Origin of the sequence: Paracoccus sp. IB05 (assembly GCF_016405985.1) — a bacterium.
In the GTDB taxonomy this organism is placed as follows: Bacteria; Pseudomonadota; Alphaproteobacteria; order Rhodobacterales; family Rhodobacteraceae; genus Pseudogemmobacter.
In genome coordinates this window covers 1-56,929 of sequence record NZ_JAEFCF010000027.1, presented here as the reverse complement: position 1 = coordinate 56,929, position 56,929 = coordinate 1, and the positions used below count along the sequence as shown (strand labels likewise).

Below are 56,929 nucleotides of genomic sequence, written 5' to 3'. Positions count from 1 at the left end.
ACCCGGCATGATGCGCAGATCGCGCCTGAACGCGGCCAGCAGTGCCTCGCGGTAGCCCGTTTCGAATTCGGGCGGCAGATCGAGGCCAAAATCAGCGCGGATCGTCGCCATCACCGTCGGATAGCTGCGCCCCAGAAAATGGCGGGCGACATAGGCCAGGTCGATCTCAACACCCAGCTGCGCCAGTTCCGCCACCAGCATCTGCGCGCTGATGATCTCGCTGTCGATCAGCACGCCATCGCAATCGAGGATCAGCAGCTCAGGTGAAACGCTCATCATGCCCCGCACTAGGCCCCGAAGCGAAGCCGGCGCATATCTTACCCATTCCGGCGCGGGCCGAAAGCCCGGGTTGCGTCAGCGCGCCTTGCCCAAAGCCAGTGTATGTTCGCGCAGCCAGGCGAGGAAGCCGCGCGGATTGCCTTCCCATTTCTTCAGCTCATCCGCCGGGATCGGCTCGCCGATAAAGGGGCGCTGCGGCTTGAACAGCGCGCGCTTAATCTCGCGCAGCAAGAGGCCCTGGCGCAATGTATCCGACAGCTTGTTCGCGATCAGGAAGCTGCGGCTGTTCTGGCCGGGGAAATAGATCGGCAGGATGGTCGCACCGGTCGATTTCACGATCTTATGGGTGAAGACATTCCACTCCGCCTCGATCGCCGGGCCGAAATATGTCTCGGACATCGCGACTTTGCCGGCGGGGAAGAGAATGATCACGCCGCCGTTTTTCAGCTGCGCGAGCGTCTCGTTGCGCATCTTCAGCCCCTCTTCGCGCGCATTGTCTTCATGCGGGAAGGGAACCGGGATCATGAATTCCTCGACCTCGGGGATGCCGGTCAGAAGCGAACGGGTGAGGATTTTGAAATCGGGCCGCACGCGGGTGATCAGCTCGGCCATGATCATGCCATCGACCAGACCCGAGGGGTGGTTCGCCACAACGACGACCGGCCCGGTTTTGGGGATACGGGCGATTTCCTCGGGCGGCGTGTCGATGCGGATGCCCATATGGCGGATCGCCTTGGGCCAGAAGGGGGCACCAAAGGGGGCACCGGACTTCTCGAAGCTGCGGATCAGCGATAAAAGCTGGATCTTCGCCGTCAGCCATTCAATCGCGCGAATCGAATTCGCCTTGAACGGGTTGCGGAATGTTCCGGCATAAGACAGCCGGCGCATATCATAGGGTTTGTCCACCGGAGCCGGCGCTGCGGGTTTGGCGGTGGGCGGGCTTTGCTCGGTCACGAAGCGACGATCCTCAGCGTGTGGTCCCCGGTACAGGCCCGAAAACCGGACCCCTCATTCCACGAGGACAGCCCTCAATAGTCTTCTCCGAAGCGCCCGGCAACCAGAGCCTCCAGGGCATCGGCAAGTTTCTCCGCATCGGCGCCCGACGTCGTCACGTCAATCGAGGTTCCGCGCGAGGCGGCAAGCATCAAAAGACCCATGATCGAATCCCCCGAAACCTCCATCCCGTCCTTGGAGACGAGCGCGCGGGCGTCATGTGCCTCGACCGTCTCGACGAATTTCGCAGAGGCGCGGGCATGAAGCCCCTTCTCATTGACGATTTTGAAAGTCCTCAAGCGCAATCCCCAGGTCGAAATTCCGCCTCAGATCCCGCCGCCGAGATCAAGGCTATTGATATATTTGCGCCCGGCATCCAACGCGGCGGCAACTGCCTCCGGCACAGGAATATCGCGCGATTTCGCCAGCTTAATCAGCATTGGCAGGTTCGCGCCATAAAGAATGCGACGTCCCGACGCCGTACAGGCCGGCAAGGACAGATTCGAGGGCGATCCCCCGAACATATCCGTCACCACAACGACCCCCTCACCGCTGTCAACCGAATTGGCGGCAGCGATGATTTCGGCCTGTTTGGCGTTGCGGTCATGGTCATCTTCAATCGCAATGGCGATCATGCCGTCCTGTTTGCCGACAACATGCTCCACAGCGGAAAGATATTCCCGCGCCAGCCCTCCATGAGCGACGATTACGATCCCGATCAAGCCACAGACACCTTGTCAGCTGGGCCAGGCATCTCGCCGGCCTTGCGTTCCAGTTCCCTGTGCCGTTTTGACACCGGCCAGCCGGCCTGCGCAAGGGCACTGCCCATCAATTCTGCTATAGCAACCGATCTGTGTTGCCCGCCGGTGCAGCCAAACCCGATTGCGAGATGCGCCTTGCCCTCGCCCACCTGAGCCGGCAGCAGAAATTCAACCAGATCCCGCACCCGGTCAAGGAAGGGGGCAAAATTCGGATCCTGCGCCAGAAACGCCTGCACAGCCGGATCCCGCCCGTCCAAAGCGCGGAGCGCGGGGTTCCAGTGCGGGTTTTTCAGAAAGCGGCAGTCAAAGACCATATCCACCCCGCGCGGCAGGCCGCGGCGGTAGCTGAAGCTTTGCAGCGACACCGCGAGGCGGCCGGATCTGTCCGGCTCGAACCAACGCTTGATCTCGGCTTTCAGGTCATGGGGCGACAGCTCGGTCGTGTCGATCAGCAGATCGGCCCGGACCCGGATCGGGGTCAGCAGATCCAGCTCGCGCGCGATGCCTTCGGCCGGGGTCTCATCGGGGGCCAGAGGGTGGCGCCGGCGGGTCTCGGAATAGCGGCGGATCAGTTCGGGCGAGGCGCAGTCCAGATAGACCACCATCGGCGAGACCCCGGGGTCACGCACCATCCCGTCGATCAGCTCGATCAGCGCGGTGGCGTTGAAATCGCGGTTGCGGACATCAAGCCCCAGGGCCACAGGCCGGTCAGGGGCAGTGCCCTCCAGCAGACGCGGGATCAGGCTCAGGGGAATATTGTCGATCGTCTCATAGCCGATATCTTCCAGAACCCGGATGGCAGTGGTCCGCCCGGCGCCTGACGGCCCGGTCACAAGGACCAGTCTGAATTCCCCGGGCACCGCGTCCCGGGACTGGGCCGCCTCAGAACCGGCCACCAGAGAGGCATCCATAGCTCACTCCTGTCGCCCGCCCGTCATCAGGGCAAGCAATCCTTCGGCAAGATGGTCATTTTGCGCGCGCAGCACAAGCGGCAGTTCATATCCAAGTATAGATATGTGTCGCCGGGGGGGCAGTCGCTCGGTTTCCGCCTGCCCCAGATCGACCACCAGAGCAAGCGGCACCGGGCCCGAGGGCGTCACCCGCAGGATGCCGATCCCCCGCGCCTCGATCAGCCCGCTGATCGCCTGCGAGGGGCAGGAGATCTCGACCCCGCCGCCAGACACGGTCAGCGCGGTCTGGTCATCCGCGACCAGCGCCGCGCCATAAGCCATGAGTTTCAGCGCCAGCGCCGATTTCCCCGCCTCCGAAGGGCCGAGGATCAGCACCCCCCTGCCCAGGATGGCAACCGAACTGGCATGCAGGATCTGCACTGCCGTCACATCGTCAAACCGGCAGACCGACCACGAAACGCGCGCCCAGCGGCTCGGAATTGGGGTCGGCATTCGGGTGGCGGATGTTTTCGGCCCAGATCACCCCGCCATGCGCCTCGACGATCTGTTTCGAGATCGACAGGCCGAGGCCGGAGTTATTGCCGAAATGCGTCTCGGGCCGGTCGGAATAAAAGCGCTTGAACACTTTGGTCAGCGCCTGTTCCGGAATGCCCGGGCCGGTATCTTCGACCACGATCAGCACGCGGTTCTCGCGCTGACGCGCCCAGACCCGCACCGCATCGCTGGCCTCGCAAAACGAGATCGCATTGGTGATCAGATTGACGAAGACCTGGGCCAGCCGCGCTTCGAGACCGCGGATCATGATCTTGCCCGCAGGCAGGTCGGTCAGGAAATCGACCTCCGACCCGGCCGCCTGTTCGCCCAGATATTGCGTCAGATTGGTCAGGGTATGGACGAGGTCGAATTCTTCCTCTTCCTCTTTCACCAGTTCGGAATCGAGGCGCGAGGCATTCGAAATATCCGAAACCAGTCGGTCAAGGCGGCGCACATCATGCTCGATCACATCGAGCAGTTTCTCGCGATGCTCTTCCTTTTTCACAAAGCGCAGCGAGCCGACCGCCGAACGCAGCGAGGCGAGCGGGTTCTTGATCTCATGCGCCACATCGGCGGCAAATTGTTCATTGGCATCAATGCGATCGTATAGCGCCGCCACCATGCCGCGCATTGCGACCGAAAGCCGTCCGATCTCATCGGGACGCGCCGCGAGGTCCGGGATCCGCACCCGCCCCGGCGAGACCTTACCGCCGTCACCGCCGCGTCCGATCTCTGCCGCCGCCGCCAGATCCGAGAGCGGATTGGCGATGGTCGAGGCCAGCACCAGCGAAAGCCCGACCGAGACCAGCAGCGCCACGATGAAGACCTGGAGCACCTGTTCCCGCTCATAGCGCACCAGCCGGTCGATCTCGCCCGCCGCCGAAGACAGGACCAGGACCGAACGCACCTCGCCCGCAACCGCCACCGGGGTCGCGACCGAGAAAACCTTGCCGCCATCCGGGCCCAGACCGGTCGAAGAGGCAGTCTGCCCCGCCATCGCATTGGGCAAAAGCTGGCGCGCCAGCGTCGCACTGTCCTCGCCTTCCAGCTGGGTACGGCCCAGCGAAAGCACCACCGAAACCCCGTCCCAGACCGAGTTCAGGAAATCGGTGATCACCGTCGGGCGACGGGCCACCAGATCGCTTTCGGGGCCGGTGCGGGTCGCAAGAATCGCGCCCTCGGCGTCAAAGATAAAGGCCACCACACCGGGCGCCAGGTCGACACGACGCAGCGCGGCGGAATAGTCGTAAGGCGCCGCCGGGGTGATCTGCCCCTCCGGGCCTGCCTGATCCGGTGCAGTGGCCGGGCCCGTCTGGCTGGCCTCGAACACGCCGGAAATCAGCCGCGCCTCGCGGACAAGTCCCGCCTCGCGGCTGAGGACCAGGCTGTCGCGGAACGGGTTGAGGAACAGTACCCCTGCCACAAGGATGATCAGCGCCATCAGGTTGAAAATGACGATCTTGCGCGCCAGCGGGCTGCGGTTCAGCGCGACAAGCCCCCCCAGCGGACGGGCGCCGCGCTGTTCATCAGGAATGCTTTCCGGCGAGACCCAGTCTTCGCCCAGCAGCACTTGCCCCCCGCGCCGGCCAGTTCCGGTGCGGGAGTTGCGGTTGTCAGACCCAAGGCGCGGCGAGGCTGTCATTCTTCGTTGTAGCGATAACCAATGCCGTAAAGCGTTTCGATGGCCGAGAATTCCTCATCAACGGTCCGCATCTTCTTGCGCAGCCGTTTGATATGGCTGTCGATGGTGCGATCATCGACATAGACCTGATCATCGTAAGCCACATCCATCAGCTGATCGCGCGACTTCACAAAACCCGGGCGCTGCGCCAGGGCCTGCAAAAGCAGGAATTCAGTCACGGTCAGCGAGACATCGCGGCCTTTCCAGGACACCGCATGGCGCAGCGGATCCATCCTGAGCTCGCCGCGCTCGATCACCTTATTCTCTTCCGAGACCGGTGCATCGGTCGCCACACCGGCATCCTGACGCCGCAACAGCGCCCGGATCCGTTCGACCAGCAGCCGCTGCGAGAAAGGCTTTTTGACATAGTCATCCGCGCCCATCCGCAGACCGAGCACCTCGTCGATCTCGTCATCTTTCGAGGTGAGGAAAATCACCGGCATCGCCGTCTTCTGGCGCAGCCGCTGCAAGAGATCCATCCCGTCCATGCGGGGCATTTTAATATCAAGAACCGCCATGTCGGGCATGCGGCGATTAAAGGCGTCCAGGGCCGATTGGCCGTCAGTATAGGTTTCGACTTCGAACCCCTCAGCTTCGAGGGTCATCGAGACGGACGTCAGAATGTTCCTGTCGTCGTCCACCAGGGCGATGCGCGACATAATATATCCTGCTCTGTTTCTTATCCGGATATAATCCTCAATGCGCGGGCAGGAATCAACAGGAAACGAATCACCCACCCGTTCCGGCAGGAAAAGCGTCACGAAAATGCGGCAGCATGGCGAATATGCCTCACTGTGGGCAAGGTGCCGCCGGTGGTTGCGCTAACCTGGGAATGGTTGCGCTAACTCCCTGAAAGGTTGCTGTTTTCCTTTCCGGGCCGCGTGTTATAGGCGCAAAGAGGGCAGTACAAACGGATAGGTTTGCCCTTGCGCCCAAGGCCCGGGCGCAGTTTCAACCAAGGCCGCGCCAGGCGCGCGGCGACCGGAGCTTGGCACGGATATGACTATGAACGGACGCGTGAACCCGAAACGCACTCTGGACCACCAGGGGATCAGCGGCGCCGGCACTGTTCATTACAACTATCGCGAACCTGCACTTGTCGAAGCCGCGGTTGCCCGCGGCGAGGGCCATATCGGCAAAGGCGGCGCTTTTCTCTGCACGACGGGGAAATTTACCGGCCGTTCGCCGAAGGATAAATTCGTGGTGCGTTCGGCTTCGACCGAGAACACCATCTGGTGGGAGAACAACGCGCCGATGGCGGAGAGCGCCTGGGCTTTGCTCAAGGCCGATATGCTCGACCACCTGAAGGGGCGCGAGGTTTTCGTCCAGGATCTCTATGCCGGTGCCGATGCCGCACACCGTGTCGATGTGCGGGTGGTCAGCGGGCTTGCCTGGCATAATCTGTTCATCCGTCACCTTCTGCGCCGCCCTGAGGCCGCTGAACTTGACCATTTCGAACCAGAATGGACAATCATCAACCTGCCGTCCTTCAAGGCCGACCCCGAGCGGCACGGCTGCCGCACCGATACGGTGATCGCGCTGAATTTCGACGAAAAGACCGTACTGATCGCCAATACCGAATATGGCGGCGAGAACAAAAAAGCGGTCTTCACCATCCTGAACTACCTGCTGCCCGAAAAGGGCGTGATGCCGATGCATTGCTCGGCCAATCACGCGATCGGCAATCCGGATGACACGGCCGTCTTCTTCGGCCTTTCCGGCACCGGCAAGACCACGCTTTCCGCCGATCCCTCGCGCATCCTGATCGGCGATGATGAACATGGCTGGTCGGATACCGGCACTTTCAACTTTGAAGGCGGCTGCTATGCCAAGACGATCAATCTCTCGGCCGAGGCCGAGCCGGAGATCTATGGCACCACCCATCGTTTCGCGACCGTGGTCGAAAACATGGTCTGGGATCCCGAGACGTTCGAGCTTGATTTCGAAGACAATTCGCTCACCGACAATATGCGCTGCGCCTATCCGCTGGAGTATATTTCCAACGCATCGCCCACCGGTCTGGGTGGCATGCCGAAGAATGTGGTGATGCTGACATGTGACGCCTTCGGGGTGCTTCCCCCGATCTCGCGGCTGACGCCGGCCCAGGCGATGTATCACTTCCTTTCGGGCTTCACCTCGAAAACCCCCGGGACCGAGCGCGGCGTGACCGAGCCGACGCCGACCTTCTCGACCTGTTTCGGCGCCCCCTTCATGCCGCGCCGGCCCGAGGTCTATGGCAAGCTTTTGCAGGAGAAGATCGCAAAGCACGGCGCCTCCTGCTGGCTGGTGAACACCGGCTGGACCGGCGGCAAGCATGGGACGGGTCGGCGGATGCCGATCAGGGCGACGCGCGCGCTGCTGACGGCGGCGCTGGATGGCTCGCTTGCCCGCGTGCAGTTCCGCAAGGACCCGAATTTCGGCTTTGAGGTTCCGGTCGATGTGCCCGGCGTGGATCCGGTGCTGCTGAACCCGCGCGAGACCTGGGCGGATAAGGCGGGTTATGACGCGCAGGCCCAGATTCTGGTCGGCATGTTCTCGAAAAACTTCGGACAATATGTCGAACATATCGACGCCGATGTGCGCGCCGCCGCGATTGGCTGAAATGTTCGATAAGTGAAATCAGAACCGCCCGGAAACACAGGTTTCCGGGCGGTTTTGTTTGATTTTACAGCGATACCTGGGCGCGCAGATCATCGCCGAAGATCAGCATGGTCGGCCCTTTGCGTGCAGCCCCCTCGCGCAGGAGGCCCGGCAGGGTCTCAAGCTCTGTCACCCGCTCGACATGCCAGCCCGAAGCTGCCGCGATCGCCGCCAGATCGGGCGTGTAGATATCGACGCCAAGCGTCGGGATGTTCTTCGCGACCATATAGGATTTGATCTCGCCATAACCGCTGTTGTCATGGACAAGCAGGATCACCGGCACTTCGGCCTCGGTGGCCGATGCCAGTTCCGAGAGCGAGAATTGCAGCCCGCCATCGCCCGAGATCCCTACCACCGGGCGGTCATCCGCGAGTTTCGCCCCAATCGCCGCCGGCAGGCCATAGCCCAAAGTGCCGTAGCCCGTAGCCGAATTGAACCAGGTGCCGGGCGAGGCCGCCTCATATGCCATATTCCCGGCATAAGTCAGCTGGGTGGAATCGCCCACCATCCGCACACCTGGCAGCGTATCGCGCACGATATCGAGCAGCGCCAGGTCGCGCCGATAAGCATCCAAGAGACCGGCACGCCCCTTGCGCGCCTCTGCCGCCCGCGCCGCACCATCCTTCTTCACGGCCGGGGGCGGGTCGGCCAGAACTGCCGCCACAAATTCCGCCGCATCCGCAGTGATCGCGAGCGAAGGGGGGATCCCCCGCGCCATATGCACCGGGTCGAGATCGACGCGGATCAGGGTGCCTGGCAGCGCGAAACCGCCATCCTCATACATGTCGTAATCGGTCAGACCCAATTCGGTCCCGATCGCCAGAACGACATCTGCGCCCGCGATCAGCGCGCGCGTGCTGGCGACCGAGGCCGAGACAGGCACCGCCAGCGCATGACCCGGCGGCAGCAGCCCCCGCGCATTGGTCGTCATCACCAGCGGCGCGTCGAACAGCTCGGCCAGCCGCCCGACTTCGGCCCGCTGCGCACCGCCACCGGCGAGGATCACCGGGCGTGCGGCGCCTTCAAGCGCCTGGATCGCCTCGCGCAGGGCCGCGGGCGCGGGCGCGGGCAGCGACAGCATCATCGGTTTCGGCAAAGGCAGATGACCGGCATCCGCGAGCATCACATTGATCGGCAGTTCGATATGCACCGGGCGCGGCCGCGCGCCGTAAAACACCGCAAAGGCCTGGGCCAGCGCGCCCGCCAGTTCCTCGGGCCGGTTCACCGTGCGCGAGAACGCCGCCACGCCCGAAACCAGCGCCTGCTGATTGGGCAGCTCATGCAGCCAGCCCTCGCCCGAGCCCATCCGCCCATGCGCGTTGACGGTCGAAATCACCAGCATCGGGATCGAATCGCCATAGGCCTGGCCCATTGCGGTCACGATATTGGTCATCCCCGGCCCGGTGATGATGAAACAAACCCCGGGCTTACCGCTCGCCCGTGCATAGCCATCGGCCATGAACCCCGCACCCTGCTCGTGGCGCGGCGTAACATGGCGCACGCCGGAACCGGCGAGCCCGCGATACAGCTCTACCGTGTGAACGCCGGGGATGCCGAACACCACCTCGACGCCATAGCTGCGCAGAAGATGGGTCAGATAAACCCCGGTTGAGATATTCGCAGTCACGTCTTCATCCCTATCTTTGCTGGCCCTGCCGCAATTGCATAACGGTTTTGATCAACACGACCGCAACCACAATCGCGATCAGCACCACCGAAATCGCGGCAATTGCCGGATCGATATTATCCCGCAAGCCCATCCACATCAGGCGCGGCAATGTCACCGCATTGACCGAGGTGATGAACAATGTCACGCCGATTTCCTCCCAGGACAGCACAAAGCTCAGGAAAAGTGCGGCAATCAGGCCAAAGCGGATATTTGGCATAATGATGCGGAACACCCGCGTCATCAGCCCCGCCCCCATCGAGCGCGCGGCGAGGTCGATGCGGCGGTCGACCTGGCTGAGCGCGACGGTGATCAGCACGACGGCGAAGGGCGCGACCATGACCGAATGCGCCAGCGCCACGCCGAAGAAAGTGTCATAGCCAATGACCCCGTTCCACTGGCTGAGCGAGGTCAGGAAGAAGTAAAGCGTCAGCGCCGAGACGACCGGCGGCGCCACCATCGGCAGCATCGCGATCCCCATGTAAATCCCGGCAAATCTCGGCTGCAGCATCCAGATCCCAAGCGCGAAAGCGGTGGCAAGCGCGGTGGAAAACAGGCTCGCAACCAGCCCGATGCGAATCGAGAGCCAGACCCCCTGCCCCCAGGCCGGATTCTCGATCAGCGCCCGGTAATGGCGCAAGGACCATTCATCCCCGGCCATGGAAAGATTGCGCCCGGGCGTGAAGCTGACCGGCACCACGGCAATCAGCGGCATCAGCAGGAAGACCGCGACCAGAGCCGCAAGGATCGTCGCAAGGAGACCTGGCTTGAGCGTGATCATCGGCCCGGCCCTTTCGCATATTTCATCGTCAGCATCAGCAACAACCCGATGGCGACCATCATGATCACCGAGATTGCCGCACCAAGGCCCCAGTCCGGGCTTTGGAAGATCCTGAGCCAGATCAGTTCCGCGACCAGCACTGAACGGCCTCCGCCAAGAAGGGCCGGCGTGACAAAGAAGCCAAGCGCAAAGACGAAGACCAGCAAAAGGGCTCCGAAAATACCGGTTTTGGTCATGGGAACGAAGACCTGCCAGAAGACGCGCGCCCGCGACGCCCCCATGCCGCGCGCGGCCAGCAGCACACGCTCATCCACCGCGCGCATGGCTGAGGCCAGCGGGAAGACGGCGAAGGGGATCAGGAAATGCACCATCCCCAGCACGACGCCGAATTCATTGCGGACCAGCGTCAGCGGCTCTGCGAGCAGCCCGAGATCCTGGCCCCAGGTGTTGATGATGCCCCGGTTTGAAAGCAGCGCCAGCCAGCCAAAGGCCCGTGTCAGAACGGAAATCCAGAAGGGGATCAGGATGCAGAGCTCAACGAAAAGCCGCATCACCGGCCCGCCCCGCACCCAGAGCAGCGTGATCATATAAGCCATTGCGACGGCCAGTACCGTGACCAGCGCGCAGATCCTGACCGTACGCCAGATCACGCTCAGGACCAGCGGGTCGGTCAGCGCGGTCTTATATTGGCCAAGACCGGGCTCGGGCAGGGTCACGCTCCAGCGCATGACGCCGAGAAACGGGATCAGATAGGCCAGCGCCAGAAAGATCAGCAGCGGGGCCAGCAGGAACAGGCGGGATCGGAGCATGGGCACCCCCTCGGGCAAGAGACCCCGGGCCGGGATGGCCCAGGGGTCAGGGGTTCAGGACGGGGTCAGGTCAGGCTGAGATGATCTTCAGATATTCATCCAGCGCCGGGCCGTAATTGGTCTCATACCAGGCCATGTCGATCGGCATTTGCTGGGCATAGTTATCCGCAGCCACCGGGTTGTATCTGGCATCCTCGGCCGGCAACAGCGCATCGGCCGCCGGATTCGCCGGCCCCTGGCCCAGCATCTCGAACATGATCAGCTGTTTCGCGGGATCCTGCACCGAGGCGAGGAACTGCATCGCGGTTGCGGCGCCGCCCGGGTTGCCCTTCACCACGCCAAGCGCGCCGGGCGAAACGAAGCCATCCTTCCAGATGAATTTCACATCGCCACCCGAATCCTGTTCGATCAGCCGCGCGCGGGTCGACCAGACGATGGCCATCGAGGCCTCACCATCCAGAAGCAGCGACTGGCTTTCCGCCCCGCCGCCCCAGAAGGCCACGACATTGTCCTTGAAGGCCGCAAGTTTCTTATGGGCGCGCTCGATATCCAGCGGGTAAAGATCTGTTGGCGCCACACCATCGGCCAGCAAAGCCGCCTCCCAGACACCAACGCCCCATTTATAAAGCGCGCGTTTGCCGGGGAATTTTTCCACATCGAAGAAATCTGCGATGCCGGTCGGCGGGTTATCTCCGAATTTTTTCGCATCATAGGCGATGACGTAAGAGAAGAAATAGGTCGAGGCGGCATAGTCCCAGCCAAAACCCTCGCGGAATTTCGACTTATCGACCACTGCGTAGTCGATGGGCTCCATCATGCCCTTTTTGCCAAGCGCCTCGGCCGAGAACGGATCGACATCCACGAGGTCCCAGGTCGGTTTGCCGCTTTCCACCTGGGCCTGGATCGCACCTTCGGTCGGGCCCGAACCATCCTGGCGCACGGTGATGCCGGTCGCCTCGAGGAAGGGCTTGCCATAGGCCGCATCATAGGCGGTGCCGGCATCGCCGCCCCAGTTCACCAGCACCAGTTCTTTGGTCTGGGCATCGGCGCGGCTCCCCAGCCCGAGCGCCGATGTTCCCAGCAATAGCGCGAGGCCCGTGTTGAAATTCCGCCGCGAAATCTGACCCTTGCGGGCTTTCATCGCGAGGATTTCCAACTGGTCACGCTGGAAAGGTCCGTTCATAATCCATCTCCCTGTTGAGGATTTTCCGTCTCCCGGCGCCCGCATCTGATGGCGGATCTGTCCCGGATCGTTCGCTTAAAGCATGAAACCGCGGCTCGCCTCCCAGCTGGTCCAGACCGCAGCCCCCGGGGCAAGACCCTCCGGGAGTTTCGCAGTCGGCATATGAAGGGTGACCGCCACGCCGCCTTTGGTGGCCAGCGCGAGGCGGGTTTCGGCGCCCAGATAGGTCAGGTCGCGCAATTCGACCGGCAGCGCATTGCCGCAGGTGGGCTCGGTCAGCGAGAGGCCCATATTCTCAGGCCGGATCGCCAGATTGTCGCCCGTGCCGTCCGGCAGGTGAATGGCGCGGCCTTCGATCTGCGAGGCGGTCACCGGCAGAATGTTGATATCGCCCAGAAATTCCGCAACGAACCGATTCGAGGGCCGCTCATAGACCTCGCGCGGCGGGGCGATCTGTTGCAACTGTCCCTTCTCGAAAATCGCGATCCGCGAGGACAAAGCGAGGGCTTCTTCCTGGTCATGGGTTACGAAAACAAAGGTGGTGCCGGTTTCCTGATGAATGCGGCGCATCTCATCCTGCATCTGGCCGCGCAGGTTCTTGTCGAGCGCCGAAAACGGCTCGTCCAGCAGCAGGACCGGCGGCGAATAGGCCAGCGCGCGGGCCAGAGCCACCCGCTGTTGCTGCCCGCCCGACAGGCCTGCGGGCCGTTTATGGCCATGCCCGCCAAGGCCGACCATTTCCACCATGTCCCTGACACGCCGGGAAATATCCGCACCCGAGCGCCCCTGCACCTTCAGCGGAAAGGCGATGTTTTCCTCGACCGTCATATGCGGGAACAGCGCATAGCCCTGAAACACCATGCCAAAACCGCGCGCCTCGGGCGGCGTTTCGGTCATCTCGCGCCCGTCCAGTGTCAGCTGCCCCGATGTGGGGGCCTCGAAACCCGAAAGGATCATCAGGAACGTGGTTTTCCCCGATCCCGAAGGCCCGAGAAGCGTCACAAACTCGCCGCGCCCGACGGTCATGGAAATGTCCTTCAGCGCAGTGAAGCGCCCGAACATCTTGCCGATCCCTGATGCTCCGATTTCTGCTGCCTGCGTCACTTGGTATCCCTTGCCAGAGTTCCGGGTGCCGGTGCCGGCCGCAGGTCGCGGCGGGAACCGGGCAGAATATCCACCTGAGCCTGAGATGCGGGGCTCTGAAAAACAATAGAAAGTTTTTCACCCATTCGGGAAACAGAATTTGCCGAAGCTCCGCCAGCCGATCAAAAAAGGGTCAATCGTCGATCAGCTCGCCCAGAAGCCAGTCCCGAAAGGCCCCAACCGCCGGGTTGCCGGCCTTTTCCGGTGGCACAACCATGAAATAGGACCGGACCGAGCGCACCGAAAGGTCAAAGGGCCTGACCAGATGGCCGGCGCGGATCGCGTCCTGGCAGATGAACTCGTCGCCCATTGCGATGCCCTGGGCACCAAGCGCTGCCGCGTAAACCAGGTTCATATCGGCAAAGCGGATGCCATTCTGCGCCGCCTCAACCGGCATACCGGCGAGGCGGAACCAGCTTTCCCAATCCTCGTAATCGCCCAGATGCAGCAAAGTGGCGCCCAGAAGCGCGCCGGTATCCGCCATCGATTCAAACCGGTTCAGCCAGGCCGGGCTGCAAAGCGGGGTGAAATCCACCGCCTTCAGCAGCTCGACATCCATCCCGGGCTGGTTGCCCTCGCCAAAGGTGATGAAGATATCGACATCGGGATTGGCAACATCATCGAGCCGGCGCGGCGTCTGCACCGACAGCGTAACATCCGGAAAATCCGCAACAAACCCGCCGATCTTGCCGCAAAGCCAGCTGGAGGCAAAACCCGGCGGACAGCTGACCGACAGCGCCCCGGTCACGCCCCGCGCGGCGTTGCGCGTGGCCGATCCCGCGATCATTGAAAGCGCGCGGCGGATATCTGTGGCATAGGCCTGGCCCTGCGGCGTCAGCTCGACCCTTGTGCCGATACGGCTGGTCAGGCGAAAGCCGAGATCGCGCTCCAGCAGCCGCAGCTGGTGGCTGACCGCGCTGCGGGTCAGGTTCAGCTCATCCGCCGCCTGCCAGACCGTGCCATGGCGGGCAAAGCTTTCCAGCGCGCGCAACGCCTGGGTCGAGGGGATACGGGCCATGCTCACCTCGCTGGCTTTGTGCCAGTCTGCGGCTTTCCCCGCGCGGCACAAGCAAAAGGTGAATTTTCTTTGCCGAAGCAGGGAAAAGGTTTCACTTTCGCGCAACCGTGACGCGCTGTTAGCCCTGAAAGAAGGATGGCGGCCCCTTCCGCCCCCCTTTGCCGCAGAACCGGAGCCCGGGTCATGTCTCAGCTTTCCGCCGCCCAGACCACCGCCCTCGCCAGCGTGAACGCCCGCGCAGCCGAGCATTCGGACTGGTGCGCCACGATCTTTTCCTATGGCGAAACCGCCTGGCGCGAATACCGCTCCTGCGCCTGGTATGTCGAAAAGCTGCGCGCCGAGGGGTTCGACGTCGAAGAGGGATCGGCGGGGATGCCGACCGCTTTTTGTGCCACCTGGTCGAACGGGCCCGACTCTGACGGCGCCCCGGTGATCGGCATGTATGCGGAATATGACGCCGTTCCGGGGAATTGCCAGGCCGCCTCGACCCGGCGCGAGCCGCGCGCGGGCCTCGGCTTCCAGGCAGGCGGCCATACCGATCCGCATTCGGGTCTCGGGATTGCCGGGCTCGCGGGGCTTCTGGCCACCAAAGCCGCGATGGAGAAACACGGCATCAAAGGCGGGCTGCGCTTTACCGGCGAACCGGCGGAAAAAGTGCGCGGATCGAAACCGATCCATGCCGCGAAGGGCTATTATGACGGGCTGGCGGCGATCCTGTCGTTCCACCCGTTCTACATGCTGCCGATGTGTAACACGGTGCGCTGGAACACACATTGTGGCGCGGCTTATGCGATGATCTACCGGTTTATCTGCGATGAGCCGCAAAACTGGGGCGCGCATGCCCCCTATGCAAAAGACGGCGCGCCGATCCCGCAATCGCATTCGGCGGTGCGCGCGCCTGGCGCCAATGACGCGCTGAACCTGATGTTCCTGACGTCAAAATCCCTGCGCGATTCGATGTTGCCGCATCAGGGCGGCTGGTCGATTTCCGAGGCAATCCTGACCGCAGGCCAGGCCACCGCCGACAACCTGCCCGCAGGCCTCGCCGAGATCCAGTATATGATGCGGGTGCCGACCCTTGCCATGGCCGAAGCGGTGACCGCAGCACTTGACCGCAACGCCGAACATGCAGCGGCGATGACCGGCTGCCGGGTCGAGAGGCACTGGGTCTGCAAATCACGCCCCGGCCTTGCGAACCACGCCATCGCAAATGTGGTCTGGGAGGCGATGCAGGCCACCGGCGCGCCGCAGTGGGGCGAGGCGGCCAAAGTGATCGCCCGCGAGGTTCAGACAAATCTCGGCCTCGAGCCGATGAGCGATCCCTTCATCCCCGAAATGACCCGCCTCATCGCGCCGCAAGAGGCCGAACGGATCCTGCGCGAGGATCTGCCGCCCTCACAGGCCAATTCCACCTCGGATGACTACACCGATATGTGCTGGCACGCGCCCACCGCGCGGTTCTACATCGCGCGGCCCGCGCTGAGCGCACCGCAGGGCTATGTCTACCCGTCCTGGGTGATGAACGCACTTGGCGGCATCCCCGAGACCATTGACCCGATGGTGCAGACCGCCGCCGGGGTGCTGGCGCTCTCGGCGCTGCGCATCCTCGAAGATGCCGATGCCCGCGCAGCAATGTGGGCCGAATTCGAGACCCGCCGCGCCGCCGCGCCGATCCCGCCCCTTTGCGATTACGACCCGCCCATCCATTTCCGCTGGCCGGAATATGTCACCACCCCACGCGGGCGCGACTGGTGGATTCCGTCCACCATGCCAGGCGCCTGACCCAACAGGAGAGAAAAATGAACGTGCAAGCAAAGCCTGAAGCCTTTTCCCTCCAGCGCCGCAAGGCAGGTGGCGGCACCGCGCCGCTGGCGAACTGGGGGTTTGCGAATGAGACCGACCGGCTGACCGATGTGCTTTTGGGCGATCCGGCCTATCTGCGCCATATGGCAACCTCGTCGCTGTCACGCAAACATCTGCGCGAAAACCCCTGCAATATCCAGGAGGCCCAGGCCCAGCATAAAGAGCTGAAAGCGGCCTATGAAAGCTTTGGCGTTCGCGTTCATACCGTGCCGCCCGAGGCGGAACTCCCGATGCAGGTCTATACCCGCGATTCCTCGGTGATGACCCCTTACGGCGCGGTGATCACCGCCATGAGCCAGCCCTGGCGGCGCGGCGAAAACTACGCCGCGATCCGCCATTACGAGAGCCTCGGCATCCCGATCTATGACATGGTCACGGCAGGCACTTTCGAGGGCGGCGATTTCAACGTGATCGAGGAAGGCGTGCTGCTGGTCGGCTGCGGCGGCGCGCGCACCAATGAAGATGGCGCCCGCCAGGTGGCGGGCTGGTTCGAGGAGGAGGGCTGGGAGGTCCGCCTCGCCTTTATCGACGAATATTACGTCCATATCGACCTGATGGTGGTGCCGATCGCACCGAAACTGACCGCCGTCTGCCTCGCCTGCACAGACCCTGCGATTGTCGACTGGCTGAAGGCGAAAGGCCATGAGATCATCGACGTGCCCTTCCAGGACACGATGGCGCTTGGCTGCAATTTCATGAGCCTTGGCGGGGATCGCATCATCGCGCCCCAGGTCTCGCAGAGCCTGATCAGCCAGCTGAAAGCGCGCGGCTTTGACGTGGCCGTGGTCGACACCGCAGAGATCTCGAAAACCGGCGGCGGCATCCATTGCATGGCCCAGGCACTGAAACGTCAGGGCTGAATCTCGTCTGCTGGTCAGTCGCGCGCGGGCTTTGCCTCGCGTGGCTGACCAGCCTTCAACCCCGCCAGCGCCACGTCAAATTTGCGGCGCACGAGATCCGGATCCGCCAGAACCCGCCCCTCCGGACCGGGTTTTTCCAGCCCGAGCGCCGCTGCCAGCGCGTCAAGCGAATTGGGCCCGGCATGCCATTCCTGGCGCCAGTCGGGGCTCACGCAGCCGACGGCCCCCGCCCTGGACCCGAAAAGCCTGTTGCAAACCGCGCCGAGATCCGGCCACCGGGGCAAGGGCAGCCAGCCAGGCGCCGGATCGCGCAGGATGACCGGCGCGGCCCCGCCGGGCAGTTCAATCATATAGCCCCGATCAGAGTGGTCAGCGCCTCGCCCCGCTGACCCCACTGGCGGCGGCCCGACCCTGACCACCGGCAGTTCCGGCACCTCGGGCATGGTGAGAAGACAGGGCTCTTGTTGCCATGGCTTGGGCCGATACAGCTGGATCCGGGTGAGCCGCTCCGGCAGCCGCGCCTCAAGCTCCTGGCACAATGCGTCATCAATATAGCGCCGGGACAATAACTGCACGGAATGATCCAGCGGATTGCCAATATATGCGACCGGCAGCCCGTAATTTCTCACCATTTCGCCCGCCGGAAAAAGCGGTGCCACCAGCGCCTGGCGGGTCGGGTCGAAATCAACGCGCATCGCGGCATTTGCCTCTGCCCGCTCGTGCCGTTCGCGCGCGTAGCGGAGACTGTCCCAGGCGAATACGGCATAATAGCCGACGAAAACCGCGATGACCGGAGCAAGCCAGGACCGATGAACCTTGCCGCGCCGCACCTCAAGGACGATCCCGAGCAGACCAAGCCATGGGAGAGCAAAGGAAACACAGGCCAGAAACAGCGCGAAAAAACTTGTCAGCACCAGCCGCAGCTGATCCGGGGGCCGCGGCAGGAGGGGCAAGAGCATCAATGGCCAGCCCGTCACCAGTCCGAATATCCCTGGCACGAAGAACAAAAGAGATCGGGGCAAGCGATGTTTCATCGTCCTCCCATGCCCTGGATGCGAGGCATTTCTAAGCCTCGTCCGGGGCTTTCCCAATGTGAGGCCGCAGCCCCTCACTTGCGCCGTTTATGTTCCTCCAGCCTCGGGAAGATCTCGACGAAATTGCAGGGGCCGTGGCGGTAGTCGAGCTGTTTGACGAGGATCTCGTCCCAGGCGTCCTTGCAGGCGCCGGTCGAGCCCGGCAGCGCGAAGAGGTAGGTGCCGCCCGCGACGCCGGCGCAGGCGCGGCTTTGCACGGCGGAGGTGCCGATCTTCTGCATCGAGACAATGGTGAAAACGGTGGAAAAGGCGGTGATTTCCTTCTCATAAACGTCGTGATGCGCCTCGACCGTCACATCGCGCCCGGTCAGCCCGGTGCCGCCGGTCGAGATCACCACATCCACAGCGGGGTCGGCGATCCAGGCGCTGAGCTGCGCCGCGATCAGCGCGCGGTCATCGGTGACAATGGCGCGGGCGGCGAGGATATGGCCCGCCCCTTCCAGACGCGCCACCAGCGTATCGCCCGAGCGGTCCTCGGCGAGGCTGCGGGTATCCGACACCGTCAGAACCGCGATGCGGGTGGGGATGAAGTCTCTTTCGGTCATGCAGCACGCTCCATCACGGCAAGGCGCAGGGCAAGCGCGGCAAAAATGCCGCCTGTCGCGCGGTTCATGCCCCGCGCCAGCCGGTCCGAGCCGAGCAGCGCCCGCCCGAGGCGCCCGGCAAAGATCCCGACCGCGCCGTTGATCACGAGGCCGCCGGCGCAGATGATCACCCCAAGGGCCAGGAATTGCGGCAATACCGGCTTTGACGCCATCACGAATTGCGGCAGGAAGGCAAGGATGAACAGCGCCACTTTCGGGTTCAGCAGATTGACCACCAGCGCCTCGCGAAACACCCTGGCGGCGGGGGCGCGCGCGACAGGCGCGATCTCGGGCCGCCCCGCATTCCAGGATCTGACTGCCAGCCACAGAAGATAGCCGACACCGCCCCAGCGGATCACCTCAAAAGCCATCGGATGCGCTTTCAGGAGCGCCGCCAGCCCCAGCCCGGCGATCAGAACATGCACGAAACAGCCAAGCGCAATGCCGAAATTGGCCGCCATGCCCGCACGCGCGCCGCCTTTCAGCCCCTGGGCCAGCACGAACATCATATCCGCCCCTGGCGTGAGGTTCAGCGCCAGCGCGGCAGGCAGGAAGGCCAGCAATGTCACAGCATCAATGGGAAACATCAAAAGCCACCAAGTGTCTGAGGACGATGATTTGCGGGCAAGGCGTTACAGACATGGGTTCACCACCGGCAGGCGCAGTTTTGCCAGCACCTCATCCAGCGCGGCCAGGATTTCTGCGCCGAATGCTTCGCCCGGGATATAAGACCGCATCCCAGCCAGATCGCCATCGGGCCCTGGCTGTAACTGCCTGCAGTTTGCAAGGCGGGCGTCCTCTCCCTCTTCCCCCTGGGCGGCGACGGCCTTTGCAGGCAGGGGCTGCCCGTACCCCGGCGCGCGCGGGCGCAGCGGCATCTTCGCCAGTGTAAGAATGGCGGCAGGACGCATGATCACGCCTTGTCGAGAAAGGCCCGCAAAGCGAGCAGATCGGCCCAGGCCTCGCGCTTGGCGGCGGGGGTGCGCAAAAGGTAAGCGGGATGCGTCATCGGCAAAAGCGGCTTTTCCAGCGCGGTCGTCCAGGTGCCGCGCGCGCGCAGGATGCCGCGATTGCCGGTCAGCGCGATCAGCGGTGTATTGCCCATGACCACGATCACATCCGGGTCAGCCAGCGCGATATGGCGTTCGACAAAGGGGCGCAGCATGGCGATCTCGGCGGGGCTGGGGTCGCGATTGCCTTCGGGGCGCCAGGGCATGACATTGGTGATGTAGAAAGAGGCGGCCGGATCGGGGCTCTGGCGGGTCAGGCCGATGGCGCCGAACATGCGGTCCAGAAGCCTTCCGGCCTCGCCCACAAAGGGGCGCCCCTCGATATCCTCTTCGCGGCCGGGCGCCTCGCCGAGGATCAGAACCCGTGCCTTCGGATTGCCATCGGCAAAGACCGTGTTGCGGGCGCCGCGTTTCAGATCGCACAGGTCGAAGCCGCGAATGGCTGTTTCCAGCGCTTCAAGCGTGGCGGCAGAGGCGGCTATGGCGCTGGCGACCGCGACCGGATCAATCTGCGGCTCGGGCGAGGGGTCGTAAGTCTGGGGGGCGGCGTTTTGACCAGCGGCATTCCGGGCGTTCTGGACGCGCGCAGGGGTCTCTGACTGCGCCGCGCGGGCCGGCTTTTCAATCACGACCTCATAGCGGTTGACGGGTGCCTCGCCGATCACCTCGTCAATGCCGCAGTCAAGCTGCCAGTCCAGCGCGGCGTAAGAGGCATTCCAGTCTTCGGCCACGGCGGCGGCAAAAGCCTCCGGGTCCGGCCCTTCGCCATCCGGTGCCGCCGTCTCTGTCATGATACCGGTTTCGATTCCCATAGCGCGCAGGCTAATGCCCGCAGCGCCGCGCCACAAGCCAGCCGCCGCCAAAGCAGCACCGTCAGCGGCGCTTGCCCCTTTTCCCCCGCTTTGCGATAAGAGATCACGCACATTACAGGGATCACGCCATGGCTTTCCATGCCCGCCACCTTCTCGGGATCGAGCCGCTCTCGCCCATGGAGATCACCACCATCCTCGATCTCGCCGACCGCTATGTCGATCTGAACCGCCGCACGGTGAAACAGTCGGACACCCTGGCGGGGATGACGCAAATCAACATGTTTTTCGAGAACTCGACCCGCACGCAGTCGAGTTTCGAAATCGCGGGCAAGCGCCTAGGCGCCGATGTGATGAACATGAATATGGCGACCTCCTCGGTGAAAAAGGGCGAGACGCTGATCGACACCGCGATGACGCTGAACGCGATGCATCCGGATCTGCTGGTGGTGCGGCACGGCGCCTCGGGGGCGGTCAATCTTCTGGCGTCCAAGGTGAATTGCGCGGTGCTGAACGCGGGCGACGGGCGCCATGAGCACCCGACCCAGGCGCTGCTGGATGCGCTGACGATCCGGCGGGCGAAAGGCCGGATCGACCGGCTCACCATCGCGATCTGCGGCGATGTCGCCCATAGTCGCGTTGCGCGTTCGAATCTGATCCTTCTGGGCAAGATGGGCAATAACCTGCGCCTGATCGGGCCGCCGACCCTGATGCCCTCGGGCTTTGCCGAACTGGGCGCGACCATCATCGAGGATATGCGCGAGGGGCTGAAAGGCGCCGATGTCGTGATGATGCTGCGGCTTCAGAAAGAGCGGATGGATGGCGGCTTCATTCCCTCGATGCGGGAATATTACCACCGCTACGGGCTCGATGCCGAGAAACTGGCCTATGCCAAACCCGATGCCATCGTGATGCATCCGGGGCCGATGAACCGGGGCGTCGAGATCGACGGCGAGATCGCCGATGACATCAACCGCTCGGTGATCCAGGACCAGGTCGAGATGGGGGTTGCGGTGCGGATGGCCTGTATGGATCTGCTGGCGCGCAATCTGCGCAGCGAGCGCGGTCGCCGTATCGCCGAGAGCTATGTCTGAGGCGGCCGGATGACCGCGAAACAGGGACAGGCCGGGGAACAGGGACAGACCGGGGCACAGGGACAGACCGGGGCACAGGAGCAGGCCGTGACGCGGGTACAGGCCGGAGCTGGCGCCGTGCCTGCATCTGTGATCCTGTGGCAGGCCCGGCCGGATATGCGCATCTATGCCCTGATCGCGGTCATCGGCTCTGTGATGGGCTTTTACCCCGTCCTGCGCCTTGCCACTGCCCTAGCCGGCACCGGTGAGCCGCTGCCGCCGGTCGAGATCGCCTTCGCGCTGATCGCGGCGGCAATCTGCGTTTTCGCGGTCTTCATGCTGGTTGTCATCCTGGCTGGCGGGCTCGTGATCGAATATCGGCTGGAGCAAGGGACTTTCTTTGTCGAGCGCCGGTTTCTCGGCAGGCTCCGCAGCCGCGCCTATGCCGTATCCGGGCTCCGCTTTTTTCGCATCCGCAGGTTTTCCTGCCTGGTTCAGGCCGGAAAACCCGGCCCTGACGGCAGCTGGCCTGCCAGCTCCACCATAACCCTGTTCAGTGCAGCCGAGCGTGACAGCCTGCGCCGCGCGCTGCCGGAAGGAACCTTCCCGTGACCACGCCCGACCCCAATCGCAAACCCACAAAATCCGAGATGCGCCAGGGCGGCATGGTCGCCACCGCCGTGCTGCTGGGACTTGTGGTGCTGACCGTGGTTTTTGTCTGGGTGGGAGGCTGATCCATGACCCCCGCCCCCCCGCCAGGCTGGGAGGATATTCTCGACCCGGGCGAGGAGATTCTATGGCAGGGGCGCCCGGAGGCACGGTTCGACTGGACGAGCATCCTCAGTTTCCGCCTGATCGCAGGCCTTCCTTTCACCGGCTTCGCGCTGATCTGGATCTATATGGCCTCGGGGGCTGGCATTGGGCTGCCCTTTCCGGTCAACCTGATCTTTATCGCCTTCGGCCTGCCCGTGCTTTTCATCGGCCTGACCCTGTGTTTCGGTGCGCCGCTCGGGCGCTGGCTGCGGCTCAGAGGCAGCTTCTACACGCTGACCGACCGTCATGCCTTTATTGCGACTGAAATTCTTGGCCGCCGCCGGCTGCAGCGCTTTGCGCTGAACTCCGGCCTGCATCCGGCGCTGGAAGAGGGGCTGCCAGGTTCGGTCTGGTTCGCGACCCGCAGCTGGGATGTGGTCAGCCTGACGCGCGGCAGCCTCATCGGCTTTGTCCATAGCATCGGGATTTTCGGAGAAAAGATCGGCTTCGAGCAAATCCCCGAGGCCCGCACTGTCTACCGCCTGCTCCTCGACGCAATCAGCAGGCCAGGTGACATCACAGGTGGCACCAGATGAGCCTGGAGCGTGCAGGCCTTACCACCAGAGACCAGTTCGCGGGCGGCCTGATCGCCATGACCTGGCTCTGGCAAGTCGCGCTCATCGGAAAGCCCGCCTGCGCTACGCGTCCCTTCTTCGAAATGCGCCGTTCTGGTCTGGCACAATCCGCTGAAGCGAAGCCCCCTGCTACGGGTGCCGGTGCACGATCCGGTTCCGTTCCGACGCCCTGGCCGGCAACCCGCCGGGGCGGCGCTTCACCCCTTAGGAGGATGCGCCAGGCCATTGTCGCGCTCCCGGAAACCTGAGCCCCGGAACTGATCCGCACACCCCGAACCTGAAATCCTGTCCCCGAGACCCGCCCCGATGACCGCAACCGCGCCCCCCGCCCCGCCCGACTGGAGCCGCGATCTCGCGCCGGGAGAACGGCTGCTCTGGACCGGACGCCCGGCGCCGGGGCGGCGTTATGGCCGGAATGATCTGGGCATGACGCTGATCGGCGTGATGGTGGCCCTTTTCGCTTTCTTGTGGATCGCCTTTGCGGCGACATTCCTGCGCGATCCGGCCATGGCACCGGCCCAGGCGCCGCTCCTTGGGCTGGTGATGGTGTTTTGCGCCATTGTCGCGGTGCTGAGCCTGTTCCTCGCCTCCTGGCTTTTGTGGCGCGGCTGGCTCACGCGTGAGCGGGACTTTGAGCGCAGCTTCTACGCGCTGACCGACCGGCGCGCGCTGCTGCGGCTGACCGGCCCCGCGCCGCGGTTTTCGCGCCCGAAGCTCACCTCCTGGCCGATCCTGCCCGAAAGCATCCTCGAGATGACCGGCGATCCGCGCCATGGCACTGCCTCGCTGCATCTGGCGATGCTCGTCACGGTAGACAGCGACGGTGACACGTCCTACACCCGCACCGGGTTTGAACGTCTGACGGATGCAGAACAGGTCCTGCAGCTGGTGCTCGACATTCAGGCCGAAGCAACGCTGGCCAAGGCAAAGCTGGCCAGATCCCAGCCCGACACGGATCCCGGATGACCATCCTTCATTTCACCAATGCCCGCCTGATCGACCCCGAAACGCTGAGCGATACGACGGGCAGCCTGACCGTGGTGGATGGCCTGATCGCCGAGCCCGCGAAGAAACTGCCGAAAGGCGCGGTCACCATCGATTGCGGCGGCAAATGCCTCGCCCCCGGGATCGTCGACTGGGGCGTCAAGATCGGTGAGCCGGGCGAGCGCCACCGCGAGAGCTTCCGCTCGGCGGGCCTCGCGGCGGCGGCGGGGGGCGTGACCACGGTGATCGCGCGACCCGACACGCTGCCCGCGATCGACACGCCCGAAGTGCTGGAATTCGTCACAAGGCGCGCCGCCGAAGCTGCGCCGGTCCGCATCCGCCATATGGCGGCGCTGACCAAGGGCCGCGCGGGCCATGAGATGACCGAGATCGGCTTTCTCCTTGATGCAGGCGCACTGGCCTTTACGGATGCTTTCCATGTCTCGACCGATACCCGCGCGCTGAGCCGTGCCCTGACCTATGCGCGTTCGCTTGGCGCGCTGGTCGTGGGCCATCCGCAGGAACCCGCGCTCTCGAAGGGCGGCGCCGCGACAAGCGGCAAATTCGCGAGCTTCCGCGGCATTCCGGCGGTTTCGCCCATTGCGGAACGGATGGGGCTGGAACGCGATCTTGCGCTGGTCGAGATGACCCGCGCCCGCTATCACGCCGATCAGATCACCACCGCGCATTCGCTGCCCGCTCTGGCCCGCGCCAAAGCGGCGGGGCTCGACGTCACCGCCGGCACCTCGATCCACCATCTGACGCTGAATGAGCTGGATCTGGGTGATTACCGCACCTTCTTTAAACTGACGCCGCCCTTGCGGTCGGAGGAAGACCGTCAGGCAATCATCGCGGCGCTGGCGGATGGGCTGATCGACGTGATCGCGTCCTTCCACACGCCTGCCGATGAGGAATCGAAACGTCTGCCTTTTGAAGAGGCGGCCCCCGGCGCGGTGGCGCTTGAAACGATCCTGCCGGCCGCGATGCGGCTCTACCATGCCGGCCATCTGAGCCTGCCGCAGATCTTCCGCGCCATGGCGCTGAACCCGGCGAACCGGCTTGGCCTGCCGCAGGGCAGGCTCTCGGTCTCGGCCCCGGCGGATCTGGTGCTGTTTGATCCGGATGCGCCTTTCCTGATGAACCGCTTTACGCTGCAGTCGAAATCGAAGAATACGCCCTTTGACGGGGCGCGGATGGAGGGGCGCGTGCTGGCCAGCTGGGTCGGCGGGCGCGAAGTCTTTCGCTCGTCAATCTGAAACGCAGCCTGGGTTAAACGCTGTCATCGGGCGCGGGCCCTGTGAGCGCAGGGGAGAGAGAATAAATGCCGGACTTTGTAACCGGGCGTGAGACACTGATCCTGGTGGCCATCCTGGCCTATCTGCTGGGATCGGTGCCGTTTGGGGTGCTGATCACCCGCGCGATGGGCCTTGGCGACCTGCGCCAGATCGGATCCGGGAATATCGGCGCGACCAATGTTCTCAGGACCGGCAACAAGGCGGCGGCGCTGGCGACATTGCTGCTCGATGGCGGCAAGGGCGCGCTGGCGGTTATCCTGGCGCGGAGCTGGGCTGGCGCGGAAGATGCCGCCCAGGTCGCGGCGCTGGCGGCTTTCCTTGGCCATCTCTTTCCGGTCTGGAGCGGCTTTCGCGGCGGCAAAGGGGTTGCGACCTTCCTTGGGATCCTGCTGGCGCTGGCGCCGCCGGTCGGCATTCTGACCTGTCTGACATGGCTGATCGGCGCGGTTGCGACCCGGATGTCCTCGGCGGCGGCCCTGATCGCGGCGGCGCTGACGCCGCTTTGGGTGCTGGTTGCCGGGATGAAAGATATGCCGGTCTGGATTGCTTCCCCCGGTGCGGGGCGAATGCTGATCCTCGTCGTGCTGCTGACGGTGCTGATCTATATCCGCCACGCCGCCAATCTGAAGCGGATCAAATCCGGGACCGAGCCGAAAATCGGCGGGAAGAAGTCCTGATCTGCGATGGTTGAACTCAGCCTCGCGGTCCTGCTTCCGCTTTTGCTGCTCGCCTGGCTGCTGGCGCTTGCCCTGGGCTTGCGGCGGCGGTGGCGGGCGCGGGCAAAGGCGCGCAGACCGCTTGCGGTGCTTGATGGGTCCAATGTGATGCATTGGCGCGACGGCAGGCCGCAGATCGCCACCCTGTCCGAGGTTTTGGGCCGGCTTGATCTGATGGGCTATGGCTGCGGCGTGGTTTTTGACGCCAATGCCGGCTACCTGCTGACCGGGCGCTATATGAATGACCGGCAATTCTGCCAGCTGCTCGGGCTGGAACAGGACCATGTTCTGGTGGTGCCCCGGGGCGCGCAGGCCGATCCCTTCCTGCTGGATTTCGCAAATCAAAGCGCAGCGGTGATCATCAGCAATGACCGCTTTCGCGACCGGATCGCCGGATATCCCGACCTCGCCCGCCCCGGCCGTCTGGTTCGGGGCGGCTATCGCGACAATGTGCTATGGCTGGATCTTGCCCCGGCAGGGCAAGCGGCCAGGAAACAGGGCGCCCGTAAATCAGTAGCTTGACGCGTCATAGACCGGTGCGAGGCTGCCGGCCCAGTCGCCATGATACAGGTCGAGCCAGCGGTCGGCCTGGACCTTTCCGGCCTTGACCGAGGTGACCAGCGGCGCAAGCCAGATCTCTTCGCCATACCCGCGCTCTGCCAGCCCGGTATGGGCGAGCGAGACCGCCGCATGGGCCAGATCGGCCAGCTTCACCCCATTCGCCTCGCCCTGCAGCGCCGAAACCGAGGCCGCGACGCGCAGCCCTTCACGGGTCTCGCTGTCGATATTGCGGACCAGCTCCCATGCGGCGTCCAGCGCGGCATCATCATAGGTCAGCCCGGTCCAGAAGGCCGGCAGCGCGATCAGATGCGCGCGGTCGCCGCAATCGGCGCCGCGCATCTCGATATATTTCTTGACCCGCGCCTCGGGGAAAACCGTGGTCAAATGGTCGGCCCAGTCGGACAAAGTCGGCTTCTCGCCCGGCAGAGCCGGAAGCTTGCCATTGAGGAAATCGCGGAAGCTTTGCCCGAGCGCATCGATATATTTGCCGTCGCGATAGACGAAATACATCGGCACATCGAGCACCCAGTCAACATAGGCCTGAAAGCCCATGCCTTCGTCAAAGGCAAAAGGCAGCATCCCGGTGCGGCTGTCATCCAGCCCGCGCCAGATCCTGGAACGCCAGGATTTATGACCGTTCAGCTTGCCGTCAAAGAACGGGGATGATGCAAAAAGCGCGGTCGCCACCGGCTGCAGGGCCAGCGCCACGCGCAGCTTTTTCACCATGTCCGCTTCTGACGCATAGTCGAGATTAACCTGCACCGTCGAGGTGCGGTACATCATCTGGGTGCCATGGGTACCGACGCGGCCCATGTAATCGGTCATCAGCCGGTAGCGGCCTTTCGGCATCACCGGCATCTGGTCATGCGACCATTCGGGCGCCGCCCCGATTCCCATGAACCGGACGCCCATGCCCTCGGTCACCGCCGCCACTTCAGCGAGGTGATTGTCGAGCTCAGACGCGGTCTCGTGGATGGTCAGGACCGGCGCGCCGGAAAGCTCGAACTGGCCGCCGGGCTCCAGGCTGATATTGGCGCCGTTGCGGGTAAGGCCGATGACGTTTTCGCCCTCAAGCACCGGCTCCCAGCCGAAACGCGCCTCAAGCCCTGCGAAAATCGCGGAAATCGAGCGCGGGCCGTCATAGGGCAAGGGCTGCTTCGTATCGGTCAGCCAGCCGAATTTCTCGTGCTCGGTCCCGATGCGCCAGTCTTCCTTCGGTTTACAACCGCTTTCCAGCAAGGCCGCGAGCTGGTCCAGGCTCTCGATCGGGCCGCCTCCGGATTGTGGTATCGACATGGGCTGGCTCCGGCTTCGCTGTCATCTGGTCTCAGGCGACTGACCTGTCCTGTCCCGGAGGATATTGTCAAGCCCGCCAGATGCACAGGTCCTGTGAGCAGGCCCGTCTGACCGCCAGTCTGACCGCCACTCACACGGGCCGGATGCCGCTGCCGGGCCGCGTCCAGACAAGATGTTCGCGCGCGCCGGTCGAGGGCAGCGTGCTGCCTTGCGGCGCGACATCTGCGTCAAGCGCCGCCACGAGGCTTGCGGCCGACAGCCCCGGCAGGCTGGTCAGCGCATCGGCAAGTTCTCCCGCCCCGGCAGATTCGAGCGGCACAATCAGCCGCGCCCCGGAAAGGTCGCGCATCTGCCAGAGCCTGCGGCCCCGGAGCGTGACGAGCTTCAGCTCTGCAAGGTCATTGAGGCTGACCTCGCCCCCCATCACCGGATGCAGAAACCGGATGCGGCCCTCGTCCACCTCGATCAGCCCGGGCGCCGAAGGGTCGGCCTGAAAGCGCATACGCCGCCAGCCATTGACCGCCCAGCCAAGCCCAAGCGCCATCACCGCCAGCCCCGACAGCTGCCAGACCAGGGTGCCGCCGGCAAAGATCCAGCTGCCGAACAGAAGGAAAGCCGCGCCCTCGATCACACCCTGCCAGCGCCGCGCGCCGGCGATGATCCCGGGGCGGATCATGCCCAGTCCCCGAAAGTGCGCTGCCAGAGCGTCACCGCCGCCAGCGCCGCCGTTTCGGCGCGCAGGATCCGGGGGCCAAGGGCGACCGGGCTGACAAAATCGAGACTGTCGAGTTTCGCGCGTTCCTCGGGTGTGAAACCGCCTTCGGGCCCGATCAGGATCGCCACAGGCGCGCCCGGCACGCCCGGCCAGGTCCCGTCCGACCCCGCCCGGATCTCATCGGCCCAATAGATCCGCCGCGCCGGATCCCAGCCGGCCAGAAGCCGGTCGAGCGGTTGCAGATCGCTGATCCCCGGCACGAAGGTCGCGCCGCATTGCTCGGCCGCCTCAATCGCATGGGCCTGCTGCTTGTCGAGCCGGAGCCGTTCGGCATTCATGCGCCGGGTCGAGACGGGCATCAGACGCGCAACCCCCAGCTCTACCGCCTTCTCGACAATGAAATTCGTGCGTTCCTTTTTGACCGGCGTGAACAAAAGCCACAGATCCGGCGGAAAATCCTGACGCCTCGTCTGCGCTTCGCAGACCAGCACCCCGCGCCGCTTATTCGCCTCGGCCACGCGCGCGCGCCATTCGCCGTCACGCCCGTTGAACAAGAGCACTTCGGCGCCAGCCCCCAGCCGCATCACGGCAAAAAGATAATTCGCCGCGCCCTCAAGGACTGCGACGGCTTGCCCCTCCCCAAGGGGCTGATCTACATGAAGTCTGACTTTCGGCCCGGACATGGAGGCGAAACTATGGCGCCCACAGACAGAACGCCAGAGGGAAGCGGCCAGCCCGAAGGGGATGATCTGCTGTCGCCGGTCGAGGCGGCGCGGCTTGCCGATCAGCTGGAGGCTACGGCTGCGAAGATCAGCGCCGGCCAGGTGGCGGATGCGCCGCGCGGCAATTGGGTGGATCACCTCGCGCCGCCGGTGACGCGGCCCTTCCTGCGGCTGTCGCGGGCAGACCGGCCGATCGGGACCTGGCTTTTATGGCTCCCCTGTCTCTGGGCGCTGGCGCTGACGGCGAATGACGGGTCTGGTTTTTCCTGGTGGGATCTGTGGCTGGTCGCGTCCTCGGGCGCAGGCGCCTTTCTGATGCGTGGCGCGGGCTGCACCTGGAATGACATCACCGACCGCGACTTCGATGCCTCGGTCGCGCGGACGCGGTCCCGCCCGCTGCCTTCGGGCCAGGTCACGGTGAAAGGCGCGGTGATCTGGATGGTGGCCCAGGCGCTGATCGCGGGCCTGATCCTCCTCAGCTATAACCGGCTGGCGATCACGCTGGGCATCGGCTCGCTGGCGCTGGTGGTGATCTATCCTTTCGCCAAACGCTTCACCTGGTGGCCGCAGGTCTTTCTCGGCTTCGCCTTCAACTGGGGCGCGCTGCTCCTTTGGGCGGCGCATTCCGGAGATCTGCCGGTCGCGGCAGTGATCCTCTGGCTGGCAGGGATCGCCTGGACGCTGTTCTACGACACGATTTATGCGCATCAGGACAAGGAAGATGACGCGCTGATCGGGGTGAAATCCACCGCGCGGCTGTTTGCCGACCGGACCGGGCAATGGCTTGCGGGCTTTCTCGTGCTTTCGGTGCTGCTGTTTGCGGTTGCGGTGATCCTCACCATACCCGCTGGCCGGGGCATCCTGCCGCTCCTGATGGGGCTTTGCGGCATCTGGGCCTTCGGGCTGCACCTCTTCTGGCAGCTGCGGCAGCTGGATGCCGATGATCCGGCCATCTGCCTGCGGCTTTTCAAATCGAACCGCGATGCCGGTCTGATCCCTGTGCTGTTTCTTGCCGTCGCAGTCTTCCTCTGATTGATCCCTGCCGCCCAAGCGCCTAGGTAGAGGGACGATCCCGGCGGCCCGGTTCCCGTGGCCTGCGGGAATCCTACGGTTCCGCAAATCCCGGGTCTTCCTTTGCCGCAACGTCTGCTCACCCTGCCCCGTGCCGCTCTTGGTGCCCTTGCTTTCGCAATTGCCGGAGTTTTGATGATCGGCATCGCCTTTTGCACGGTGCTGGTGATCGAAGACCGCACCCGGGCCGTGCTGGGCCAGCGCCTGACCGATGCGCGGATGGACTGGGTCGGCGTCACCACCGACGGGATGCAGGTGGGGCTGACCGGCACCGCCCCGAACGAGGCGGCGCGGTTTCGGGCGCTGAACCTTGTCGGCAGCCTCGTTGACAGCTCGCGGATCCGCGACGGGCTTGAGGTCGCCCCCACCACCGCCATCGAGGCGCCGCGTTTCTCGGTCGAGATGCTCAGAAATGATGACGGGATCCAGCTGATCGGCCTGATCCCGGCGATCCTCAATGAGGGTGAACTGGATTCCGAGGGCCTTGCGGCGGCGGCCAATGGCTTTACCGCCGAAGACAGCCCGCCCGCCAATATGCTGCAAACCGCGAACTGGCCGGCCCCCGAGGGCTGGGACGCCTCGCTGCGCTTCGGGCTTGAGGCTTTATCTTTGCTGAAACGCTCGAAAATCTCGGTCTCGGCCGGAGAGGTGCGGGTGACCGCCATCGCCGAGAGCCCGGCGGAAAAGCGGCGTTTTGAAGCAGAGCTTGCCAAACGCAAACCGGCCTCGGTCAGGCTTGATGCCGCGATTTCGGCGCCGCGCCCGGTGATCACGCCCTTCACGCTGCGCTTTGTCGTCGATGGCAGCGGCGCGCGGTTTGACGCCTGTTCCGCAGATACCGAACGCGCCCGCAGCCTGATTCTGGCGGCCGCAGGCGCGACCGGGATGGAGGGTCCGGCGATCTGCACCGTGGGCCTTGGCACGCCGACACCGCGCTGGTCGGAAGCGGCCGCGCTGGCGATCCGCACGCTGGGCGCCATGGGCCAGGGCAGTGTGACCTTTTCAGATGCGGATATCACCTTTGAAGCCGGCGATGGCGTGACGCAGGAGGCCTTTGACACCGCGCTTGGTGATCTGCGCGCCGGAATGCCGGATGTGTTCTCGCTGCAGCCGGTGCCGCCCTCGACCGAGGCCGTGATCCGTGGCCCCGAGGAATTCACCGCCCGCCTTGTGACGGGGGGACGGGTCGAACTGCGTGGCCGCCTTGTCGATGAGGTGCAGCAGGCGGCGATTGATGCCTATGCAAGGGCGTCATTCGGTGCGTCAAATGTCTATGTGGCGACGCTGCTGGACCCGGCCTTGCCCGATGGCTGGCCGTCAAGGGTGCTGGCGGGGCTCGAATCGCTCTCAATGCTGGCCGAGGGCACCCTGGTGGTGCGTGCCGATACGGTCGAGCTGCGCGGCGTGACCGGCAGCCAGGAGGCCCGCGGCCGTATCACCCAGATCCTGTCGTCGAAACTGGGCCAGGGCCGCAATTTCCGCGTCGAAGTCACCTATGACAAAAAGCTCGACCCGCTGGCCGCGCTGCCGACACCCGCGGAATGTGCTGCTGATGTGGCCGCGATCATGGCGAAATCAAAAATCGCCTTCACGCCGGGATCGGCCGAGATCGCCTCCGAGGCCGGGCCGCTGATCAATGAGATCGCCGAAGTGCTGAAACGCTGCCCCGCGCTGCAGATGGAAATCGCCGGGCATACCGATTCGCAGGGCTCGGAAAGCGGCAATGCGGCGCTGAGCCAGGCCCGGGCCGAGGCGGTGCTGATGGCCTTGCAGGGCCGTCGCGTCGATGTCTCGAATATGACGGCCATCGGCTATGGTGAAAGCACCCCCATCGCGGATAACGCAACCGAGGCCGGACGCGAGGCCAATCGCCGCATCGAATTCAGCCTGAAAGGCGCCGCCGCCCCCGAAACGCCGGCAGAAGCTGCACCCGCCGGAGAAACAGCCCCCGCCGGAGACGAAACCGCAACCGCCCCGGCGGATGAGGATCTCGAAGACCTGGTACTTGGCTCTTCCGACCCCGATGATCCCGCAACTGCCGCTGATGAAGCGGGTGAGCAGGATGTCCAGGTGCCTGCCGCGCAAGGGACTGCTCAGGCGGAGGCCGCAACGCCCCCTGCCCCCGCATCCAATGCCGCAGCCGGCCCCGCCCCGGCGGAGGCGCCATCTGAGCCGGGCCCGGAAATCGTCTATACCTATAACGGCCCCTCGCTGGCCCCGGCAGAGCAGACCATCCGCCCGAAAACCCGCCCTGCCAGCGCCGGCCAGGACTGAGCCGCGCGCCCGATTGATCACCCCGGATGCGTCGCCCGGATGGCGCCAGCGGGACCAGGAAAGAAGATTTGCATGAACCGGACAGAATTCATCATTGCCACCTCGGTCATCCTGTTGCTGGCTTTTGCGCTTGGCTGGTTCTGCCACTGGCTGCTGCACCGGTTCTCGCGCAATGCCGGCAATGACCTGACCGAGCTGGAACGCCTGGCGCAATCGCTGCATGAGACCGAAGAAATGCGCGATCAGGCGATTGTCTGGCTGGAAAGCCGCGAGGCCGAACTTGGCAACCAGATCAGCCAGACCGAAGCCGAACTGCGCGCCGCGATGGACGGGCTGCGCGAGGCCCGCCAGGAGGCCGAAGAGATGCGCGCCTATATCGAGCGGATGCACGCGAACAGCTGAGGCCTTCGCGCCTTTTCTTTGGCAGATGCCTCCGGCGGGAGTATTTGGGTCAAGAGGAAAGCGGCATTTCCCCTGACTTAAATACTCCCCGCGGAGCGTCCCGATCAGCCGCGCTTGATGCCGCCAGCCCTTGCCGGATTTGCGCCGCAACTGGACTGATCGCGCGTCCGACAGTAGACAAGTGGCCTTACCGATGCCACCTGAGGGAAAACCCTTCAGCGGAGGCCTCCATGCCTGATTCCGTCACCAATCTGCGTTCGCTTCTGAAAGATCCCTCGCTTCTGGTCGAAAAGGCTTATGTCGCGGGCGCCTGGATCGATGCCGATGACGGCTCGACCTTCGAGGTGATCAACCCGGCCCGCGGCGATGTGATTGCCCGGGTCCCCAATCTGAGCCGCGCCGAAACAGCCCGCGCCATCGCGGCGGCGGAAAAGGGGCAAAAGGCCTGGGCCGCGCGCACCGGCAAAGACCGCAGCCAGATCCTGAGGAAATGGTTCGATCTGATGATGGCCAACCAGGACGATTTGGGCACCATCCTCACGGCTGAGATGGGCAAACCGCTCGCGGAAGCCAAAGGCGAAATCGCTTATGGCGCGAGCTTTATCGAATGGTTCGCCGAAGAGGCCAAGCGGGTTTACGGCGAGACCATCCCCGGCCATCAGCCCGACAAGCGCATCACGGTGATCAAACAGCCGATCGGCGTTGTCGCCTCGATCACGCCCTGGAATTTCCCCAATGCGATGATCACCCGCAAATGTGGCCCGGCGCTGGCCGTTGGCTGCGCCTTTGTCGCCCGCCCTGCCGCCGAGACCCCGCTTTCTGCGCTGGCGATTGCAGTGCTGGCCGAGCGCGCCGGCATCCCGGGCGAAGTCTTCTCGGTCATCACCTCGAAACGGTCCTCGGATATCGGCAAGGAGTTCTGCGAGAACCCCATCGTGCGCAAGCTGACCTTTACCGGCAGCACGGAAGTGGGCCGCATCCTGCTGCGCCAGGCGGCGGATCAGGTGATGAAATGCTCGATGGAGCTTGGCGGTAATGCGCCCTTCATCGTGTTCGATGACGCCGATCTCGACCGCGCCGTCGAAGGCGCGATGCTGTCGAAATTCCGCAACAACGGCCAGACCTGCGTCTGCGCGAACCGGATCTATGTCCAGGCCGGCGTCTATGATGCCTTTGCCGAAAAGCTCGCCGAGGCGGTCGCGAAGACCAAAGTCGGCGACGGGCTTTCCGAGCCGGTGCAGTTCGGCCCGCTGGTCAATGAGGCCGCCGTTGAAAAGGTCGAAGAGCATATCGCCGATGCGACCGCCAAAGGCGCGGTGGTGGCGCTTGGCGGCAAGCGTCACAAGCTTGGCGGCTCGTTCTTCCAGCCGACGATCCTGACCAATGTCACCTCGAAGATGCTGGTCACCACCGAAGAGACCTTTGGCCCGCTGGCGCCGCTCTTCCGGTTCGAGACCGAGGAAGAGGTGGTTGCGATGGCCAATGACACCATTTTCGGCCTGGCCTCCTATTTCTACTCGCGCGATATCGGCCGCATCACCCGCGTCCAGGAAGCGCTGGAATATGGCATCGTGGGCGTCAATACCGGGCTGATCTCGACCGCAGAAGCGCCGTTCGGCGGCGTCAAACAATCGGGCCTTGGCCGCGAAGGCAGCCATCACGGCACCGAAGACTATCTCGAAATGAAATATATCTGCCTCAGCGTCTGAGCCCGGCTGGCGGGGGCAGTCTGCCCCCCGGACACCGATGGGCGCCCCCTTTGGGAATATTCGGAGGGAGAAGGGATCTGACAGACTCAGGGGGCGCCGGGGCGCCCCCTTTCCTTTTCCTCCAAGCCCCTGATTTCAGGGCTGCTATCTGATATCAACGCGGCGTTTTTGCCTGTCAGGCGCCTCGGGCCCAGATTTGGCCCATCGCGCCCCGATCCGGTTCTCTGCACGACCGGAGCGGAGAGCGCAGGCCAATCCAGGAAAGGACATGCCATGCTGCCTGTTACCAGCTCTGACAGACACCACACCGTCAAAAGCGGGGCCGCCAGAAACCATAGCGGCACATTCCGGGCCGGTGTTGTTGCGGCGCTTGCTAGCGCCTCGGTCGCGCTGACCTCGATGCCCGCGCTTGCCTGGGGCAAAAAGGAACAGGGTTTCGTCGCCGGCGTTGCTACCGCGATCATCGTCGACCAGCTGATCCAGAACGGTCAGCACCGCCGGGATCACCAGCCGCGTCGCTATGTCGAACAGCCACGCTATGTTGAACAGCCGCGCTACTATGAGCCCGAGCCGGTGTACCGCGAGCCGCGCCGCAGCACCAAGAGCTACAGCTCGGTCTATTCGACACCGGCGGGCCAAGCGTTCAACACCTATAGCCCTGGCGAACGCAAAGCGATCCAGCGCCAGCTGCGTCGCGCCGGATATTATAATGGCGGCATCGATGGCGTGTTCGGCACCGGCACGTATAACGCCGTTTCGGCCTGGGCACGTGATGCTGGCGCCTCCGGCAATCTGCGCACCACTGGCGGCGCCTTTGCCGTCTATGACGGGCTGTTGTTCTGAACCCGGCCTGATCTCAGGCACCGTTGCAGCCGGGTTACTGCGGGCGGGCAGTGGCGGACGAGACCCGGGCGGGCCTCTGGCCGGCTATTCCCCCGGCCGGCCAGGGGACAGGAACCAGAATGCGATGAAATGAGATCCGGGACCGGACGCCCCCCTTCATCCTGCCCGATGGAGGGGGCTTGCCGGTCAGAGCTGCCCTTCCCCTGGTCCAGATCGTAATTGAACCAGGTCGTCTCATGGACTTTCTGGGCGTCGTCCAGCACTTTGGACAGATCGCTCCGTGCGACATCGGTCGACATGGCGGTGAAATCCCATTGCAGCACCAGCTGGCCCGGCCCCTCAAACATGAAGCTGAAAGCCGGATTCTCAAGCTGCACCGCCTGCAGAGGCGCCAGCATGCCGAGACGACCCCGGAGTTCGGCCCGATGCCGGTAATGGCCGGGGCTCAGCCTGCGGCAAAGCCGCTGGCGCGACAAGGCGGCAAAATTGCGGGACCAGAAAGCCCGCGCGGAAAAAATGCGCCGCGCCTCCAGGGATTGCCAGCCGGGCCGCGTCTGATTAGCACCATGCTGATGGATACGCCCGATGAAACCCTTGCCAGCGCTGCGGCCGAAGGCGACCGCGCCGCCTTTGCGACCCTGGTTGCACGGCATTACGACCGCATTTTCGGCCTGGCCTGGCGGCTGAGCGGCAACCGCTCTGACGCCGAGGACCTGGCGCAGGACATCTGCGCCGCGCTGCCGGTGAAACTCAGGAACTGGCGCGCTGAGGCGCGGTTCACCACCTGGCTTTACCGCGTGGTGGTCAATGCCGCCCATGACCAGCGCCGCCGCCAGGCGACACGCTCAAAGGCCGCCCTGGGCTGGGGCGACTGGGAGCTCGCGCGCCAGGACGAGATCGAAACCGGGCGCGAGGCCGAAATCTGGCTGCATCAGGCCATGGCGCAGCTGTCTGCTGAACTCAGGGACACGGTGGCGCTGGTCCTGGGCGAGGAAATGACCCAGGCCCAGGCCGGAGAGGTTCTTGGCGTGACCGAGGGCACCATCAGCTGGCGGATGTCAGAGGTCAAAAAACGCCTGCGGGTGATCGCGGCAAGAGAGGTCGGAACATGACCGATGAGCTGAATGATCTGCGTGCCGCGCTGAAACGCGCGCCGGCTTCGGACCCCGAAGCCCGCAGCCGTGCTTTGGCGCTGGCGATGGAAAATTTCGACCGCCTCCAGGGATCGGCGGAGGCGTCGCGTCACAAGGAAGACCGCCCGGGGGCCGATGCGCCCCGGCAGGCGGGCTTCTTTGGCGGAGTGCGACAGATGATGAAATTTCTCAGCTCAAAGCCGGCGCTGCTGGCAACGACTTCGGCGGCGGCCCTGGTGGTCGGCGTGGCGATTTTCCTGCCTCTGGGCAATATTCCCGGGATCGGCGGCGGCACGACGGGCGTCACCGGGGCCGTAAGCCCGGGCGGCGATATGCCCGCCCAAAATGCGCCTGCCCCCGAACCGGCGCTTACCGCATCCTCCCTGACCGAAATAGCCGGGGAGGAGCCGGTCGTCACGGCACCAGAACCCGCACCGCAGGCCGCAGCCAAGATTGCCGCCGATGAGGTGCCTGCCGGGGACAGTTCCCCAAAACCAGCCCCCCAGCCAGAAAATCTGGAACGGGAATCAGAACCGCGGGCTGCGGCAGAAGCCGTTCCTGACGACAGGGCTGAATATGCGGTTGCGACCTCCGCCGCAGGTGAGATGCTGATGGAGGCTCCCTCGCAGCCGATGAATGAGGCACGCCTGCGCGTCTCGAACGGCATCTTGCCCGCAGGGGACATGGCCTATCTGCCTGCCCCTGCCCCCGCGACCGAGGACTATGCCAATGCGGCGGCCAATCCGGTCAAGGTCACCGTGGAGGAACCGGTTTCGACCTTTTCGACCGATATCGACACGGCCTCCTGGTCGGTGATCCGCTCGACGCTGAACGCAGGCATGCTGCCCGCGCCGGAACAGGTGCGGGTCGAGGAAATGGTGAATTATTTCCCCTATGCTTACGCCGCGCCCGAAGGGGGCGAGGCTTTCGCCACCACAGTCGCGGTGATGCCGACGCCCTGGAACCCCGACACGCGGCTGGTGACCATCGGTCTTCAGGGCGCGCTGCCCGAGATCGCCGCCCGCCCGGCCCTGAACCTCGTCTTCCTTGTCGACACGTCAGGATCGATGCAGGACATGAACAAGCTGCCGCTGCTGAAACAGTCGCTCGCGCTGATGCTGCCCGAGTTGCGGCCCGAGGATCAGGTCGCCATCGTCGCCTATGCGGGATCCGCCGGCACCGTGCTGGAGCCAACCCCGGCGGGCGAGCGTGATAAGATCCTGAGCGCGCTGGACAGCCTGTCGGCGGGCGGCTCGACCGCCGGGGCTGAGGGGCTGGAACTCGCCTATCAGCTGGCCGCGAAGATGGCGGGCGAAGGTGAGGTCAGCCGCATCCTGCTGGCCACCGATGGCGATTTCAACGTGGGGGTCTCGGACCCTGACGGACTCGAGGCCTATGTCGCGAAAAAGCGTGCCGGCGGCACCTATCTTTCGGTGCTGGGCTTTGGGCGTGGCAATCTGGATGATGCGGTGATGCAGGCGCTGGCGCAGAACGGCAATGGCACGGCATCTTATATCGACAGCCTGTCAGAAGCGCGAAAAGTGCTGGTTGACCAGCTGACAGGGGCGCTTTTCCCGATTGCAGATGATGTAAAAGTGCAAGTCGAATGGAACCCGGCCCAGGTCGCGGAATACCGGCTGATCGGTTATGAGACCCGGGCGCTGGCGCGGGAAGACTTCAACAATGACAAGGTTGATGCCGGCGAGATCGGGGCGGGTCTTCAGGTCACGGCGATCTATGAGGTGACGGCGCCGGGTTCGGCGGGCCTGAAAAACGACCCGCTGCGCTATGGCTCCTCCGGGGCGGCGCCCGGGGGCAGCAGTGATGAGATGGGCTTTCTGCGGCTGCGCTGGAAAGAGCCGGGGGAAAGCATCTCGCAGCTGAAGGAAACCCCGATCACCGGGATGGAAGCGGCCTCGGATGAGACCCGTTTCGCGGCGGCGATTGCCGGGTTTGGCCAGGTTTTGCAGGGTTCGGCCTATACCGGTGACTGGGGTTACGGCGATGCGATCAAGCTCGCGCTGGCCGCGCGGGGTGAGGATGACTTCGGCTACCGGATCGAAGCAGTGACCCTGATGCGGCTGGCACAGAGCCTCGCGAAATAGGGGGTCGCCTCGCGACACAGGTGGGCCTCACGAAACAGGTGAGGGCCGACAGGCAAAACCGGGCGCGGGGCTTCCTCCCGCGCCCTTGATTTCAGGCGTAGAGCGAGGCCCAGCGGCTGATCAGCTGGCCCTGGAGCCTGCGCGAACGGCTGATCCAGGCTTCGGCCCCGGGCGGGTTCTCGCGCGCGGCGACCGGCACCGCATCGCGGCGCGCAGGGTCCCCGGTGAAGATCGCGAAGATCATCTCGCGCCCGCCAGGCGGCGTAATATAGCCCGCCAAAGCCGAGACGAAATTCAGCGTGCCGGATTTCGCCATGACCTTGACCGGATGGCCTTTGATCACCTTGCCCTGCGCGTCTTTCATGCCGACATCGCGGAGGATCGGCTTCAGCCCGCGCCCGTCACGGGCTGCGTGGAGCAGGATCTGCGCCATATCCTGCGCCGAGATCCGTGAAGCGCCACCGAGGCCCGAATGGTCGGCAAAGCTCGCGCCGACGCCAAAGCTCTGCCGCACCCAGGCGGTCATGGCCTGGCCCGAGGCGGCGATGCTCCCGACGCCCGAGGCTGAAAGCCCCGAACATTCGGCGGTGATATTCGTGGACCAGCGCAGCATGCCGCGCAGCACTTCGGGCAGCGCCTCGCTCTCCACCCGTGCGAGTTCGTCGCCGCGCGGCAGGGCCTGGACCGCCTGGGCCTCGGGCAGGGTGACGCCCTGGGCTTTCGCCAGGGTGCGGAAGACCTCGGCGGTGTAAAGCCCGGTCAGCCGCACCGGCAACCAGCGCGAGCCACCTTTGCCAAGCGCGCCGGAGGCGACCGTCCAGTCCTCGCGCGAGGCGCCGCCCTTATAAGTGTAAAGCGGGGTCTCGCGGCTGGCGACCTTCATCCCGACCATCGAGACCTGGGGGATAAACCGTTCGCCCCGTGCATCCATCGCGACCGACCAGTCGGCGCCGGCCTTTTTCCATTCAAAATGCACGCGGTTGAAATTCAGGTTCAGCCCGGACAGCGCCGGGTTATAGCCGACCTGATCCGGCTGATCAGCGGCGATGCGCGCCGCATAGGGCAGTGCGCCCTCCCAATAAAGCAGCCGCCCCGAGACGCCCCTGACGCCGCGTTTGGCCAGCCGGGCCGCCAGATCGCCCAGCTGGTCGGTCTGCAGCGTGGCATCGCCGCCGCCCGCCAGCACCAGATCCCCCTGGATCACGCCGCCCTGGACCGGGCCGGTGGCCAGAAGCCGGGTCGCAAAGCGCCGCCCTGACCCGAGGCTTTCCAGCGCATAAAGCGCGGTGACCGCCTTGGTCACCGAGGCCGGCGGCAGGGCTGTCCCCGCTTCGCGCCCCTCGAGCACCGCGCCGGTCTTCGCATCCATCAGCACGAAACCAACCGTGCCCGTCAGTTTCGCCGCCTGGACAAGCGCCTCGGCATCGGTGGTCACAGCGGCTTTCTGCCCCGGTGCCGCTTTGCCGTCGCCGCGGCCATCGCCTCTGAGCTTCGGACGCGGCGAAGAGGTCATCACCTCGCCGCAAGCTGGCAGCGCCGCGCTGGCGAGCATCGCCGCAAGCAATCCACGTCTTGAAATCACGGACCGATTCCCCCGGTTATGCCGCCTGTGTTTACCTTATCCGGCGCAGATCGCACAGCCGCCGGAACGGGACCACCTGATAACAGCATTGTGAACATTTGCTGAAAACACGGCTGCCGGACGAGGGATCATTCGCCGCGCGGGAAGCGTTTGGAATCCTCCAGCACGTTGAGATCCATGTGGTTGCGCATGTAGCGCTCGGACGCGGCGCGGAGCGGCTGGTGGTCCCAGGGGAACCAGGCCCCGTTCCTCAATGCCTCATAAACCACCCAGCGCCGGGCCTGGCTTTCCCGCACCTCCGCATCATAGGCGGCCAGATCCCAGCGCCGGTCAGCCTCGGCCCGGAACCAGGCGAGGATTTCGCCGGCCCGCGCGTCTTCGGCGAGGTTGCGGCGTTCCTGCGGATCATGGGCGAGATCATAAAGCTGATCGGGATCTGCGGCGCAGCGGATGTATTTCCAGGCCCCCTCACGCAGGCAGACCAGTGGCGAGATCGAGCCCTCGGCCGCGTATTCCATCGCAACAGGGCCGCGCGCTGCCCCTGCGGCGACCGGCAAAAGATCGACTCCTGCCGTCCAGGGCATCACCTCTGACATATCGATCCCCGCCAGCGCGCAAAGCGTCGGCGTCACGTCAATGGTCGAGACCGGCGTTTCCACAAGGCCGGGTGTCAGCCCCGGCGCCGCGATCATCAGCGGCACCCGCGCCGCGCCCTCGAAGAAGTTCATTTTGAACCACAGGCCCCGGTCGCCCAGCATATCGCCGTGATCCGAGACGAAAAGCACCACCGCCTCCTGGCGTGTGGCGTCGAGCACATCGAGGATCTCGCCGATCTTGTCGTCGATATAGGAGATATTGGCGAAATAGCCCTGACGGGCGCGGCGAATGTGGTCAGGCGTGATGTCAAAGGCGCGGAAATCGCAGGCCTCCATCAGACGCTTTGAATGCGGATCCATCCGGTCAAAGGGGATGGTCCCGGGCGGCGCGCATTCCGGGGCGCCTTCATAGAGATCCCAGTATTTGCGGCGCGCGACATAGGGGTCATGCGGATGGGTGAAAGAGACGGTCAGCGCCCAGGGCCGCGCATCCCCGCCGCGCGAGAGGTCGTAAAGCTTCTGCACCGCCTGAAAGGCGACATCATCGTCATATTCCAGCTGATTGGTGATCTCGGCTACGCCCGCGCCGGTGACCGAGCCCAGGTTGTGATACCACCAGTCGATCCGCTCGCCGGGTTTGCGATAGTCAGGCGTCCAGCCGAAATCGGCGGGGTAGATATCGGTCGTGAGCCGCTCTTCGAACCCGTGCAACTGATCGGGGCCGACGAAATGCATCTTGCCCGAGAGCGCGGTCTGATAGCCGGCGCGGCGCAGATGATGCGCATAGGTCGGGATGTCCGAGGTGAATTCGGCGGCATTGTCATAGACGCGGGTACGGCGCGGCAGCTGGCCCGACATGAACGAGGCCCGCCCCGGCGCGCAAAGCGGGCTGCCGGTATAGCTGTTCGCGAATCTCATCGAGCGCGCCGCGAGCTTCCTGAGATTGCGCGCATGCAGGAAGGCGGCCGGGCCATCGGGAAACAGCGTTCCGTTCAGCTGATCGACCATCAGGATCAGAATATTCGGACGCGCATTCATCTTCATTCCCCTGCAGACGGTATTGATTTCGCAATTTGGTGGCGCGTGTTCCGGCGCGGCGCAAGATCATTTCCGGCTCCCTCCGGGCGCGAGGGCGTTCTCAGACAAAGACCTGCCGCTTTCAGGCTACTTTTCGGAAGGATCGTGGATTTACTCGGGCTTACGCGCTCCCTTCTGAAAGGCAGCCATGACGCATTCCGGGCAAGGCAGCATCACCGAGGCAAAACGGGCAAGATCGCCCGCAAAGGTGCCATGCCAACCGCGACCGGATCGGCCCGGCCCTTGCTGTGCTGACGAAAGCGCCGCCAGGAAGGTCTTTTCTGCCAATGGGTTGCATTACTGGACGGCGCGCGTTTATGTTTGCCGCGATATGGTTGAAGACAGACGGGCCAGGCCCGGGGGCAACTTTGCCCCGCCTCATCTTTCACACCATCGCGGTTGTGCCGGAACCGGTGCGGCCAGCATGGACAACCAGAGACTGATATATTCCGGGGCATCTGCCTCTGTCTGGTCTCGACGGACAACCGCAGGGTTTGTCCGCAACGAAAACATTTGCCCGATGCCGCGCTTCACGCTTTTATTGACTCAATAATCAAAAACAGAATCCGGTGATGCCAAAAGGCGGTCCGGAGAAAAACCAACAGAAAACCGACAGGGAGAAAATGAATGTCCGAGAAACTCGACTGGATGGTCGCCCGTGCCCGCGCCGGCAAAATGAACCGCCGCGAATTCATCGGCCGGACCACCGCGATGGGCGTCTCTGCCGCGCTGGCCTCGGCGCTGTTCACCAAAGCGGCCCATGCCGAGGCGAAAAAGGGCGGCACCATCCGTGTGGGCCTGGCAGGCGGCGAAAGCACCAATACGCTCGATCCGGCGCTGGCGGCTTCGGTCGTGCCGCAGGTCGGCAATGCGCAATGGGGCGAGCAGCTCGTTGATATGAAGCCGGACGGAACCATTGATTTCCGGATTGGCGAAGAGGTCTCGTCGAGCCCGGATTCGAAGGTCTGGACCTTCAAGATCCGCCAGGGGGTGACCTTCTCGAACGGAGCGCCGGTCACTGCCGAAGACGTGCTTGCGACCTTCAAACGCCATACCGATGAACAGGCACAATCGGGCGCGCTCGGGATCGTTAAGGGCATTACTGATATGAAGGCGGAAGGCGACAAGCTGACGCTGACGCTTGATGCGCCTTCGGCTGACCTTCCTTACCTGCTGACCGATTACCACCTGATCATCCAGCCCGGTGGTGGCTACGACAATCCCAATGCCGGTATCGGTGCCGGCCCCTATATCCTTGAGACCTTCGAGCCGGGTGTCCGCTACGTATTGCAAAAGAACCCGAACCACTGGGATCCGAATACGGGTCACGCGGATACGGTCGAGATTCTTTCGATCAACGACAACACCGCCCGCACCGCCGCGCTGCAATCGGGTCAGGTTCATATCATAAACCGGATCGACCCGAAGATCGCGCAGCTGCTGGCGGGTGCGCCGGGCGTCGAGGTGCGGCGTGCGGTCGGTCGCGGCCACTATGTCTTCATCATGCATGTCGACAAGGCGCCATTCGACAATAACGATCTGCGCATGGCGCTGAAGCTTGCGGTCAAGCGCGAGGAGATGGTCGAGAAGGTGCTGGGCGGGCTTGGCTCTGTGGGCAATGACTTCCCGATCAATGCGGCCTATCCGCTGTTCGACGACAGCATTCCGCAACGCGAATATGACGCGGCGGCGGCCAAGGCGGCTTATGATAAATCCGGCCATGACGGCAGCCCGATCATTTTGCGCACGGCACCGGGTGCCTTCCCCGGCGCGGTTGATGCGGCGAACCTCTTTGCCGCTTCGGCCCAGGCCGCCGGCATTCCGCTGCAAATCCAGCTCGAGCCCGATGACGGCTACTGGACCAATGTCTGGAATGTGCAGCCCTTCTGCGCCAGCTATTGGGGGGGCCGTCCGGTCCAGGACCAGATGTATTCCACCGCTTACCTGTCCACTGCGGAATGGAATGACACCAGGTTCAAGAACGCCAAATTCGACGAGCTGCTGCTGGCGGCACGGGCGGAACTGGATGAGACCAAGCGCAAGGCCGATTACTCGGAAATGGCGCATATTGTCCGGGACGAGGGCGGTCTGATCCTGCCGATGTTCAACGAATTCGTGGCGGGTATCCGGTCCGCGGAAATCGGCGGCTGGGTGGACGATCCGAATGCCGAGATGATGAACTACCGCGCTCCGTCCAAGTGCTGGCTGGTCTGAGGACGCATCGGTGCATCCAATCCTGAAACTTCTGGTCCAGCGCATCGCGCTGGGCCTCGTGCTGCTTTTGGCGGTTTCGGCGGTGATCTTCCTCGGCGTCGAGGCCCTGCCCGGTGATACGGCGCAGGCCATTCTCGGCCAGTCCGCGACCCCCCAGGCGCTGGAGAACCTGCGCGCGCAGATGGGGCTCGATCAGCCCGCGCTGACGCGCTACTTCAACTGGCTCGGCGGGGTGATGACCGGCGATCTGGGCAAGGCCCTCACCAATGGTGTCGATATCGCGCAGGCCATCGGGCAACGCCTGGGCAATACGCTGTTCCTGGCAGGATGTGCCGCGGTGATCGCGGTGCCGCTGGCGCTGATCCTTGGCGCGGTGGCCGCCCGCTATGCCGGCCGCTGGCCCGACAAGGTGATCTCGGCGGTGACGCTGACCACGATCAGCCTGCCGGAATTTGTTGCCGCCTATTTCGTGATTTACCTGCTCACAATCGTCTTCCCGGTCTTCCAGCCGGTCGCCATCGTCTTTCCGGGGATGAGCTTCTGGGCGAAACTGCAGGCCGTGGCCTTGCCGGTCATCGTTCTGGTGATGGTGGTGCTGGCGCATATGATGCGGATGACGCGCGCCGCGATCCTCAATGTCATGCAATCGGCCTATATCGAGACGGCGGAACTCAAGGGCCTCTCGCCCATGACGATCATCTGGAAACATGCCTTCCCGAACGCGATTGCGCCGGTGATCTCGGTGGTGGCGATCAACCTCGCCTATCTGGTCGTGGGCGTTGTCGTCGTGGAGGTGGTGTTTTCTTACAATGCGCTAGGCCAGTATCTCGTGGACCATGTGACCAAACGGGACCTGCCGGTGGTGCAGGCCGTCGGGCTGATCTTCGCCGCCGTCTATATCGGGCTGAACATCATCGCCGATGTAACCTCGATCATCGCCAACCCGAGACTGAGGCATCCGAAATGAGAATACCGCCCTCAGCCCTAATCGGCCTTATTCTTACCGGCGTCTTCGTGTTTTCGGCGATCTTCGCCGATCTGATCATGCCCTATGCCTATGATCTCCCCGTCGGAGGCCAGTGGGAAAGCCCGTCAGCGGCGCATTGGTTCGGCACCGACACGATTGGCCGTGATATCCTTTCGCGGCTGATCAAAGGCGGCCAGATCACGATTTTTGTCGCCCTGGCGGCCTCGGTCATCTCGTTCTCGATGGGGTCGTTCTTTGGCTTCATGGCGGCAGTCCAGGGCGGCTGGACCGACCAGATCCTGTCGCGCATCTGCGATCTGATGATGGCGATCCCCTCGCTGATCGTCGCGCTGGTGCTGCTGTCCGTCCTGCCGCTGAACCTTACGGTCCTGATCCTTGTGATGGGGGTGCTCGATTCAACCCGCGTCTTCCGTCTCGCCCGCGCGGTTGCGATGGATATTGCGGTGATGGAATATGTCGAAGCGGCGCGCCTGCGCGGGGAAAAAGGCACCTGGGTGATTTTTCGCGAGATCCTGCCCAATGCGCTGTCGCCGCTGGTCGCTGAATTCGGCCTCAGGTTCATCTTCGCGGTTCTCTTCATCTCGACGCTTTCTTTCCTTGGTCTTGGCGTGCAGCCGCCGCTGGCCGACTGGGGCGGCATGGTGAAAGAGAACAAGGACGGTCTGACCTACGGGATCTCGGCGGCGCTGGTGCCGGCGCTCGCGATCGCAGCGCTCGCGATTTCGGTCAACCTGGTGGCCGACTGGGTGCTGTCGCGCACCTCCAGCCTGAAAGGAGGCCGCGGATGACCCCTGCCAAACCCAAACATCATGACGGGCCGCTGCTTGAAATCCGTGGTCTCGTGATCGAGGCCACCTCCTACCCGCCGGGAGAGCCGCCGAAAAACGTGACCCTGGTGCATGGCGTCGATGTCACGCTGCAAAAGGGCAAGGTTCTGGGGCTGATCGGCGAATCCGGCGCCGGGAAATCGACCATAGGTCTCTCCTCCATGTCCTATGGCCGGGGCGGCGTGCGGCTGACCGGGGGCGAGATCCTGCTGAACGGGCGCGAGATCCGTACGGCCTCCCCTGCGACTCTGCGCAGGATCAGGGGCAAAGAGGTGACTTACGTCTCGCAATCGGCGGCCGCCTCGTTCAACCCGTCGAAACGGCTGATGGATCAGGTGATCGAGACCTGCCTGTCGCACGGCCTTATGTCGAAATCCGAGGCCCAGGCGCGGGCGATCACTCTGTTTCGCAAACTTGGCCTGCCCTCGCCGGAAACCATCGGCAACCGCTATCCGCATCAGGTTTCCGGCGGGCAGCTGCAGCGGGTGATGACGGCGATGGCGCTATGCCCGAAGCCTGATCTGGTGGTGTTTGACGAGCCGACCACGGCGCTGGATGTGACCACGCAGATCGACGTTCTGGCCGCGATCAAAGAGGCGATCCGCGACACAGGTGTCGCCGCCCTTTACATCACGCATGACCTCGCCGTGGTGGCGCAGGTGGCAGACGAGATCATGGTGCTGCGTCATGGCCGTAAGGTCGAACTCGGCACCACCGATCAGATCATCAACCACCCCGGCGAGGATTATACCAAAGCCCTCGTCTCCGTCCGCAGCATCGAACACGAGGAGAATCCCGAGGCCGCGCCGCTTCTGAAAATCGACTGCGTCACGGCGCGTTATGCCGGGACCAATTTCGATGTGCTGAAGAATATCACGATTGATCTGCCGCCGGGACAGACGCTCGCGGTGGTTGGCGAAAGCGGGTCGGGCAAATCAACGCTTGCACGTGCCATTACCGGCCTCCTGCCGCCGTCAAAGGGCCGGATCAGTTTTGACGGGCGCCAGCTTTCGGCGGCTTTTGCCGGACGCACACGCGACGATCTGCGCCAGATCCAGATGATCTATCAGATGGCCGATACCGCGATGAACCCGCGCCAGACGGTCGGAACCATCATCGGCAGGCCGCTGGAGTTCTATTTCGGCCTGAAAGGCAGCGCGCGCGACAGGCGGGTGCAGGAGCTGCTGGATCAGATCGAGATGGGCAAGGGCTTTGCCGACCGCTACCCGGCGGAACTGTCGGGCGGCCAGAAGCAACGCGTCTGCATCGCCCGGGCGCTGGCGGCAAAACCGAAGCTGATCATCTGTGATGAGGTCACTTCGGCGCTGGATCCGCTGGTCGCCGACGGGATCCTGAAGCTCTTGCTCGCACTGCAGGCCGAGACGCGGATGGCCTATCTCTTCATCACCCATGACCTGGCAACCGTGCGCGCCATCGCTGACAAGATCGCGGTGATGTATAAGGGCGAGGTGCGGCGCTACGGGCAGAAAAGCGATGTGCTGGCGCCGCCCTTCGACGATTACACCGACCTGCTTCTGTCCTCGGTGCCCGAGATGGAGCTGGGCTGGCTGGAAGGCGTGCTGGAACACCGCCGCCAGACCGGGATCGGCAAGGCCGGCGCCGGCAACTGATCCGGCCAAAAGATACGGCCCGCCTGTCACCAGGCGGGCCGTTTCAGTTCAGCCGGCGTAATCGGGTTCCTCGCGGTCGAGGATCGCGCGGATCTCGGACAGATGGGCCTTGGCAAAACCGGGATAGGCCTCCCATTCAGCGGCGGTCTTTTCCGCCACCGCATCCGACATCAGCCGCAGGGGCCGCCCGGTCGACAGCGCGCGGATATAGGTCTCGGCGGCGCGTTCAAAATAATAGAGCCGGTTGAAGGCCTCGGCGACCGAGCGGCCGATCACCAGCACACCGTGATTGCCCATGATCAGCGTGTGGATCTTGGGATCCGCGAGCAGTTCGGCACAGCGCGCGCCTTCCTCCTCGAACGCCATGCCGCCATAATGGCCATCAACCACCTGGCGGCCATGGAACATCGCGGAATTCTGGTCGATGGCGGGCAGATGCGAGTCTTCAAGCGCCGCCAGCACCGTCGCATGGACAGAATGGACATGCATCACGCAGACCGCATGCGGACAGGCGCGGTGAATGGCGCCATGCAGCCCCCAGGCGGTCGGGTCCGGCGCATCGGGGCGCTGCATCGTATCTGGGTCTTCCGCGTCGATCTCGACCAGCGAGGTGGCGGTGATGCGCGAGAAATGCCGCCCGTTCGGATTGATCAGAAACCGGGTTCCGCCCGGGTTCACCGCCAGCGAAAAATGGTTCGCCACCGCCTCATGCATATTGAGCCGCACCGTCCAGCGGAAGGCCGCCGCGAGGTCACAGCGCTGGATTTCATGGGTCAGATTACTGTGCTGGTTCATCTCCACCTCCCTGCCGTCATTGATGCGGGCAGCCTGCACGGAGCTGTCCTCACAATCAAGATGGCAGCATCAAGGCAGATCTGACGCGGAAATTCCTGAATCCGCCCCTGAAATAAGCGCAATCTGACAGCAAGATCACATGAGACAGAGAATTTCCTCCCGGCACCCGCTCACCCCCACATCCCCGGAATATCCCTATGCAGGCTTTTCACTCCTTTGACTTTGGCGGCGCCGTCAGGATCGGTCATGCGTTCAGGGTGCTCTGCGTCACCGGCACCGGCACCGAGGCTGCGCCCCTCGCCGGGCGACTGGGCGCTCTGGGGGGGCGTATCGAAACCGAATCCGAGCTTTACGCTGCGCTTTCGGTCGTGATCGACGATCCGGGCGGCTGCGATATACTGGTGTTCGACTGTGACAGCCTGGGCGCGGATGATGTGGCTCAGGTGGTCACCCGCACCCTCAGGGCGGTCCAGTCGCGGGTGCCGGTGGTGCTGATCAGCGCCGGCTTCCCGACCCATGTTTTCCCTGACGCCCGTGAAGAGCCGATCCTGCTGCGGGCACCGGTTTCGGATCTGAGCCTGCGGATCGGCTGCGAACATGCGCTGCGCGATCTGATCCGCTGGGCAGCGGCCTGACGCCCCCGGCGGCCCGGGCGATCTCCAGACCGGGTCCGGTCCGGCGAGGCAAGCAAATGAAAAAAGGCGGCCCCGGGGCCGCCCTTTCTGTTTCAGCTGGCGCCTGAAGGCTTATGCCAGCGCGATATTGATCGCGGATTCGCGACCGTCACGGCCTGCTTCGATGTCGAAGGTCACAGCCTGGCCGTCTTTCAGACCGCGCAGACCGGCGCGCTCCAGCGCGGTGATGTGAACGAAGACGTCTTTCTTGCCACCCTCGGGGGCGATGAAGCCGAAGCCCTTGGTTTCATTGAACCATTTCACGGTGCCATTTGCCATCGTGAGCTCTCCTGATCGTATCTCCGCCCACGTTATGTGGCGGACTGGCGCAGTCAGCTTTTTAGTCGATGGCTGTAGGCCGTATGGCGGAGACAGGTCGAATGAAGATAACGTCGCATCTGTGCTATGCCCCGAAATGCGGGAAAGGGCAAGTGAAAGCTCTGCTTTGTGCGGTTTGCCAGCGGATCCCGGGGGTAGCCGCCTCACTCGCCGCGCCCCGAGATCCGCCGCATGTCGCCATGGATCCTTAACGTCAGGGCTAAAGCCGAAGCCTCCCCGCACAAGGGCGCCGGGCGCAAGGGGGACAGGTGATAGCAGAGGAGCAGGCTTTCAGCCCCCGGAGCACGGCGTCGACATGAGGTGATTTCACGCTCCTCGCAAGCCAGTGCTGACAGCCAGGGTCAGGCCCCTGCGGTTACGAGACTGCGGTACGGGACTGCGACGCGGCAGCCGCGCGAAGAGGCCCGCCAGACGCGTCATGCCAGGCGCAACAGTGACCCGGAGCGACAGCGCGCCCGGAAGACCGGCGCCGAAGATCTGCGCCGAAGATCTGCGCGGCGAGGCCACTCAGGAAGTCCATTGCTCCGCCAGTGATCCTCGTCACGATTGCCATGGTCTGCTCCCGCTGCTTTCCTGCACTGCCCCAAACCCTGCACTGCCCCAAACAATGTGTGGCGAATTCGTGAATTGCCGGGGCAGTGCGGTGATCATCATGCGGCGGACATCATGCGGCGGATCCGCCGCCTTGCACCGCGTTTCCCCTGAGGGCTGACCTGCAATGTCCGGCAGGCCAGCTCTGGTCAGGGAAATCTCAGGTAAGGGTCTGGCCTTACCCGGATCAGAACACGTCGAACAGGTAGAGGATAATGATGATCGGGATCGGGATACCCAGCAACCAGGCGCCAATTCCTTTCATGATGATCTCCTTTCGCATTTGTTCCAGGACAGAGATCTAACGCATTCAACCACCGGTGGTTCCCGGCGCTGGCGTTCAGCGGCATTCCTCCGCCTGCCAGGTGCCGCGCAGGAAGGCGTCGATCCGCCCGATGATCCGCGGATGGGTGACCAGCATCAGATGACCGCCGCCGGGGACAACGCAGAGGGTGGCATCCAGCCGTTTCACGAGCCGCCCCACCCCGCCCGGGGAAAACACCGGATCGACGCTGCCATGCAGGAAAAGGATACTGGCCCCCGACCGGATAGCGGCGGGCGACAGGGTCCAGCGCAGAAGATCGCCGGTATGTGCCCGCCCGAGGCCCTTCACGGGCAGGATCAGGTGATCGCGGTCCCGTGCCGCCCGTCGTTCGGCCAGGCGCCTTATCGTCGGATCCTTGCGCCAGCCATAGCCATAAAGCAGCACCTTGTAATACTCGCCCCAGACCGCGCGCGGTGCCAGCGAGCCCGCCGTCAGCGCCGACGCGCCCACCGCCAGCATGCCCCGCGCCCCGGATTCGTAGGCACCGGGGAAAGGTGTGACCCCCGACAGGACCACAACGCGGACGGTTCGCTGCGGTCCGATCCTGCCGGCCGCCTCGATGGCAATGGCACCGCCGGTGGAAAAACCGAGGATCTCGATCCGGGCCCCGGGATACTGCGCCGCATGACGCGCGATTGCGTCCGCGACCTCTGCCACGCGCATCGGCGGGTCGAGCGGCTGGCCTTCGAGCCCCGGAAAGCGGTATTCCATCACCAGATGGCCCGGCCCCGAAGACCGGCGCAGCTTACCGAAGACATGCGCAGTCGAAAGCGCGCCGGGGATGAGATAGGTGATCCGCTCTGGCCGGCCCTTGCCCCGCGCGACCTCGTGGACCAGCGCCGCAGGCCCCGGAACGGTCGTGCTGAGTGCCCCACGCTCCGGCTGTGGTGTCACCTCGGCGGGCTGACGCGCCGGGCCGCAACCGGCCAGAAAAAGCCCCATGACCGCAACAAGACAGGCCCGCGGCCACCGAGAGGCCCGCCCGCTGCGCGGCCCACCCTCCGGCCCGTCCCCCTGCCTGTCGTTCCCCACATTGCCGCGCCGCATCACCCGGACCGTCCAGCCTCACCCCCTGGCGATCCTGCCGGTGCCATTGCCCCGACGCAACCGCGCATCTGCGGCCTCCCCCCGGTCTTTGCCACACAATCCGGCGAGGTTGCCGCTAAGTGCTGCGGTCACCCCGCCTCACCCCGGGGAATTCCCCCGCACATGCCGGTTCCGGCGCCGGGCTGGTCGGCGCATCGCGGCGCGCGCGCCTTGCCCCCGCGCGTCCGGATCGCTACATGAGGGCCAATCCTGCCCAATTCCTGCACGGAAATCCCATTCGGAGCGACCTCATGGCCAGCTATCAATATGTCTATCACATGGACGGCGTCTCGAAGACCTATCCCGGCGGGAAAAAGGTTTTCGAAAACATCCATCTGAACTTTCTGCCCGGCGTCAAAATCGGTGTCGTCGGTGTCAACGGCGCCGGCAAATCGACGCTTCTGAAGGTCATGGCTGGCCTCGACAAGGATTTCCAGGGCGAGGCCTGGGCCGCCAAGGGCGCGAAAGTCGGCTATCTGCCGCAGGAGCCGCAGCTCGACGAGACGCTGAATGTGCGTGAAAACGTCAAGCTGGGCGTGGCGGAAAAACAGGCCAAGCTCGACCGCTATAACGAAGTGGCGATGAACTATTCCGACGAGACCGCCGATGAGATGGCGCGCCTCCAGGATGAGATCGACGCCGAGAATCTCTGGGATCTCGACAGCAAGATCGACATTGCGATGGAAGCTTTGCGCTGCCCCGCCGATGATGCCGATGTCTCGACCCTTTCGGGCGGCGAGCGCCGCCGTGTGGCTTTGTGCAAGCTCTTGCTCGAAGAGCCCGACATGCTGCTCCTCGACGAACCGACCAACCACCTTGACGCCGAGACCATCGCCTGGCTGCAAAAGCACCTGATCGAGTATAAGGGCACCATCCTGACGGTCACCCATGACCGTTACTTCCTCGACGATATCACGACCTGGATTCTCGAGCTGGAACGCGGCCGTGGCCTGCCGCATGAGGGCAATTACTCCTCCTGGCTGGAAGCCAAGGCCAAGCGCATGGCGCAGGAGGCCCGTGAGGACAAGGCCAAGCAAAAGGTCATGGAGAAGGAACTCGAATGGATCCGGCAGGGTGCGAAAGCCCGCCAGACCAAGTCGAAAGCCCGTATCCAGGCCTATGACAAGCTGGTCGATGAGGCATCGCTTAAAGACCGGGTGGGCAAGGCCCAGATCGTCATCCCGAACGGCCCGCGCCTTGGTGGCAAGGTGATCGAGGTCGAGGGTCTGAAAAAGGCGATGGGCGACAAGCTCCTGATTGAGGATCTGAGCTTCATGCTGCCGCCCGGTGGCATCATCGGTGTGATCGGCCCGAACGGCGCTGGCAAATCGACCCTCTTCAAGATGCTGGTCGGCCTGGAGCAGCCCGATGAGGGCACGGTCAAACTGGGCGAGACGGTGAAACTGTCTTACGTCGACCAGTCGCGCGATGCGCTCGATTCCGACAAGAACGTCTGGGAGGAAATCTCGGGCGGGGCCGAGATCATCCATCTCGGCGATGCGCAGATCTCAAGCCGCAACTATGTCGGCGCCTTCAACTTCAAGGGCACCGATCAGCAGAAGAAGGTCGGCCTTTTGTCAGGCGGTGAGCGCAACCGCGTCCATCTCGCGAAACTGCTGAAATCGGGCGGCAACCTGCTTCTGCTCGATGAGCCGACCAACGATCTCGACGTGGAAACGCTCCAGGCGCTGGAAGCGGCGATCGAGGATTTCGCGGGCTGCGCGGTGATCATCAGCCACGACCGTTTCTTCCTCGACCGGCTCTGCACCCATATCCTGGCCTTTGAAGGCGACGCGCATGTCGAATTCTTCGAGGGCAATTTCGACGCCTATGAGCAAGACAAGATCCGTCGTCTTGGCGTCGATGCGGCGGCTCCGAAACGGGTGAAATACAAGAAATTCACCCGCTGATACCGGCGACCTGTATCAAAGCCGCTCCCGATCCGACCGGATCGGGAGCGGCTTTTTTTGTTTGTAAGCGGCCCCTCGCCCTGTAAAATCCTGTTTTTGCAGCAGAAGATGACCTCTGGAAAGGAGAAGCCCCCATCGCCTCCTTCCCGAACCGCATATCCATCGACAAAAACCCGTCGCGCAGGCCAGGCACACGGGCCACAGCCCCTGAGCGCAGGCCGCCGCCCGCGAACCGATCAGCCGCCTCACGCCTGAAAACCCCCGGAACGTCCCGGCCTCGCGCAGTCATCTGCCCCTCCTCTCCGGCTCAGAGAGGCCGGCATGACTGTCAACCAGATCGCGGAAGGATCCCGTCACCACGTCCCGCGGCAAGACCAAATGCCCGGGCACGGGATCCGGGCCCTTGCGGCACGATGCCTGCCTCACCCCCCATCGAAAGCCACTCCTCCCCCTCGCGCCAGGCGTGACCGTGACTGTTTTTCAGGATCCGCTGACGACGTCGGATCCTCGCAACAGGCACGCCGGCAGACGCCTGCAGATCAGCGGCTTACCCCCCGGAAGCCCCCGCTGACCCGATCCATCAATTCGTGACGCAAGGCGCCTTTTTCCTCTTGCACCTCCCCCAAGCCCAGACTAAATAACGCCGCATCGCAGGCGTGATGTCAGCGATACCTCAAGGTGGGGCCATAGCTCAGCTGGGAGAGCGCTTGAATGGCATTCAAGAGGTCAGGAGTTCGATCCTCCTTGGCTCCACCAATTAAAACGTGGCAAGTGCCAGATAGATCTTCCATTAATGACAGCGGTTTGTCCATTTTACTGGAAATCTGCGTCGATGGGCGAGTACGAAGCCGGTAGAGCTCGCTCTGCTGGCTTTTTTGTTGCCCTAGGTTAAGATCACGTCCCATCACGACGCGCTAATCGGCCACATCCGACGCGATGAGCACGTAGAGCCAGAATATTCGCCTGTCGAACCCGACGGCCACCTATGTAGCGGAGATCTCCAACCTTCCCGGAAGATGCAAACAATCAGCTTGGGCTCGCGCTTATGAATCTTCAGATTCATGGCTGCATCGGTATGAAGGATGCGAGGCGGCTGTGCGACCTTGGCATGGTCACACCAAAGCGCGTGCTAAGGTCCGGTACGCGCGGTGAGCCGCGTGCGTTTGAGGCCATTGAGCAAGGGTTGCAGGCACTGATCGAAATAGGACGAATCGAGATTGCCAGAGCTGTGAAGCATCCGTTTGTTTCGGCGGCGTTTGCGCGGATGGAAGTCGACCAGTTTGCTGAAGATGATCATGTGGTCTTCAGCGTTTCTTACCTTGAACGGGCTGAGGTGGCAGAGATCGAGACGGCTTGGCTCCGGTCAGCCGTAAGATGGCACCCTTAGGCTGCGCGACCACGTTGTCATGTTCGGCCCAAAGCCGCCATTCGGGTCCGCTCGTTGCCGCGCGGCAGCATTTCCGGAAGCGGACGTTCGTTTTGCACCACAGCAAACACCCGGCGAGTTAGGTAGCGCTGCGGGACTTTGCTGCCTGTCGCCATCGGGCATGACTGCCCGCTTTTTAAAAGCGGCTTGAGGATGGCCCATGCATTTATCCATGCAAATCGTTCTTGGTAGCCTCCAGTCGTGCATCGTTCGCCACGATCCAGCCCTCCAACCTTTCCATCAGCAGGGTCCAGACAGTGTCGTACTCGGCATGGAACGACATCATGCACAGATCGATTGATCTGAGATGTTGTTCTCCGTGGCGACGCATCCATCGATTTGAAAAGTGAGTTGCATATTCATCATGATCAGGTTTGGAGTAACCCGACACCAAGCCCTCATAGTTTGGATGGGCACTCTCCGACAGGCTCTCATAGAGAGAACGCAAGCCGGGATAGCGCTTGTCGCCCCTGTCGAGCATCTTCAGAACGTTGACTGCAACGTAAGCGGTGCTGCCGTCACGGGAACCGAGAGCGAGTGCGACGGTCTCTTGGCTGAACAGATGGAAGTTGAGCTTATCATCAACCACCTGCCGTATGTTGTGGTTCAAGTATATTAGGGTGGCCAGAGTTTCAAAGGCGCTTCGGAGCAGGATGCGCGCACCAAGGCAATGCCCTTGCTGATGCAGGGCATAGGATTGAGTCAGCAGATCAGTAATCCGCCAGAACGCAGCCTCTCGAAGCAGCCAACATCGAAACGGAGCTTTCCATTTGTAGGCGACAGAATTGCGCGAAAGCAGACCTGCAACAGGAATGCTCGCCACGAGCGAGTTGTTCCAACTGATCAAGTTCTCTTGAATCGAATCCATGTCCAGCCCTCATTAGTTCTCTCGCAGCATGTCGTAAGTGACGAGCAACCTGCCGTCCTCAATATGCGTAGATGCGTAGCGTTCCGCAGCTGCGTAAACGTGGTGGAAGGTGTCGGTGATCGCCTTCGCAAACTCTTCGTCTGTCGCGAAGTTCGCGCGGTGGTAGTCGTCTACGGCGTCGAGATCGATAATACAGGCGAAGTCCTCGCCCGCGAAGCGCATCGGAATCGTGGCCGTGTGGTTGAAGCGGTCGATCCTGACACTCTTCACGTAAGTGACTTTCCGTTTGCTGAACCGGACGCCCACGCCGAGGCCACCTTCCTCGGGGATGAAATCCACTCCGGCGGCAAACATGCAGTCCGCAATAGAGCGGAGGTTGTTCTTCATCGGTTGGCGGGTGCTGGATTCAAAGTCCGCGATGGTAGCGCGCGACACAACGGCATTCGCTGCAAGTTGTTCTTGGGTCCAGTTGAGGAGGCTGCGCGCGGCGCGGCACTGGTCGGCGGTGATCTGCATCTCGGCTCCGTGAATAAGTCTGTAATGCATTCTGATCAAAGTTATTCATTTTGTACAACCTTAATCATTATGTATGCCGGAGCGGTCCCTATCCGTCTTTGGCAAGCGCATTGCCGCGGCGTTGCTTCGACTTGGTTCGATGGTTCGAGTTGAAACGGGGGCATGCGGCGTGGCGGCAACCGAGAGCTTCGACGGTCTCGGCAGACGCGCCGCACGCTACGACGGGGCCTCGGCCCATAGCGACCGTTTGGCCTTTGGGGATGCTGAGCCGCGGCGTTACCGTAAGCTGCCGTTCGGGCGAGCGCGCAGCATTAGCTCGCAACGAGGGTGGGCGCTGCAGATCTTCAGCGATTTGGGCAGGCCCCTAGGGGCCGCCATCCGATGAGCGTAACCACGGCAATGCCGATTGCTCCCACACCAAATGGGGCGGTCAGCGCCTGCTCTCAGGCTTCCAAACGGGGATTGCAGACCATCCTTCATGTGGCCGCACGATGAGCAAAGAACCACCATTGGCCGTTCCGATTGTCAATCGGCATCCAAACGGGCCCCCTGATCGGCGTCCAAAAGTGACCCCTTTG

Annotated in this window: 54 protein-coding genes and 1 tRNA gene (1 of these 55 cut by a window edge); 26 read left to right on the top strand and 29 right to left on the bottom strand. The window is 63.7% G+C overall.

Going from position 1 to position 56,929, the window contains the following annotated elements; genetic code table 11:
- The 8 genes from JC607_RS16935 to JC607_RS16900 all read right to left on the bottom strand — a co-directional run.
- On the bottom strand, positions 1-276 hold the 5' end (the start) of the coding sequence (locus tag JC607_RS16935) for an HAD family phosphatase (RefSeq protein WP_198838070.1). The gene continues 402 nt to the left of window position 1, outside the view; the window shows 276 of its 678 coding nt (coding positions 1-276); its start codon is at positions 274-276; its stop codon lies beyond the left edge, outside the window.
- A 78-nt stretch (positions 277-354) separates the two neighbouring features.
- Positions 355-1,233 (bottom strand): lysophospholipid acyltransferase family protein, encoded by an 879-nt coding sequence (locus JC607_RS16930; RefSeq protein WP_370584851.1) that lies wholly within the window; start codon positions 1,231-1,233, stop codon positions 355-357.
- A 74-nt stretch (positions 1,234-1,307) separates the two neighbouring features.
- The gene (locus JC607_RS16925; RefSeq protein WP_198838069.1) at positions 1,308-1,577 is read right to left on the bottom strand and encodes an HPr family phosphocarrier protein; all 270 of its coding nucleotides are present in this window, start codon (positions 1,575-1,577) and stop codon (positions 1,308-1,310) included.
- A gap of 21 nt (positions 1,578-1,598) precedes the next feature.
- On the bottom strand, positions 1,599-1,994 hold the full coding sequence (locus JC607_RS16920; RefSeq protein ID WP_092899282.1) for a PTS sugar transporter subunit IIA: 396 nt from the start codon (positions 1,992-1,994) through the stop codon (positions 1,599-1,601).
- Positions 1,991-2,944 carry an RNase adapter RapZ gene (gene rapZ, locus JC607_RS16915; protein ID WP_198838068.1) on the bottom strand — a complete coding sequence of 318 codons (954 nt, stop codon included), beginning with the start codon at positions 2,942-2,944 and terminating at the stop codon, positions 1,991-1,993. Before rapZ ends, JC607_RS16920 begins: the two co-directional genes overlap by 4 nt.
- 3 nt (positions 2,945-2,947) lie before the next feature.
- Positions 2,948-3,364, bottom strand: a complete 417-nt coding sequence (locus JC607_RS16910; RefSeq protein ID WP_370584850.1) for an HPr kinase/phosphorylase — start codon at positions 3,362-3,364, stop codon at positions 2,948-2,950.
- Between the two features lie 13 nt (positions 3,365-3,377).
- Positions 3,378-5,120, bottom strand: coding sequence for a sensor histidine kinase (locus tag JC607_RS16905; protein WP_198838066.1), 1,743 nt, complete (start codon positions 5,118-5,120; stop codon positions 3,378-3,380).
- Positions 5,117-5,818: a response regulator transcription factor gene (locus JC607_RS16900; protein ID WP_092899290.1), complete on the bottom strand. Its 702-nt coding sequence runs from the start codon at positions 5,816-5,818 to the stop codon at positions 5,117-5,119. Before JC607_RS16900 ends, JC607_RS16905 begins: the two co-directional genes overlap by 4 nt.
- Positions 5,819-6,164: 346 nt before the next feature.
- On the opposite strand from JC607_RS16900, the gene JC607_RS16895 reads away from it, so the two are divergent.
- Positions 6,165-7,760 carry a phosphoenolpyruvate carboxykinase gene (locus JC607_RS16895; protein ID WP_198838065.1) on the top strand — a complete coding sequence of 532 codons (1,596 nt, stop codon included), beginning with the start codon at positions 6,165-6,167 and terminating at the stop codon, positions 7,758-7,760.
- Between the two features lie 64 nt (positions 7,761-7,824).
- On the opposite strand, the gene JC607_RS16890 is transcribed toward JC607_RS16895, so the two are convergent.
- The 6 genes from JC607_RS16890 to JC607_RS16865 all read right to left on the bottom strand — a co-directional run bounded on the left by JC607_RS16890 (position 7,825) and on the right by JC607_RS16865 (position 14,399).
- A complete protein-coding gene (locus JC607_RS16890) occupies positions 7,825-9,426 on the bottom strand; it encodes a 5-guanidino-2-oxopentanoate decarboxylase (RefSeq protein WP_370584849.1) in 1,602 nt (533 codons plus the stop codon).
- Positions 9,427-9,436: 10 nt separating this feature from the next.
- Positions 9,437-10,246 (bottom strand): ABC transporter permease, encoded by an 810-nt coding sequence (locus JC607_RS16885; protein WP_198838064.1) that lies wholly within the window; start codon positions 10,244-10,246, stop codon positions 9,437-9,439.
- On the bottom strand, positions 10,243-11,055 hold the full coding sequence (locus tag JC607_RS16880) for an ABC transporter permease (RefSeq protein ID WP_198838063.1): 813 nt from the start codon (positions 11,053-11,055) through the stop codon (positions 10,243-10,245). Before JC607_RS16880 ends, JC607_RS16885 begins: the two co-directional genes overlap by 4 nt.
- A gap of 70 nt (positions 11,056-11,125) precedes the next feature.
- On the bottom strand, positions 11,126-12,238 hold the full coding sequence (locus tag JC607_RS16875; protein WP_198838062.1) for an ABC transporter substrate-binding protein: 1,113 nt from the start codon (positions 12,236-12,238) through the stop codon (positions 11,126-11,128).
- A gap of 75 nt (positions 12,239-12,313) precedes the next feature.
- A complete protein-coding gene (locus JC607_RS16870) occupies positions 12,314-13,342 on the bottom strand; it encodes an ABC transporter ATP-binding protein (RefSeq protein WP_370584848.1) in 1,029 nt (342 codons plus the stop codon).
- A 172-nt stretch (positions 13,343-13,514) separates the two neighbouring features.
- Complete coding sequence (locus JC607_RS16865) at positions 13,515-14,399, bottom strand: LysR substrate-binding domain-containing protein (RefSeq protein ID WP_198838061.1); 885 nt, start codon at positions 14,397-14,399, stop codon at positions 13,515-13,517.
- A 183-nt stretch (positions 14,400-14,582) separates the two neighbouring features.
- Here JC607_RS16865 and JC607_RS16860 point away from each other — a divergent pair, with 183 nt between their 5' ends.
- Together JC607_RS16860 and JC607_RS16855 are read left to right on the top strand one after the other, a co-directional pair.
- Entirely contained in the window at positions 14,583-16,181 is a 1,599-nt protein-coding gene (locus JC607_RS16860; protein ID WP_198838060.1) for an amidohydrolase, read from the top strand.
- Between the two features lie 17 nt (positions 16,182-16,198).
- Complete coding sequence (locus JC607_RS16855; protein WP_198838059.1) at positions 16,199-17,122, top strand: dimethylarginine dimethylaminohydrolase family protein; 924 nt, start codon at positions 16,199-16,201, stop codon at positions 17,120-17,122.
- 14 nt (positions 17,123-17,136) lie between these two features.
- Here the strand turns inward: JC607_RS16855 and JC607_RS16850 are convergent, their stop codons facing one another.
- From JC607_RS16850 to JC607_RS16830, 5 genes are all read right to left on the bottom strand, one after another.
- Positions 17,137-18,156, bottom strand: coding sequence for a hypothetical protein (locus JC607_RS16850; RefSeq protein WP_198838058.1), 1,020 nt, complete (start codon positions 18,154-18,156; stop codon positions 17,137-17,139).
- A 74-nt stretch (positions 18,157-18,230) separates the two neighbouring features.
- Complete coding sequence (moaB, locus tag JC607_RS16845; RefSeq protein ID WP_198838057.1) at positions 18,231-18,761, bottom strand: molybdenum cofactor biosynthesis protein B; 531 nt, start codon at positions 18,759-18,761, stop codon at positions 18,231-18,233.
- Entirely contained in the window at positions 18,758-19,387 is a 630-nt protein-coding gene (locus JC607_RS16840; protein ID WP_198838056.1) for a LysE family translocator, read from the bottom strand. The genes moaB and JC607_RS16840 overlap by 4 nt, the downstream gene beginning before the upstream one ends.
- A gap of 45 nt (positions 19,388-19,432) precedes the next feature.
- The gene (locus tag JC607_RS16835) at positions 19,433-19,711 is read right to left on the bottom strand and encodes a hypothetical protein (protein ID WP_198838055.1); all 279 of its coding nucleotides are present in this window, start codon (positions 19,709-19,711) and stop codon (positions 19,433-19,435) included.
- Between the two features lie 2 nt (positions 19,712-19,713).
- Positions 19,714-20,601, bottom strand: a complete 888-nt coding sequence (locus tag JC607_RS16830; protein ID WP_198838054.1) for a uracil-DNA glycosylase family protein — start codon at positions 20,599-20,601, stop codon at positions 19,714-19,716.
- 149 nt (positions 20,602-20,750) lie between these two features.
- Here JC607_RS16830 and JC607_RS16825 point away from each other — a divergent pair, with 149 nt between their 5' ends.
- The 8 genes from JC607_RS16825 (at position 20,751) to JC607_RS16795 (ending at position 26,597) form a co-directional block, all read left to right on the top strand.
- A complete protein-coding gene (locus JC607_RS16825) occupies positions 20,751-21,713 on the top strand; it encodes an aspartate carbamoyltransferase catalytic subunit (protein ID WP_092899310.1) in 963 nt (320 codons plus the stop codon).
- A gap of 9 nt (positions 21,714-21,722) precedes the next feature.
- On the top strand, positions 21,723-22,304 hold the full coding sequence (locus JC607_RS16820; RefSeq protein ID WP_198838053.1) for a hypothetical protein: 582 nt from the start codon (positions 21,723-21,725) through the stop codon (positions 22,302-22,304).
- A complete protein-coding gene (locus JC607_RS25825) occupies positions 22,301-22,426 on the top strand; it encodes a hypothetical protein (RefSeq protein ID WP_255532566.1) in 126 nt (41 codons plus the stop codon). The genes JC607_RS16820 and JC607_RS25825 overlap by 4 nt, the downstream gene beginning before the upstream one ends.
- Positions 22,427-22,429: 3 nt before the next feature.
- The gene (locus tag JC607_RS16815) at positions 22,430-23,041 is read left to right on the top strand and encodes a hypothetical protein (RefSeq protein ID WP_198838052.1); all 612 of its coding nucleotides are present in this window, start codon (positions 22,430-22,432) and stop codon (positions 23,039-23,041) included.
- Positions 23,042-23,386: 345 nt separating this feature from the next.
- Complete coding sequence (locus JC607_RS16810; protein ID WP_198838051.1) at positions 23,387-24,046, top strand: hypothetical protein; 660 nt, start codon at positions 23,387-23,389, stop codon at positions 24,044-24,046.
- Entirely contained in the window at positions 24,043-25,320 is a 1,278-nt protein-coding gene (gene pyrC / locus JC607_RS16805) for a dihydroorotase (protein WP_198838050.1), read from the top strand. Before JC607_RS16810 ends, pyrC begins: the two co-directional genes overlap by 4 nt.
- A gap of 65 nt (positions 25,321-25,385) precedes the next feature.
- A complete protein-coding gene (gene plsY / locus JC607_RS16800) occupies positions 25,386-26,036 on the top strand; it encodes a glycerol-3-phosphate 1-O-acyltransferase PlsY (RefSeq protein ID WP_198838049.1) in 651 nt (216 codons plus the stop codon).
- A 6-nt stretch (positions 26,037-26,042) separates the two neighbouring features.
- Entirely contained in the window at positions 26,043-26,597 is a 555-nt protein-coding gene (locus tag JC607_RS16795; protein ID WP_198838048.1) for a hypothetical protein, read from the top strand.
- Here the strand turns inward: JC607_RS16795 and JC607_RS16790 are convergent.
- The 3 genes from JC607_RS16790 to JC607_RS16780 form a co-directional block, all read right to left on the bottom strand.
- On the bottom strand, positions 26,586-27,932 hold the full coding sequence (locus JC607_RS16790; protein WP_198838047.1) for a glutamate--cysteine ligase: 1,347 nt from the start codon (positions 27,930-27,932) through the stop codon (positions 26,586-26,588). The genes JC607_RS16795 and JC607_RS16790 overlap by 12 nt on opposite strands.
- Positions 27,933-28,062: 130 nt before the next feature.
- Positions 28,063-28,608: a hypothetical protein gene (locus tag JC607_RS16785; RefSeq protein WP_198838046.1), complete on the bottom strand. Its 546-nt coding sequence runs from the start codon at positions 28,606-28,608 to the stop codon at positions 28,063-28,065.
- On the bottom strand, positions 28,605-29,330 hold the full coding sequence (locus JC607_RS16780) for a 16S rRNA (uracil(1498)-N(3))-methyltransferase (RefSeq protein WP_198838045.1): 726 nt from the start codon (positions 29,328-29,330) through the stop codon (positions 28,605-28,607). The genes JC607_RS16785 and JC607_RS16780 overlap by 4 nt, the downstream gene beginning before the upstream one ends.
- A gap of 141 nt (positions 29,331-29,471) precedes the next feature.
- Here JC607_RS16780 and ubiA point away from each other — a divergent pair, with 141 nt between their 5' ends.
- From ubiA to JC607_RS16745, 7 genes are all read left to right on the top strand, one after another.
- Positions 29,472-30,401: a 4-hydroxybenzoate octaprenyltransferase gene (ubiA, locus tag JC607_RS16775; RefSeq protein WP_370584853.1), complete on the top strand. Its 930-nt coding sequence runs from the start codon at positions 29,472-29,474 to the stop codon at positions 30,399-30,401.
- Positions 30,402-30,575: 174 nt separating this feature from the next.
- Complete coding sequence (locus JC607_RS16770) at positions 30,576-32,714, top strand: OmpA family protein (RefSeq protein WP_198838043.1); 2,139 nt, start codon at positions 30,576-30,578, stop codon at positions 32,712-32,714.
- Between the two features lie 72 nt (positions 32,715-32,786).
- Positions 32,787-33,116, top strand: a complete 330-nt coding sequence (locus tag JC607_RS16765; RefSeq protein ID WP_198838042.1) for a hypothetical protein — start codon at positions 32,787-32,789, stop codon at positions 33,114-33,116.
- 230 nt (positions 33,117-33,346) lie between these two features.
- Positions 33,347-34,825: an NAD-dependent succinate-semialdehyde dehydrogenase gene (locus JC607_RS16760; RefSeq protein WP_198838041.1), complete on the top strand. Its 1,479-nt coding sequence runs from the start codon at positions 33,347-33,349 to the stop codon at positions 34,823-34,825.
- Between the two features lie 273 nt (positions 34,826-35,098).
- Positions 35,099-35,668, top strand: a complete 570-nt coding sequence (locus tag JC607_RS16755) for a peptidoglycan-binding protein (protein ID WP_198838040.1) — start codon at positions 35,099-35,101, stop codon at positions 35,666-35,668.
- 572 nt (positions 35,669-36,240) lie between these two features.
- Positions 36,241-36,780, top strand: a complete 540-nt coding sequence (locus JC607_RS16750; protein ID WP_198838086.1) for an RNA polymerase sigma factor — start codon at positions 36,241-36,243, stop codon at positions 36,778-36,780.
- Positions 36,777-38,906 (top strand): VWA domain-containing protein, encoded by a 2,130-nt coding sequence (locus JC607_RS16745; protein ID WP_198838039.1) that lies wholly within the window; start codon positions 36,777-36,779, stop codon positions 38,904-38,906. The genes JC607_RS16750 and JC607_RS16745 overlap by 4 nt, the downstream gene beginning before the upstream one ends.
- 91 nt (positions 38,907-38,997) lie before the next feature.
- On the opposite strand, the gene dacB is transcribed toward JC607_RS16745, so the two are convergent.
- On the bottom strand, positions 38,998-40,488 hold the full coding sequence (dacB, locus tag JC607_RS16740) for a D-alanyl-D-alanine carboxypeptidase/D-alanyl-D-alanine-endopeptidase (RefSeq protein WP_370584846.1): 1,491 nt from the start codon (positions 40,486-40,488) through the stop codon (positions 38,998-39,000).
- 128 nt (positions 40,489-40,616) lie between these two features.
- On the bottom strand, positions 40,617-42,122 hold the full coding sequence (betC, locus tag JC607_RS16735) for a choline-sulfatase (protein ID WP_198838038.1): 1,506 nt from the start codon (positions 42,120-42,122) through the stop codon (positions 40,617-40,619).
- 666 nt (positions 42,123-42,788) lie between these two features.
- Between betC and JC607_RS16730 the strand changes: the two genes are divergently transcribed.
- Genes JC607_RS16730 through JC607_RS16715 form a run of 4 tightly spaced genes read left to right on the top strand, consistent with a single transcriptional unit; the run spans position 42,789 to position 47,821 of the window.
- Entirely contained in the window at positions 42,789-44,375 is a 1,587-nt protein-coding gene (locus tag JC607_RS16730; RefSeq protein ID WP_198838037.1) for an ABC transporter substrate-binding protein, read from the top strand.
- Between the two features lie 10 nt (positions 44,376-44,385).
- The gene (locus tag JC607_RS16725; RefSeq protein ID WP_198838036.1) at positions 44,386-45,342 is read left to right on the top strand and encodes an ABC transporter permease; all 957 of its coding nucleotides are present in this window, start codon (positions 44,386-44,388) and stop codon (positions 45,340-45,342) included.
- On the top strand, positions 45,339-46,151 hold the full coding sequence (locus tag JC607_RS16720) for an ABC transporter permease (protein WP_198838035.1): 813 nt from the start codon (positions 45,339-45,341) through the stop codon (positions 46,149-46,151). Before JC607_RS16725 ends, JC607_RS16720 begins: the two co-directional genes overlap by 4 nt.
- The gene (locus JC607_RS16715) at positions 46,148-47,821 is read left to right on the top strand and encodes an ABC transporter ATP-binding protein (RefSeq protein ID WP_198838034.1); all 1,674 of its coding nucleotides are present in this window, start codon (positions 46,148-46,150) and stop codon (positions 47,819-47,821) included. Before JC607_RS16720 ends, JC607_RS16715 begins: the two co-directional genes overlap by 4 nt.
- A gap of 48 nt (positions 47,822-47,869) precedes the next feature.
- Here the strand turns inward: JC607_RS16715 and JC607_RS16710 are convergent, their stop codons facing one another.
- Positions 47,870-48,616: a class II aldolase and adducin N-terminal domain-containing protein gene (locus JC607_RS16710; protein ID WP_198838033.1), complete on the bottom strand. Its 747-nt coding sequence runs from the start codon at positions 48,614-48,616 to the stop codon at positions 47,870-47,872.
- A 197-nt stretch (positions 48,617-48,813) separates the two neighbouring features.
- Here JC607_RS16710 and JC607_RS16705 point away from each other — a divergent pair, with 197 nt between their 5' ends.
- On the top strand, positions 48,814-49,251 hold the full coding sequence (locus JC607_RS16705) for a hypothetical protein (RefSeq protein ID WP_198838032.1): 438 nt from the start codon (positions 48,814-48,816) through the stop codon (positions 49,249-49,251).
- 111 nt (positions 49,252-49,362) lie between these two features.
- Here the strand turns inward: JC607_RS16705 and JC607_RS16700 are convergent, their stop codons facing one another.
- Complete coding sequence (locus JC607_RS16700; RefSeq protein ID WP_092899358.1) at positions 49,363-49,569, bottom strand: cold-shock protein; 207 nt, start codon at positions 49,567-49,569, stop codon at positions 49,363-49,365.
- A gap of 991 nt (positions 49,570-50,560) precedes the next feature.
- Positions 50,561-51,487, bottom strand: coding sequence for an alpha/beta fold hydrolase (locus JC607_RS16695; RefSeq protein WP_198838031.1), 927 nt, complete (start codon positions 51,485-51,487; stop codon positions 50,561-50,563).
- Positions 51,488-51,882: 395 nt separating this feature from the next.
- Here JC607_RS16695 and ettA point away from each other — a divergent pair, with 395 nt between their 5' ends.
- From ettA to JC607_RS16680, 3 genes are all read left to right on the top strand, one after another.
- Positions 51,883-53,541 carry an energy-dependent translational throttle protein EttA gene (ettA, locus tag JC607_RS16690; protein WP_198838030.1) on the top strand — a complete coding sequence of 553 codons (1,659 nt, stop codon included), beginning with the start codon at positions 51,883-51,885 and terminating at the stop codon, positions 53,539-53,541.
- A gap of 680 nt (positions 53,542-54,221) precedes the next feature.
- Positions 54,222-54,297: transfer RNA gene (locus JC607_RS16685), tRNA-Ala, on the top strand.
- Between the two features lie 289 nt (positions 54,298-54,586).
- Entirely contained in the window at positions 54,587-54,928 is a 342-nt protein-coding gene (locus JC607_RS16680; protein WP_198838029.1) for a hypothetical protein, read from the top strand.
- Between the two features lie 205 nt (positions 54,929-55,133).
- On the opposite strand, the gene JC607_RS16675 is transcribed toward JC607_RS16680, so the two are convergent.
- Both JC607_RS16675 and JC607_RS16670 read right to left on the bottom strand, forming a co-directional pair.
- Positions 55,134-55,835 carry a hypothetical protein gene (locus JC607_RS16675; RefSeq protein WP_198838028.1) on the bottom strand — a complete coding sequence of 234 codons (702 nt, stop codon included), beginning with the start codon at positions 55,833-55,835 and terminating at the stop codon, positions 55,134-55,136.
- Between the two features lie 12 nt (positions 55,836-55,847).
- A complete protein-coding gene (locus JC607_RS16670; RefSeq protein WP_198838027.1) occupies positions 55,848-56,351 on the bottom strand; it encodes a helix-turn-helix transcriptional regulator in 504 nt (167 codons plus the stop codon).
- Positions 56,352-56,929: the final 578 nt, after the last annotated feature.

Bases quoted from the DNA above. Each gene is read 5' to 3' on its own strand.
- JC607_RS16730 (WP_198838037.1), top strand. From the start codon at position 42,789: ATGTCCGAGAAACTCGACTGGATGGTCGCCCGTGCCCGCGCCGGCAAA.
- rapZ (WP_198838068.1), bottom strand. From the start codon at position 2,944: ATGGATGCCTCTCTGGTGGCCGGTTCTGAGGCGGCCCAGTCCCGGGAC.
- JC607_RS16680 (WP_198838029.1), top strand. From the start codon at position 54,587: ATGAATCTTCAGATTCATGGCTGCATCGGTATGAAGGATGCGAGGCGG.
- JC607_RS16815 (WP_198838052.1), top strand. From the start codon at position 22,430: ATGACCCCCGCCCCCCCGCCAGGCTGGGAGGATATTCTCGACCCGGGC.
- JC607_RS16710 (WP_198838033.1), bottom strand. From the start codon at position 48,616: ATGAACCAGCACAGTAATCTGACCCATGAAATCCAGCGCTGTGACCTC.
- JC607_RS16715 (WP_198838034.1), top strand. From the start codon at position 46,148: ATGACCCCTGCCAAACCCAAACATCATGACGGGCCGCTGCTTGAAATC.
- pyrC (WP_198838050.1), top strand. From the start codon at position 24,043: ATGACCATCCTTCATTTCACCAATGCCCGCCTGATCGACCCCGAAACG.
- JC607_RS16695 (WP_198838031.1), bottom strand. From the start codon at position 51,487: ATGGGGCTTTTTCTGGCCGGTTGCGGCCCGGCGCGTCAGCCCGCCGAG.
- JC607_RS16900 (WP_092899290.1), bottom strand. From the start codon at position 5,818: ATGTCGCGCATCGCCCTGGTGGACGACGACAGGAACATTCTGACGTCC.
- betC (WP_198838038.1), bottom strand. From the start codon at position 42,122: ATGAATGCGCGTCCGAATATTCTGATCCTGATGGTCGATCAGCTGAAC.
- JC607_RS16830 (WP_198838054.1), bottom strand. From the start codon at position 20,601: ATGACAGAGACGGCGGCACCGGATGGCGAAGGGCCGGACCCGGAGGCT.
- JC607_RS16670 (WP_198838027.1), bottom strand. From the start codon at position 56,351: ATGCAGATCACCGCCGACCAGTGCCGCGCCGCGCGCAGCCTCCTCAAC.
- JC607_RS16885 (WP_198838064.1), bottom strand. From the start codon at position 10,246: ATGATCACGCTCAAGCCAGGTCTCCTTGCGACGATCCTTGCGGCTCTG.
- JC607_RS16720 (WP_198838035.1), top strand. From the start codon at position 45,339: ATGAGAATACCGCCCTCAGCCCTAATCGGCCTTATTCTTACCGGCGTC.
- JC607_RS16765 (WP_198838042.1), top strand. From the start codon at position 32,787: ATGAACCGGACAGAATTCATCATTGCCACCTCGGTCATCCTGTTGCTG.
- JC607_RS16840 (WP_198838056.1), bottom strand. From the start codon at position 19,387: ATGTTTCCCATTGATGCTGTGACATTGCTGGCCTTCCTGCCTGCCGCG.
- JC607_RS16895 (WP_198838065.1), top strand. From the start codon at position 6,165: ATGAACGGACGCGTGAACCCGAAACGCACTCTGGACCACCAGGGGATC.
- JC607_RS16860 (WP_198838060.1), top strand. From the start codon at position 14,583: ATGTCTCAGCTTTCCGCCGCCCAGACCACCGCCCTCGCCAGCGTGAAC.
- moaB (WP_198838057.1), bottom strand. From the start codon at position 18,761: ATGACCGAAAGAGACTTCATCCCCACCCGCATCGCGGTTCTGACGGTG.
- JC607_RS16760 (WP_198838041.1), top strand. From the start codon at position 33,347: ATGCCTGATTCCGTCACCAATCTGCGTTCGCTTCTGAAAGATCCCTCG.
- JC607_RS16700 (WP_092899358.1), bottom strand. From the start codon at position 49,569: ATGGCAAATGGCACCGTGAAATGGTTCAATGAAACCAAGGGCTTCGGC.
- JC607_RS16795 (WP_198838048.1), top strand. From the start codon at position 26,043: ATGGTTGAACTCAGCCTCGCGGTCCTGCTTCCGCTTTTGCTGCTCGCC.
- JC607_RS16790 (WP_198838047.1), bottom strand. From the start codon at position 27,932: ATGTCGATACCACAATCCGGAGGCGGCCCGATCGAGAGCCTGGACCAG.
- JC607_RS16785 (WP_198838046.1), bottom strand. From the start codon at position 28,608: ATGATCCGCCCCGGGATCATCGCCGGCGCGCGGCGCTGGCAGGGTGTG.
- JC607_RS16905 (WP_198838066.1), bottom strand. From the start codon at position 5,120: ATGACAGCCTCGCCGCGCCTTGGGTCTGACAACCGCAACTCCCGCACC.
- JC607_RS16745 (WP_198838039.1), top strand. From the start codon at position 36,777: ATGACCGATGAGCTGAATGATCTGCGTGCCGCGCTGAAACGCGCGCCG.
- JC607_RS16865 (WP_198838061.1), bottom strand. From the start codon at position 14,399: ATGGCCCGTATCCCCTCGACCCAGGCGTTGCGCGCGCTGGAAAGCTTT.
- JC607_RS16675 (WP_198838028.1), bottom strand. From the start codon at position 55,835: ATGGATTCGATTCAAGAGAACTTGATCAGTTGGAACAACTCGCTCGTG.
- JC607_RS16755 (WP_198838040.1), top strand. From the start codon at position 35,099: ATGCTGCCTGTTACCAGCTCTGACAGACACCACACCGTCAAAAGCGGG.
- JC607_RS16855 (WP_198838059.1), top strand. From the start codon at position 16,199: ATGAACGTGCAAGCAAAGCCTGAAGCCTTTTCCCTCCAGCGCCGCAAG.
- JC607_RS16750 (WP_198838086.1), top strand. From the start codon at position 36,241: ATGGATACGCCCGATGAAACCCTTGCCAGCGCTGCGGCCGAAGGCGAC.
- JC607_RS16705 (WP_198838032.1), top strand. From the start codon at position 48,814: ATGCAGGCTTTTCACTCCTTTGACTTTGGCGGCGCCGTCAGGATCGGT.
- JC607_RS16780 (WP_198838045.1), bottom strand. From the start codon at position 29,330: ATGTCCGGGCCGAAAGTCAGACTTCATGTAGATCAGCCCCTTGGGGAG.
- JC607_RS16875 (WP_198838062.1), bottom strand. From the start codon at position 12,238: ATGAACGGACCTTTCCAGCGTGACCAGTTGGAAATCCTCGCGATGAAA.
- plsY (WP_198838049.1), top strand. From the start codon at position 25,386: ATGCCGGACTTTGTAACCGGGCGTGAGACACTGATCCTGGTGGCCATC.
- JC607_RS16835 (WP_198838055.1), bottom strand. From the start codon at position 19,711: ATGCGTCCTGCCGCCATTCTTACACTGGCGAAGATGCCGCTGCGCCCG.
- JC607_RS16810 (WP_198838051.1), top strand. From the start codon at position 23,387: ATGACCGCAACCGCGCCCCCCGCCCCGCCCGACTGGAGCCGCGATCTC.
- JC607_RS16770 (WP_198838043.1), top strand. From the start codon at position 30,576: ATGATCGGCATCGCCTTTTGCACGGTGCTGGTGATCGAAGACCGCACC.
- JC607_RS16850 (WP_198838058.1), bottom strand. From the start codon at position 18,156: ATGAAACATCGCTTGCCCCGATCTCTTTTGTTCTTCGTGCCAGGGATA.
- ettA (WP_198838030.1), top strand. From the start codon at position 51,883: ATGGCCAGCTATCAATATGTCTATCACATGGACGGCGTCTCGAAGACC.
- JC607_RS16820 (WP_198838053.1), top strand. From the start codon at position 21,723: ATGACCGCGAAACAGGGACAGGCCGGGGAACAGGGACAGACCGGGGCA.
- JC607_RS16825 (WP_092899310.1), top strand. From the start codon at position 20,751: ATGGCTTTCCATGCCCGCCACCTTCTCGGGATCGAGCCGCTCTCGCCC.
- JC607_RS16880 (WP_198838063.1), bottom strand. From the start codon at position 11,055: ATGCTCCGATCCCGCCTGTTCCTGCTGGCCCCGCTGCTGATCTTTCTG.